At 73.5% G+C, this 57,671-nt stretch carries 51 protein-coding genes, 1 tRNA gene and 2 pseudogenes (2 of these 54 running past the window's edge); 37 read left to right on the plus strand and 17 right to left on the minus strand.

Translation table 11 applies throughout. The features are described 5' to 3' along the window. From mfd to J7462_RS24665, 4 genes are all read left to right on the plus strand, one after another. Positions 1–425, plus strand: partial view of a transcription-repair coupling factor gene (gene mfd / locus J7462_RS24650; protein ID WP_219467176.1) — the 3' end only. 3,223 nt of this gene lie to the left of the window's left edge; only the last 425 of its 3,648 coding nucleotides appear in the window; the start codon falls outside the window, past its left edge; it ends in the stop codon at positions 423–425. Between the two features lie 123 nt (positions 426–548). Next, entirely contained in the window at positions 549–1,334 is a 786-nt protein-coding gene (locus J7462_RS24655) for a hypothetical protein (RefSeq protein ID WP_219467177.1), read from the plus strand. Further along, the gene (locus tag J7462_RS24660; RefSeq protein ID WP_219470671.1) at positions 1,331–2,320 is read left to right on the plus strand and encodes a nucleoside triphosphate pyrophosphohydrolase; all 990 of its coding nucleotides are present in this window, start codon (positions 1,331–1,333) and stop codon (positions 2,318–2,320) included. Before J7462_RS24655 ends, J7462_RS24660 begins: the two co-directional genes overlap by 4 nt. 137 nt (positions 2,321–2,457) lie before the next feature. Further along, entirely contained in the window at positions 2,458–4,077 is a 1,620-nt protein-coding gene (locus tag J7462_RS24665) for a DUF885 domain-containing protein (protein ID WP_219467180.1), read from the plus strand. A gap of 53 nt (positions 4,078–4,130) precedes the next feature. On the opposite strand, the gene J7462_RS24670 is transcribed toward J7462_RS24665, so the two are convergent. Then, on the minus strand, positions 4,131–4,967 hold the full coding sequence (locus J7462_RS24670) for an NUDIX domain-containing protein (RefSeq protein WP_308291018.1): 837 nt from the start codon (positions 4,965–4,967) through the stop codon (positions 4,131–4,133). 155 nt (positions 4,968–5,122) lie between these two features. Next, the gene (locus J7462_RS24675) at positions 5,123–5,815 is read right to left on the minus strand and encodes a hypothetical protein (protein WP_208568548.1); all 693 of its coding nucleotides are present in this window, start codon (positions 5,813–5,815) and stop codon (positions 5,123–5,125) included. 222 nt (positions 5,816–6,037) lie between these two features. Here J7462_RS24675 and eno point away from each other — a divergent pair, with 222 nt between their 5' ends. The 20 genes and pseudogenes from eno (at position 6,038) to J7462_RS24775 (ending at position 23,018) form a co-directional block, all read left to right on the plus strand. Then, positions 6,038–7,321: a phosphopyruvate hydratase gene (gene eno / locus J7462_RS24680; protein WP_208568547.1), complete on the plus strand. Its 1,284-nt coding sequence runs from the start codon at positions 6,038–6,040 to the stop codon at positions 7,319–7,321. A gap of 31 nt (positions 7,322–7,352) precedes the next feature. Beyond that, positions 7,353–7,976, plus strand: a complete 624-nt coding sequence (locus J7462_RS24685) for a septum formation initiator family protein (protein WP_219467203.1) — start codon at positions 7,353–7,355, stop codon at positions 7,974–7,976. Between the two features lie 34 nt (positions 7,977–8,010). Further along, on the plus strand, positions 8,011–8,568 hold the full coding sequence (locus tag J7462_RS24690) for a DUF501 domain-containing protein (protein WP_219470673.1): 558 nt from the start codon (positions 8,011–8,013) through the stop codon (positions 8,566–8,568). Then, positions 8,565–9,071: an amino-acid N-acetyltransferase gene (locus tag J7462_RS24695; RefSeq protein ID WP_219467207.1), complete on the plus strand. Its 507-nt coding sequence runs from the start codon at positions 8,565–8,567 to the stop codon at positions 9,069–9,071. The genes J7462_RS24690 and J7462_RS24695 overlap by 4 nt, the downstream gene beginning before the upstream one ends. Before the next feature lie 130 nt (positions 9,072–9,201). Then, positions 9,202–10,440 carry a hypothetical protein gene (locus J7462_RS24700; RefSeq protein ID WP_219467209.1) on the plus strand — a complete coding sequence of 413 codons (1,239 nt, stop codon included), beginning with the start codon at positions 9,202–9,204 and terminating at the stop codon, positions 10,438–10,440. 154 nt (positions 10,441–10,594) lie between these two features. Continuing rightward, positions 10,595–11,536: a Ppx/GppA phosphatase family protein gene (locus tag J7462_RS24705; RefSeq protein WP_219470674.1), complete on the plus strand. Its 942-nt coding sequence runs from the start codon at positions 10,595–10,597 to the stop codon at positions 11,534–11,536. Between the two features lie 408 nt (positions 11,537–11,944). Next, the gene (locus J7462_RS24710) at positions 11,945–12,277 is read left to right on the plus strand and encodes a PadR family transcriptional regulator (protein ID WP_219467211.1); all 333 of its coding nucleotides are present in this window, start codon (positions 11,945–11,947) and stop codon (positions 12,275–12,277) included. Further along, positions 12,274–13,326: a hypothetical protein gene (locus tag J7462_RS24715; protein WP_219467214.1), complete on the plus strand. Its 1,053-nt coding sequence runs from the start codon at positions 12,274–12,276 to the stop codon at positions 13,324–13,326. Before J7462_RS24710 ends, J7462_RS24715 begins: the two co-directional genes overlap by 4 nt. A 108-nt stretch (positions 13,327–13,434) precedes the next feature. Then, a complete protein-coding gene (locus J7462_RS24720; protein WP_255597890.1) occupies positions 13,435–13,926 on the plus strand; it encodes a hypothetical protein in 492 nt (163 codons plus the stop codon). 215 nt (positions 13,927–14,141) lie between these two features. Then, positions 14,142–14,828: a dienelactone hydrolase family protein gene (locus tag J7462_RS24725; RefSeq protein WP_208568659.1), complete on the plus strand. Its 687-nt coding sequence runs from the start codon at positions 14,142–14,144 to the stop codon at positions 14,826–14,828. Positions 14,829–14,876: 48 nt separating this feature from the next. Further along, positions 14,877–15,670: pseudogene (locus J7462_RS24730) on the plus strand (uracil-DNA glycosylase). A 19-nt stretch (positions 15,671–15,689) separates the two neighbouring features. Next, positions 15,690–16,427: a DUF4129 domain-containing protein gene (locus J7462_RS24735; protein ID WP_219470678.1), complete on the plus strand. Its 738-nt coding sequence runs from the start codon at positions 15,690–15,692 to the stop codon at positions 16,425–16,427. Between the two features lie 72 nt (positions 16,428–16,499). Further along, positions 16,500–17,087: a hypothetical protein gene (locus J7462_RS24740; RefSeq protein ID WP_219467218.1), complete on the plus strand. Its 588-nt coding sequence runs from the start codon at positions 16,500–16,502 to the stop codon at positions 17,085–17,087. Beyond that, positions 17,087–18,094: a MoxR family ATPase gene (locus J7462_RS24745; protein ID WP_208568540.1), complete on the plus strand. Its 1,008-nt coding sequence runs from the start codon at positions 17,087–17,089 to the stop codon at positions 18,092–18,094. The genes J7462_RS24740 and J7462_RS24745 overlap by 1 nt, the downstream gene beginning before the upstream one ends. Before the next feature lie 5 nt (positions 18,095–18,099). Beyond that, the gene (locus J7462_RS24750; RefSeq protein WP_374197547.1) at positions 18,100–19,464 is read left to right on the plus strand and encodes a DUF58 domain-containing protein; all 1,365 of its coding nucleotides are present in this window, start codon (positions 18,100–18,102) and stop codon (positions 19,462–19,464) included. A gap of 5 nt (positions 19,465–19,469) precedes the next feature. Continuing rightward, positions 19,470–20,030 (plus strand): hypothetical protein, encoded by a 561-nt coding sequence (locus J7462_RS24755; RefSeq protein ID WP_219470682.1) that lies wholly within the window; start codon positions 19,470–19,472, stop codon positions 20,028–20,030. Between the two features lie 91 nt (positions 20,031–20,121). After that, positions 20,122–21,459 (plus strand): NAD(P)/FAD-dependent oxidoreductase, encoded by a 1,338-nt coding sequence (locus J7462_RS24760; protein WP_208568539.1) that lies wholly within the window; start codon positions 20,122–20,124, stop codon positions 21,457–21,459. 130 nt (positions 21,460–21,589) lie between these two features. Continuing rightward, positions 21,590–21,673: transfer RNA gene (locus J7462_RS24765), tRNA-Leu, on the plus strand. A gap of 110 nt (positions 21,674–21,783) precedes the next feature. Next, entirely contained in the window at positions 21,784–22,605 is an 822-nt protein-coding gene (locus J7462_RS24770) for a Bax inhibitor-1/YccA family protein (RefSeq protein ID WP_219467221.1), read from the plus strand. Positions 22,606–22,697: 92 nt separating this feature from the next. After that, positions 22,698–23,018, plus strand: a complete 321-nt coding sequence (locus J7462_RS24775; RefSeq protein ID WP_208568537.1) for a hypothetical protein — start codon at positions 22,698–22,700, stop codon at positions 23,016–23,018. A 4-nt stretch (positions 23,019–23,022) separates the two neighbouring features. Here J7462_RS24775 and J7462_RS24780 read toward each other — a convergent pair whose 3' ends face one another. The 3 genes from J7462_RS24780 to J7462_RS24790 form a co-directional block, all read right to left on the minus strand. Further along, positions 23,023–24,285, minus strand: coding sequence for an acetyl-CoA C-acetyltransferase (locus tag J7462_RS24780; protein WP_219467224.1), 1,263 nt, complete (start codon positions 24,283–24,285; stop codon positions 23,023–23,025). A gap of 188 nt (positions 24,286–24,473) precedes the next feature. After that, entirely contained in the window at positions 24,474–25,277 is an 804-nt protein-coding gene (locus J7462_RS24785; protein ID WP_208568535.1) for an SGNH/GDSL hydrolase family protein, read from the minus strand. A gap of 85 nt (positions 25,278–25,362) precedes the next feature. Beyond that, positions 25,363–26,412 carry an SGNH/GDSL hydrolase family protein gene (locus tag J7462_RS24790; RefSeq protein WP_219467226.1) on the minus strand — a complete coding sequence of 350 codons (1,050 nt, stop codon included), beginning with the start codon at positions 26,410–26,412 and terminating at the stop codon, positions 25,363–25,365. Between the two features lie 182 nt (positions 26,413–26,594). Here J7462_RS24790 and J7462_RS24795 point away from each other — a divergent pair, with 182 nt between their 5' ends. The 3 genes from J7462_RS24795 (at position 26,595) to J7462_RS24805 (ending at position 29,476) form a co-directional block, all read left to right on the plus strand. Continuing rightward, on the plus strand, positions 26,595–26,951 hold the full coding sequence (locus tag J7462_RS24795; RefSeq protein ID WP_204928292.1) for a YkvA family protein: 357 nt from the start codon (positions 26,595–26,597) through the stop codon (positions 26,949–26,951). 75 nt (positions 26,952–27,026) lie between these two features. Next, positions 27,027–28,397, plus strand: a complete 1,371-nt coding sequence (locus J7462_RS24800; protein WP_208568533.1) for a cystathionine beta-synthase — start codon at positions 27,027–27,029, stop codon at positions 28,395–28,397. 170 nt (positions 28,398–28,567) lie between these two features. Then, positions 28,568–29,476 (plus strand): intradiol ring-cleavage dioxygenase, encoded by a 909-nt coding sequence (locus J7462_RS24805; protein ID WP_219467229.1) that lies wholly within the window; start codon positions 28,568–28,570, stop codon positions 29,474–29,476. Between the two features lie 3 nt (positions 29,477–29,479). On the opposite strand, the gene J7462_RS24810 is transcribed toward J7462_RS24805, so the two are convergent. Together J7462_RS24810 and J7462_RS24815 are read right to left on the minus strand one after the other, a co-directional pair. Beyond that, entirely contained in the window at positions 29,480–29,998 is a 519-nt protein-coding gene (locus J7462_RS24810; protein ID WP_219467231.1) for a GNAT family N-acetyltransferase, read from the minus strand. Then, entirely contained in the window at positions 29,995–30,924 is a 930-nt protein-coding gene (locus tag J7462_RS24815; RefSeq protein ID WP_219467233.1) for a ribonuclease Z, read from the minus strand. The genes J7462_RS24810 and J7462_RS24815 overlap by 4 nt, the downstream gene beginning before the upstream one ends. Before the next feature lie 473 nt (positions 30,925–31,397). On the opposite strand from J7462_RS24815, the gene J7462_RS24820 reads away from it, so the two are divergent. Continuing rightward, complete coding sequence (locus tag J7462_RS24820) at positions 31,398–33,116, plus strand: alpha/beta hydrolase domain-containing protein (RefSeq protein ID WP_219467235.1); 1,719 nt, start codon at positions 31,398–31,400, stop codon at positions 33,114–33,116. Positions 33,117–33,262: 146 nt separating this feature from the next. On the opposite strand, the pseudogene J7462_RS24825 reads toward J7462_RS24820, so the two are convergent. The 6 genes and pseudogenes from J7462_RS24825 to J7462_RS24850 form a co-directional block, all read right to left on the minus strand. Further along, positions 33,263–34,437 (minus strand): annotated as a pseudogene (locus tag J7462_RS24825) (osmoprotectant NAGGN system M42 family peptidase). Continuing rightward, a complete protein-coding gene (gene ngg / locus J7462_RS24830; RefSeq protein ID WP_219467237.1) occupies positions 34,434–36,263 on the minus strand; it encodes an N-acetylglutaminylglutamine synthetase in 1,830 nt (609 codons plus the stop codon). The pseudogene J7462_RS24825 and the gene ngg overlap by 4 nt, the downstream one beginning before the upstream one ends. 2 nt (positions 36,264–36,265) lie before the next feature. Then, on the minus strand, positions 36,266–38,056 hold the full coding sequence (locus tag J7462_RS24835) for an N-acetylglutaminylglutamine amidotransferase (protein WP_219467239.1): 1,791 nt from the start codon (positions 38,054–38,056) through the stop codon (positions 36,266–36,268). A gap of 285 nt (positions 38,057–38,341) precedes the next feature. Next, positions 38,342–38,908 carry a GrpB family protein gene (locus tag J7462_RS24840; protein WP_219467242.1) on the minus strand — a complete coding sequence of 189 codons (567 nt, stop codon included), beginning with the start codon at positions 38,906–38,908 and terminating at the stop codon, positions 38,342–38,344. A gap of 77 nt (positions 38,909–38,985) precedes the next feature. After that, positions 38,986–39,648, minus strand: coding sequence for a peptide-methionine (S)-S-oxide reductase MsrA (msrA, locus tag J7462_RS24845; RefSeq protein WP_219467246.1), 663 nt, complete (start codon positions 39,646–39,648; stop codon positions 38,986–38,988). A gap of 109 nt (positions 39,649–39,757) precedes the next feature. Beyond that, complete coding sequence (locus tag J7462_RS24850) at positions 39,758–40,171, minus strand: HIT family protein (protein WP_219467262.1); 414 nt, start codon at positions 40,169–40,171, stop codon at positions 39,758–39,760. Between the two features lie 125 nt (positions 40,172–40,296). Between J7462_RS24850 and J7462_RS24855 the strand changes: the two genes are divergently transcribed. The 3 genes from J7462_RS24855 to ilvA all read left to right on the plus strand — a co-directional run bounded on the left by J7462_RS24855 (position 40,297) and on the right by ilvA (position 44,260). Next, positions 40,297–41,436: a cystathionine gamma-synthase gene (locus J7462_RS24855; protein ID WP_219467265.1), complete on the plus strand. Its 1,140-nt coding sequence runs from the start codon at positions 40,297–40,299 to the stop codon at positions 41,434–41,436. A 17-nt stretch (positions 41,437–41,453) separates the two neighbouring features. Continuing rightward, entirely contained in the window at positions 41,454–42,863 is a 1,410-nt protein-coding gene (locus J7462_RS24860; RefSeq protein WP_219467268.1) for an amidase, read from the plus strand. 176 nt (positions 42,864–43,039) lie between these two features. Then, a complete protein-coding gene (ilvA, locus tag J7462_RS24865; protein ID WP_219467271.1) occupies positions 43,040–44,260 on the plus strand; it encodes a threonine ammonia-lyase in 1,221 nt (406 codons plus the stop codon). Positions 44,261–44,335: 75 nt separating this feature from the next. On the opposite strand, the gene greA is transcribed toward ilvA, so the two are convergent. Next, entirely contained in the window at positions 44,336–44,836 is a 501-nt protein-coding gene (greA, locus tag J7462_RS24870; protein ID WP_208568520.1) for a transcription elongation factor GreA, read from the minus strand. Between the two features lie 153 nt (positions 44,837–44,989). After that, entirely contained in the window at positions 44,990–45,424 is a 435-nt protein-coding gene (locus J7462_RS24875; protein ID WP_208568519.1) for a DUF4307 domain-containing protein, read from the minus strand. A gap of 179 nt (positions 45,425–45,603) precedes the next feature. Here J7462_RS24875 and mca point away from each other — a divergent pair, with 179 nt between their 5' ends. From mca to J7462_RS24890, 3 genes are all read left to right on the plus strand, one after another. Beyond that, positions 45,604–46,485, plus strand: a complete 882-nt coding sequence (mca, locus tag J7462_RS24880; protein ID WP_219467274.1) for a mycothiol conjugate amidase Mca — start codon at positions 45,604–45,606, stop codon at positions 46,483–46,485. A 49-nt stretch (positions 46,486–46,534) separates the two neighbouring features. Further along, complete coding sequence (locus J7462_RS24885) at positions 46,535–46,819, plus strand: hypothetical protein (RefSeq protein WP_219467277.1); 285 nt, start codon at positions 46,535–46,537, stop codon at positions 46,817–46,819. A gap of 269 nt (positions 46,820–47,088) precedes the next feature. Next, positions 47,089–49,536 (plus strand): putative bifunctional diguanylate cyclase/phosphodiesterase, encoded by a 2,448-nt coding sequence (locus tag J7462_RS24890; protein ID WP_374197590.1) that lies wholly within the window; start codon positions 47,089–47,091, stop codon positions 49,534–49,536. 242 nt (positions 49,537–49,778) lie between these two features. Here the strand turns inward: J7462_RS24890 and J7462_RS24895 are convergent, their stop codons facing one another. Next, positions 49,779–50,813, minus strand: coding sequence for a phosphatidylinositol-specific phospholipase C domain-containing protein (locus J7462_RS24895; RefSeq protein ID WP_219467282.1), 1,035 nt, complete (start codon positions 50,811–50,813; stop codon positions 49,779–49,781). A 125-nt stretch (positions 50,814–50,938) separates the two neighbouring features. On the opposite strand from J7462_RS24895, the gene J7462_RS24900 reads away from it, so the two are divergent. The 3 genes from J7462_RS24900 to purE all read left to right on the plus strand — a co-directional run bounded on the left by J7462_RS24900 (position 50,939) and on the right by purE (position 54,822). Then, positions 50,939–52,975, plus strand: coding sequence for a thioredoxin domain-containing protein (locus J7462_RS24900; RefSeq protein ID WP_219467285.1), 2,037 nt, complete (start codon positions 50,939–50,941; stop codon positions 52,973–52,975). Positions 52,976–53,173: 198 nt separating this feature from the next. Then, on the plus strand, positions 53,174–54,334 hold the full coding sequence (locus J7462_RS24905) for a 5-(carboxyamino)imidazole ribonucleotide synthase (protein ID WP_219467287.1): 1,161 nt from the start codon (positions 53,174–53,176) through the stop codon (positions 54,332–54,334). After that, complete coding sequence (gene purE / locus J7462_RS24910; protein ID WP_208568512.1) at positions 54,331–54,822, plus strand: 5-(carboxyamino)imidazole ribonucleotide mutase; 492 nt, start codon at positions 54,331–54,333, stop codon at positions 54,820–54,822. The genes J7462_RS24905 and purE overlap by 4 nt, the downstream gene beginning before the upstream one ends. A gap of 179 nt (positions 54,823–55,001) precedes the next feature. On the opposite strand, the gene J7462_RS24915 is transcribed toward purE, so the two are convergent. Beyond that, positions 55,002–57,671 carry the 3' portion of an SCO7613 C-terminal domain-containing membrane protein gene (locus J7462_RS24915; protein WP_219467289.1) on the minus strand. It continues 2,223 nt past the right edge of the window, so the window shows 2,670 of its 4,893 coding nt (coding positions 2,224–4,893); its start codon lies off the right edge, out of view — the gene reads right to left on this strand; it ends in the stop codon at positions 55,002–55,004.

Consider the following 57,671-nt stretch of genomic DNA (forward strand, 5'->3'; position numbering starts at 1 on the left):
TGGAGCGGCTGCGGCTGGAGATGTACCGCAAGCTCGCCGAGGCGCGTGACGACGAGCGGCTGCGCGAGGTGGTCGCCGAGATGACCGACCGGTACGGCGAGCCGCCCGCCCCGGTGCAGAACCTGGTCGCGGTGGCCCGGTTCCGGTTGCTGGCCCGCCGCTACGGCCTCTCCGACGTGAGCGTGCAGGGCAAGCACCTGCGGTTCGGGCCGCTGCCGTTGCCCGATTCCAAGCAGTTGCGGCTCAAGCGCTACCACCCGGACTCGGTCTACAAGCCGGCCACCGACCAGGTCAGCGTGCCCCGGCCGAGCACCCGCCGGGTCGGTGGCGAGCCGTTGCGTGACCAGGCGCTGTTGGAGTGGTGCGCCCAGCTCCTCTCCGACGTCCTCGGCGAGCCGGCCCCGCTGGCCGGGGCGCGGGCATGAGCGGCCGGTCGGGTCCGGTGACCCGGGGTGGCCGGGGCCGGGGGCGCGAAAGCTGCGGGCGGGGGCCGCAGCGCGTGGTGGGCGGCGTCACCGTAGCCGGGCAGGCATGAGAGAGTGACCGTCATGCGTGCACGCCGTCTCATCGCCGCCGCCAGCGTCGCGGCACTGGGTGTCCTCTCCCTCACCGCCTGCGGCAAGGCATCTCCGGATGTGGCCGCATACATCGGCGACAGTCGCTACTCGGTCGCCCGGGTGGACGCGATCTACACCGACGCGCAGACGAGGTACGCCGAGGCGGTGCGGCAGGGCGCGGCCCAGTCCGGCCAGACCCCGGCCCCGGAGCAGCTGCGGGCCGGGGTGACCCGGCAGGACGTGGTGAACCTGCTGGTCAGCATCGACCTGGGCAAGCGGGTCGCGGCCGAGAAGGGCCTCCAGGTCCCCGACCAGATCACCCCGGACCAGCTGGCCCAGCAGTTGCAGATGCCGCCGCAGGCGGAGTTCGCGAAGCTCTGGGGTGAGTGGGCGGACCTGTTCTCCGTGCTCAGCCAGCAGTTGCCGCCGGCCGACCTGAGCGACGAGTCGGTGATGGCGGTCTACCACGCGATCGAGAAGACCGGCGGCATCGACAAGGGGCTGCCGGTGGCGCAGGTGCGGCAGCTCTTCGGCGACGGCGGTTTCGTCCGCAGCGCCGCCGCGTTGAGCAACGCGCTGGGGGAGCAGGCCGACAAGCTTGACGTCGAGGTCAACCCCCGGTACCGGCCGCTCGGCGTCCCGGCCTGGGTCAACAAGGGTCAGGAGCTGGTCTTCTACGCGCTGCCGTACATCGACGCGAGCGGCCCGGTGACCGACGTGTCGACCCCCGAGCCGGTCGGCAGCCCGACCCCGGCGCAGGGGCCGGTGGCCTCCTGAGCACGTCCCACCGGATCGTCCTGCTGGTCACCTCGCCCCGGTTGCCGGCCGGTCTGCTGACCGCCGCCGCCTGGGACGTGCTGCGCTCCGCGCCGGTGCTGACCGGTGCACAGAGCGCCCAGGTCGCGGCGGTACGCGCGGCGGGCGTCGAGGTCACCGTCGTCTCCGGCGGAGCCACCGACGCGTTGCTCGACGCGGCGGCGGCGGGCGGTACGGCGGTCTGGCTGGCCGGCCCGGCCGGCGACGAGTCCCTGGCCCGGGAGTTGGGTCTGCGGTTGGCCCGGCAACCGGGGCTGGCCGAGCTGGAGCTGATGTACGGCTCGTGGGACCCGCCGGGGGCCCGGCTGCTCGATGCGGTCGAGGTGATGGACCGGCTCGCCTCCCCGGGTGGTGACCCGTGGAAGCGGGCGCAGACCCACCGTAGCCTCGCCGGTTTCCTGATCGAGGAGTGCTACGAGGCGTACGACGCGATCAGCGACGGTGACACCGACGCGCTCCGTGAGGAGTTGGGCGACGTGCTGCTCCAGGTGCTGCTGCACGCGCGCCTGGCGGAGGACCTGCCCGAGGGTGAGCGGTGGAACGTCGACGACGTGGCCGGCACCCTGGTCGACAAGATGGTCCGCCGGAACCCGCACGTCTTCGCCGGTGCCGAGGCGGGTTCGCTGGCCGAGATCGAGGCGAACTGGGAACGGATCAAGCGGGCCGAGAAGGCCCGTGCGTCGGTGCTCGACGGCATCGCGTTGAGCCAGCCGGCGCTGGCCCTGGCGGCCAAGGTGCTGGACCGGGCCGGTCGGGCCGGCCTGACCGCCCCGCTGCCGTCCCCCGACGCCCAGCCCGACCCGGAGTCCCACCTGGGTGCCACTCTGCTGACCCTGGTCGCCGAGGCCCGCCACGCCGGCCTGGACCCCGAAGCGGCTCTCCGCCGCACCACCCTGGCTCACACCCGAACCCTCCGCACCACCGAACCCCCCACCTCGTCGAGTTGATCAAGAGGTTTGCGTCAGCCCTGCGCGATCCGGTGACGCGAACCTCTTGATCACGAGAGCGGGGCGGGTGTGCGGTGCCGCGAACCTCTTGATCGACGAGGCCGGGGCGGGCGGTGGGGAGTGGGTAGGGTCGGGGGATGGGTTCATTCGTGCCGTTGGCGGAGCGGATCGTCGAGGCCGTGCTGGAGAGCCGGCCGGGGGTCGCCACGTCGAGCGGGGACCACCGCTACGACGACCGGTTGCCCGATCTCTCCGCCGGGGCGGTCGCGGCCGACCAGGCGATGCTGAGGGAGGCCGCCGACGCGCTCGCCGAGGTCGACACGGACTCGCTCGACGTCGAGGAACAGGTCGACCACGCGCTGCTCAGTGCCCTGGTCGACCGGGAACTGTTCGAGTTGAGCGAGATCCGGGCCTTCGAGTGGGACCCGCTGGTGCACAACCCCGGTCCGCTGCTGCACGCCCTGCTCGCCCGCCCGTACGCCCCGGTGGAGGAGCGGCTGGCCCACCTGGCCGGGCGGCTGACGGCCGTACCCGACGCGTTGGCGACCGCGCGGACGACGTTGCGGGACATGCCCCGGGTGCACGCCGAGACGGCGGTCGGGCAGTTCGTCGGCACCGCCGCGCTGATCCGCGACGAGGTGCCGCTGCTGCTCGCCCAGGCACCCACGCTGGCCGGCACGGTCGGGCCGGCCGCGACGGCGGCGATCGCCGCGCTCGACGAGTTCGTCGGCTGGCTGCGCGCCGGGCTGGCCGCCGAAACCGGGCCGGGCCGTGACCCCCGGCTGGGCCGCCGCCGCTGGGAGGCCCGCCTCTGGCACACCCTCGACACCGAGCTGGGCGCCGCCGAGGTGCAGCGCCGCGCCTGGGCCAACCTGGACCGGGTCACCGCCGAGATCCGCGCGGCGGCCGTCGAGCTGGTCGGTGGCCCGGCCGACGACGAGACGGTACGCCGGGCGCTGGACCTGCTGGCCGCCGAGCACCCCGACGACCACTCCATCGTGGACCTCGCCTCGGTCACCCTCGACGAGGCCGTCGACTTCGTCCGGGCCCACGACCTGGTCGGCCTGGTCGACGACCCGTGCGTGATCCAGGAGATGCCGGAGTTCGCCCGGGGCGTCGCGGTGGCCTACTGCGACTCGCCCGGCCCGCTGGAGCCGGCCGACCTGCCCACCTTCTACTGCATCGCGCCCACCCCGGCGGACTGGCCCGCGCATCGGGTCGACTCGTTCTACCGCGAGTACAACGACCACATGATCCGCAACCTGACCGTGCACGAGGCGATGCCGGGGCACTTCCTCCAGCTCGCCCACGCCCGCCGGTACGCCGGCCCCACCCGGGTCCGGGCGCTGACCGAGTCGGGGGTGTTCATCGAGGGCTGGGCGGTCTACACCGAGGAGCTGATGGCCGGCCTCGGCTTCGGCGGCCTGCCGGTCCGCCTCCAGCAGCTCAAGATGCAGCTGCGGATGACCATCAACGCCCTGCTCGACCAGTTGGTGCACTGCGACCAGATGACCGAGGCGGACGCGTTGGCGCTGATGACCGAACGCGGCTTCCAGGAGGAGGGCGAGGCGGCCGGCAAGTGGCGGCGGGCGCTGCTCACCTCGACGCAGCTCTCCACCTACTTCGTCGGCTACAGCGAACTGGCCGACGTTGCCGCCGCCCGGCCGGCCGGGGTGTCGGTGCGGGACTGGCACGACGCGATGCTCGCCCACGACTGCCCGCCCCCACGCCACCTGCGCACCCTGCTCGGCATCTGACCGCCACGCCACCCCGGCCGGGTGCCCGCCGTCCGGGCCGCGCGGGTGCCGGCTCAGCCGCGGGCGGCGACGGCGTCGATCAGCCAGCGGGAGATCGAGTACGCGGGCGGCAGCTCCGCAGGCAACGCGTCCACCGGGAACCAACGGGCCCGCACCAGCTCCCGCCCGTCCACCACCGGTTCGGCTCCGGCATCGGCGACGGTGGCGGTGAACCCGGCGAGCAGCACCCCCGGCCCGGAGATCGCCCAGGGTTGGCTGCCGAAGTAGTCGATCGTGTCGAGGTCGAGCGAGACCTCCTCGGCGACCTCCCGCCGGACCGCCGTCTCCAGCGACTCGCCGGCCTCCACGAAGCCGGCGACCAGCGCCCACAGCTCGGTCGGCCCGGACGCGTGCCGGACCAGCAGCAGCTCGGTGGGGCCACCGGCCGGGCCGGGGCGGGTGATCGCGGTGAGCACCGCCGGGGAGAGCCGCAGCGGCACGTACAGGCCGCAGTCGGGGCAGCGGCGGGCCGTCTCGCCCGGCACGTCGGCCAGCGCCGCCCGGCAGGCCCCGCACCAGCGGTGGGTACGCCGCCAGGTGACCACGGCCACCGCCCGTCCGGCGAGCGTGGCGACCGGCTCGGGCAGCTCGGCGGCGAGCGCCCGCCAACTGCGCCACCGCCCGACCGGCCGTCGACCCCCGGCCCTGCTCCCCACGGTCTCCCCGCTCCCCGGCTCCCCGCCCCCGGTCGGGTTGTCCCGGGTGGCTGGCCGGCCCGGGTCGGCCGTCTCCAGCGCCCAGGCCGGCACGCCGTCGAGCGTGCCCAGCGGCACCCATCCGGTCCCGGCCGGCAGCTCGCCGACCCGGGGCAGGCCACCGTCGGGGGTGGTGAACAGCCGGGTGCCGGCCACCAGCAGACCCAGATCGCCCGACGCGGGCGCGGGCCCGGCAGCGTGGCCGGCCGCGTCGTCAGCCGGAGGCGTGGGGCCGGCGGGGCGGTCGGTGGCGGTCGTGGAGGCCGCCGGGTGGTCGGCCGGGGGCGTGGGGTGTCCGGGCGGTGGGACGGTCACGACGACGCCGGCCGGCGGTCCGTCACCCCGGCACCGGCCGGCAGGTCGAACGCCGTCGGCGTCACCGAGTCGGTGAAGCGTTCCAGGGCCAGCTCGACCGGCTGGCCGTCGAGCAGACCGGTGAAGCTGCCGAGCACCCCCTCGGTGGTGACGCAGGCGTCGAAGTCCCCGGCGGAACGCCGGACGGCGACGCAGGTGGCGTGGTGGCCGACGAGCGTGGTGTCGCTCTGCTTGACCTGGGCCTGCGGGTCCAGGGCGGCCTCGGTGAGCAACCGGATGACGGCGGGCGGGGTGACCAGCCCGGCCTTGCGGGCCTCGGCGAACAGCGGCACGGCGGCCTTGCCGGACATCAGCACCGGCGGCTCCACCGTGCAGGCGGTCCGCCCGGCGGTGGTCGCGCACCGGGTGATGGCCTGCTCGGAGACGGTGATCTTGCCGGCGGCCCAGGTGTACGCCGAGCGGGCCGGCTCCTTCTCCTGGGCGATGGTGGTGGTCCGGCCGCCGGGGAGCCGGTATTCGGCGGTCCAGGTCTGGACCAGGGACTCGTCCAGCCGGGTGGCGAGATCGTTGATCAGATCGGACCGGCCGAGGGTGCGTCCGGTGTCGTCGAGGGTCTGACAGCCGGTGACGGTGAGCGACGCGATGACCGACACGGCGAGCACGCGGAGGGTGGTCGAGACGGCGGGCATGGCGACCAGCGTGGTCGATCGTGTCCACCCGGCGCAAACCGGTTGCCGGTTGAGGGGTGAGAATCCGGGAATGTCCGTTAGGGCGGGCTGATTAGGGGTGGGCTACGTGTGCCCGGACGCCGTGCAGCCGAGCGTCGCCCGATACGCTGCGTTCAACACAACTGCCCCAGCCGCACCGTCGCGGCCCATACCGGATTCGCACAACGAACGAGGAGCGACTCAGTGGCAACCATCGAGGGAATCGTCGCCCGGGAGATTCTCGACTCACGGGGCAACCCGACGGTCGAGGTCGAGGTAGGGCTGGACGACGGCACGATCGCTCGCGCCGCCGTACCCTCCGGCGCCTCCACCGGCGCCTTCGAAGCGGTCGAGCTGCGCGACGGTGACAAGGACCGCTACCTGGGCAAGGGCGTCGAGAACGCGGTCGCCAACATCGAGGACAAGATCGTCGACCAGCTGATCGGCTACGAGGCCAGCGAGCAGCGGCTGATCGACCAGAAGATGCTCGACCTCGACGGCTCCGACAACAAGGGCACGCTGGGCGCGAACGCCATCCTCGGGGTCTCCCTGGCGGTGGCCAAGGCGGCTGCCGGCAGCGCCGAGCTGAGCCTGTTCCGTTACCTGGGTGGCCCGAACGCCCACCTGCTGCCGGTGCCGATGATGAACATCCTCAACGGTGGCGCGCACGCCGACTCCAACGTCGACGTCCAGGAGTTCATGATCGCGCCGATCGGGGCCCCCAGCTTCCGGGAGGCGCTGCGCTCCGGTGCCGAGGTCTACCACGCGCTGAAGTCGGTGCTCAAGAAGAAGGACCTCTCCACCGGTCTGGGTGACGAGGGTGGCTTCGCCCCCAACCTGCCCAGCAACGCCGCCGCGCTCGACCTGATCGCCGAGGCGGTCGAGAAGGCCGGTTACCGGCTGGGCACCGACATCGTCTTCGCCCTCGACGTGGCCGCGACCGAGTTCTTCGACAACGGCACCTACACCTTCGAGAGCGCCGCCAAGAGCGCCGAGGAGATGAGCAACTACTACACCAAGCTCATCGGCGACTACCCGATCGTCTCCATCGAGGACCCGCTGGCCGAGGACGACTGGACCGGCTGGGCCACCCTGACCGCCGCCGTCGGCGACCGGATCCAGATCGTCGGCGACGACCTGTTCGTCACCAACCCGCAGCGCATCGCCCGGGGCATCGCCGAGAAGTCCGCCAACGCGGTGCTCGTCAAGGTCAACCAGATCGGTTCGCTGACCGAGACCCTGGACGCGGTGGACCTGGCCCACCGGGCCGGTTTCAAGTGCATGATGAGCCACCGCTCCGGCGAGACCGAGGACACCACCATCGCCGACCTGGCCGTCGCCACCGGCTGCGGTCAGATCAAGACCGGTGCCCCGGCCCGGTCCGACCGGGTCGCCAAGTACAACCAGCTCCTGCGGATCGAGGAGGAGCTGGCCGACGCGGCGCGGTACGCCGGCGCCGGCGCGTTCCCGCGTTACCGTTCGGCCTGACCCAGGCGAACCTCGGGGGAGGGGTGTGACGATGCAGCAGCGCCGCACACCGGGTGGCCAACGCCCGGCCCGCCGGCCGACCGGTCGGCCGGGCGGGGCCCGGGGCGCCCGGACGCCGCTGCGCGACGGCGGGGTCCGCGCCGAGCCGCGGGCTGCCGCGGCCCGGTCGCGGCCCGCCGACGGGGTACGGTCGGCGAACCGTCCGGCGGCGGCCCGCCGGACGGCGGCCGGCGGCACCATCCGGCGACTCACCGCGCCCCACCCCCGACGGTTCACCGGCCGGGCCACCGTGCTGTTCGCGGTGCTGCTCGCGCTCGCCCTGGCGTACACCTATCCGGTCCGGGTCTATCTCGACCAGCAGGTCGACATCGAGCGGATGGAGGCCAGCCAGGCCGCCCAGCGTACGGAGATCGCCGAGCTGTCGGCCCAGGCGGCGAAGTGGCAGGACCCCGAATACATCAAGATCAAAGCGCGGGAACGGTTCTTCATGGTGGCCCCCGGTGAGACGCCGGTGATCGTGCTCAACGACGCGGACGGCGCGGCCCGGGACGCCAACGGCGGCCGGCCGCCGACCCCACCCAAGACCCCCGACCCCTGGTACGACACCCTGTGGTCGAGCGTCCAGGCGGCGAACGGCGACGCCCCGGACCAGTGAGCAGCACCCGCGTACCGAACGAGAGATGGGCACCGTGACTGTCGTACCACCGCAGGAGCCGGCGGCGGACTCCGTACCCCCGCCGGAGCACCAGCCGGCCACCGAGGCCGACCTGGCCGCGGTGGCCGCGCAGCTCGGACGCCCGCCCCGGGGCACCCGGGCGGTGGCCCACCGCTGCCCGTGCGGCCTGCCCGACGTGGTGGAGACCACCCCCCGGCTCGCCGACGGCACCCCCTTCCCGACGCTGTTCTACCTGACCTGCCCCCGGGCGACGGCGGCGTGCAGCCGGCTGGAGTCGGCCGGGTTGATGAAGGAGATGGCCGAGCGGCTCGCCGAGGACCCGGAGCTGGCCGACCGGTACCGGGCCGCGCACGAGGACTACCTGGCCCGCCGGGCCGTGATCGGCGAGGTGCCGGAGATCGCCGGCATCTCCGCCGGTGGGATGCCCGGCCGGGTGAAGTGCCTGCACGTGCACCTGGGCCACGCGCTCGGTGCCGGCCCCGGCGTCAACCCGTTCGGCGACGAGACGCTCGCCTTGGTGGAGAAGTGGTGGACGGCCGGGCCGTGCGTGGACCTGCCGGCGGCGCAGTGACCGACGAGATCGTGGTACGCCGGGCCCGCACCGGCGACGTACGCGGCATCCGCCGGCTGGTCGACACCTACACCGACGACCGGCGGCTGCTCAGCAAGGCCACCGTCACCCTCTACGAGGACGTGCAGGAGTTCCGGGTCGCGGTCACCGGCGACGGGCGGGTCGTCGGCTGTGGCGCGCTGCACGTGATGTGGGAGGACCTCGCCGAGATCCGTACCGTGGCCGTCGACCCGGCCTGCCGGGGACGGCGGCTCGGCCACCGGATCGTCACCGAGCTGATCGACGCCGCCCGGGAGTTGGGCATCGCCCGGATCTTCGTGCTCACCTTCGAGACGGCGTTCTTCGGCGCGTTCGGGTTCACCGAGATCGACGGCGCCCCGGTGCCGCAGCCCGTCTACGAGCAGCTGCTGCGCTCCTACGACGAGGGCGTCGCCGAGTTCCTCAACCTGGAACGGGTCAAGCCGAACACCCTGGGCAACACCCGGATGCTGCTGCGCCTCTAGCCCCGGACGGCGAGGTCCGCGCGCGGTGCTGCTGCGCCTCTAGCCCCTGACGGCGGGGTCCGCGCCCGCTTGCGGCGGCCCGAAGGTGCGGCCACGACCCGGTCTTGACCCGGCCCGCCACCCTGGGTCGGTGACGATCGTGCGCCGGTTGGGCGCGGTGCTCGCCGCCCTGGTGACCCTGTTCGCCCTGGTCGGCATCGCCCGGCTGATCGCCCCGGCGACCGGTGGCGTCGACCGCCAGCCGCCCGGGGTGGACCGGCAACTCGACTACCTGCGGGCCGAACTGGACGACGGTGCCGGCGAGGACGCCCAGGCGATGTTCCCGGAGGGCTGGTTCTTCGCCCACGCGCTGTACGGGCTGGCCCGGGTGGAGACCGGCCTGCGGCAACCGCCGCAGGGGCGTGACGATGCGCTGCGGGAGGCCCGGTGGGCGCTGGCCCGGCTGGAGTCGCCGGCCGGCACGGCCCCGTTCAGCCGCGACCTGACCCCGGCGTACGGCGTCTTCCACGCCGGCTGGACGAACTGGCTGCGCGGCGGGGTGCTCGCCCTGCAACCGGAGTCGGGGCGGGACCCGGCCGAGGTGCGCCGGTTCGCCGAGGCGTCGGCGACCCTGGCCGCCGCGTTCGACGCCTCTCCCACGCCGTACCTCGCCGCCTATCCCGGGCAGGCGTGGCCGGTCGACTCGACGGTGGCGGTGGCCTCGCTGCGGCTGCACGACGCTCTGCTACCGCCGCGTTTCGCGCCGACCACCGGCCGCTGGCTCGACGGGGTACGCCAGCGCCTCGACCCGCGTACCGGTCTGCTGCCACACCGGGTCGACCCGGGCACCGGAGCACCGGCCGAGGTGGCCCGGGGCACCTCGCAGAGCGTCATCCAGCGGTTCCTGCCGGAGATCGACCCGACCTTCGCCCGCGAGCAGTACCTGCGCTTCCGCACCGACTTCGTGGTGTCGCCACTGAGGCTCGGCCCGGCGGTGCGGGAGTACCCGCGCGGCCTGGACGGCCCGGGGGACGTCGACTCGGGACCGCTGCCGCTCGGGGTGAGCTTCTCCGCCACCGTGGTGACCCTCGGTGCGGCCCAGGTGCAGGGCGACGACGCGTTGGCCGGGGCGTTGGCCAACTACGGCGAACTGGTCGGCTTTCCGCTGGACACCCCGCACACCCGCCGGTACGCCTTCGGGCTGCTCCCGATCGGTGACGCCTTCCTGGCGTGGTCGAAGACCGCCCGCCCGTGGGTCTCCGCGCCCACCGACCCGCCACCGGCGACGGTGGACCCGTGGTGGCGCGCGCCGCTGGTGGCGCTGCTGGTGCTGCTCGCCGTGCTGCCCTGGGCGCCGTGGCTGCTGTGGCGTCGGCGCCGGCGACGGTGACCACCGCCGGCCCGGCAGGCGCTGCCGGGTGCGGTTGGCGCTGCCGGGCACCCTGTCGGTGCTGCCGTGCGTCGGGGCGGTGCGGTCGGGCGTCGGGTCGGCGCTGCCGTGCGCGGGCGACTGCTGCCGTAGGGTTGCTGCCGTGACGACGCGTGTGGCCGCCATCGACTGCGGGACCAACTCCATCCGCCTGCTGGTCGCCGACCTGCCCGATCCGTCGGCCGGGCCGCAGGCCCCGCTGGTCGACCTGGCCCGCCGGATGGAGATCGTCCGGCTCGGTCAGGGCGTCGACCGGACCGGCCGGCTGGCCCCGGAGGCGATCGAGCGGACCCGGGTGGCGCTCGCCGGGTACGCCGCCGAGATCGACAAGCTGGGCGTCGACCGGGTGCGGATGTGCGCCACCTCGGCGTCCCGGGATGCGAGCAACGCGGCCGACTTCCGGGCCATGGTGGAGCAGACCCTGGGCGTCGCGCCCGAGGTGGTCACCGGCGACGAGGAGGCCCGGCTGTCGTTCACCGGCGCGGTCCGGGGGCTGCCCGCCGACGCGGAGCCGCCGTACCTGGTGGTGGACATCGGCGGCGGTTCGACCGAGTTCGTGGTGGGCACCCGCGACTCCGGGGTGCAGGCGGCGATCTCGGTGGACATCGGCTGCGTCCGGATGACCGAACGGCACCTGCACGGCGACCCGCCGACCGTCGCCGAGGTCGCCGCCGCGCAGGCCGACATCGCCGCCGCCGTCGACCGGGCGCTCGCCGCCGTCCCCGGCCGGGAGGCAGCCACACTGGTCGGGCTCGCCGGTTCGGTCACCACCGTCGTCGCCATCGCCCAGGACCTCCAGGAGTACGACCCCGAGCGCATCCACCACGCGCGGGTGCCGTACGAGCGGGTGGCCGGGGTGACCGCCGACCTGCTGGGCCGGACCGCCGCGCAGCGGTTGGCGATCCCGGTGATGCACCCGGGCCGGGCGGACGTGATCGGTGCGGGTGCCCTGGTGCTCAAGGTGATCATGGAGCGGGCCGGGATGTCCTCGGTGGTCGCCTCCGAACACGACATCCTCGACGGCATCGCCTGGAGCCAGCACCCCACCCCCAGCTGACCCCCACGCTCCCCCTCCTCCTCCCCCCTCCCTCCCCTCCGCTCGACATCGAGCCCGGTGATCAAGAGCTTTGCGTCAAATTTCCCGGCGAGAACGACCCAAACTTCTTGATCACCGGGCCGAGGGTGTGGTGATCAAGAGGTTTGCGTCGGAAATCCGGGTGGGGATGACGCGAATCTCTTGATCACCGGGCCGGGGTCGGGGGTCGGGGGCGAGGGCCGGGGCCGAGGGTGAGGGTCGGGGCGGGGGATGGGCCGGGGGTGAGGGTCGGGGCGGGGGTGGGCCGAGGGTGAGGGCTGGGGCGGGGTGGGGGTGGGGTGGGTGGGGTGGGTGGCGGGGGAGGTGAGGACGGGGGGTGGGGTATGGCGTTGTTGACGGTAGTGCGCAGTGCGCAGTAGTGTGTGATGCGTGGACACCACACAACTACTCAAGGGTGTGCTCGACCTGGCCGTGTTGGCCGTGTTGCGGGATTCCGACGGGTACGGCTACGACATCCTGCGCCGGCTGCGCGAGGCCGGGCTGGATGAGGTCGGCGACGCGTCGGTCTACGGCACCCTGCGCCGACTCTTCGCTGCCGGCCTGCTCACCACCTACGTCGTGCCGAGCGAGGCCGGCCCGCACCGCAAGTACTACGCGCTCAACGCCGCCGGCCGTGACCAGCTCACCCGCTCCGGCAAGACCTGGCGCGCGTTCGCGACGACGATGGACCAGCTGCTCGACGATCGGGGGATGGCGGCATGACCGTCACTGGGCAGGAGATAACGGACTACGTCGAGCGGGTGCGGACCGCCCTGGCCGACCTGCCACCGCAGGTACGCGAGGAGCTGACCGAGGACCTTCCGGAACACCTCGCCGAGGTGGCCGCCGAGGCCGACGGTTCCCTGGTCGACCGGCTGGGCACCCCCGAGGCGTACGCGGCGGAGTTGCGCGCCGCCGCCGGGGCGGGTGACCCGGCGGCCGGCCGGCGGGCGCTGGAACGGCGGATCGCCACCATGCTGGGGCGTGCCCGGGCCCGGGTGGATCGGGTCGACGCCCGGCTCGGCCCACTGTTCGGTCACGACACGGCGGGGGAGTTCCTGCGGCTGCTGCGCCCGGCGTGGTGGGTGGCCCGCGCCTACCTGGTCGCGATGATGCTCACCGCGCTCAGCACCGACGGGCCGCTCGGCCTGCTGCCCCGGCTCGACGGCCACGCGTTCGTCGGCCTGCTGGTCTTCGCCGGCCTGGTGTGCGGCTCCGTCTGGTTGGGTCGGCGCACCCCCGAGCTGCGGTCCTGGCGGCGCTGGGCGTTGCACGCCAGTTCGGCGGTGCTGGCGTTGTTCGCGATCGCCGCGGTGGCGAACGTGGACGACCAGGCCCGCTCCGGCTACGGCTACGGCTACGGCTACGAGACGACCTCCGTGCAGAACCCGTACGACCAGGTGCAGGACGTCTACGTCTACGACAGCGAAGGGCGGTTGGTGGAGAACGCCCGGCTCTTCGACCAGAACGGCACCCCGATCCGGTTGGGCTGGCCGGCCTGCGACGATCCGGCCCTGCCCGACGTCAACCCGGTGCAGCGCGGCTACCCGTACTGCCCGCAGCAGGCGCCGTTCCGGCCGCGTCCGCCGGCCGTCGCCCCGCTCCCGCCCGGGTCCGGCGTGAGCCCCGGCGGGTCGCCGACGGCCACCGCGCCGGGTGTTGCGCCGACAGCCACCGCGCCGGGAAACCCCGTACCCACGGGATCGGTGCCGGTCGCGTCGCCCTCGGTGTCCGGGCCGGCGGGGGTGCCCCTGCCCACCGCCACCGGCTGACCTGCCGTTGCTGGGAAATGGCTGAACGGACGAGGGGAACGGGGCAGCACGCGCTGATCTTCGTCGCTACGTTGTCGTCTGCTCATTCGCCCCTCGGAAGGAAATTCAGTGTCAGAGCAGGTCGCATCGTCCCCCGCGCCGCAGGCGGAGCAGGTGGCCCAGCCCGAACCGGTCACCCCGGCCACCGCCGCGCAGCCGACGGAACCGAAGGGTGGCGGGGCGAAGAAGGTGCTCGGCATCGTCGGCGCGATCGTCGCCTTCCTGGTGATCGCGGCGCTGAAGTTCGGCGTCGCCAATGCCATCGGCAACTTCCTCAACCCCGACGAGACGGCCGAGGCGAAGGCCGGTGACTGCATCGCCGAGCTGCCGGAGGTGACCGGCACGCAGGAGAAGTCGGTCAGCGACGCCAAGGTGGTCAAGTGCACCTCGACCGACGCCGTCTACAACGTGGTCGGCCGGGTCGAGGAGCAGACCGAGGCGCAGGCCAAGACCGGTAAGGCGTGCGAGCAGTACATCAAGGAGGGTGAGGACGGCTACGTCTTCTACAACATCGCCCCGGGCGGCAAGGGCTACCTGCTCTGCCTCACCAAGAAGGCGTGACCGACAGGGCCTGACCGGTCCGTACGACGATCAGCCGACGGCGGCGCGGGATTCCCGCGCCGCCGTCGGCGTGTTGCACGCCACCGTTCGATGAACGCGAGGTATATGCCACTGTTCTGGCATCTTCCCGGCACGCGTACGGCGTGGCAGGCTACCGACACGTAGGAACGCCCTGCGACCAGCCGACGATGACTGACCGACAGGAGGACGGGCCGATGGGCGAGATGGTGAGTTACCGCCGGAACGCAGGGACCGGCGAGGGGTATCTCGCGGTACCGGCCAGTGCGACGGCCAGCCCGGCGGTCATCGTCATCCAGGACTGGTGGGGTCTCGTGCCGCACATCCGCTCGGTGGTGGACCGGTTCGCCGAGGCCGGCTTCGTGGCGTTGGCCCCCGACTTCCGGCACGGCCAGCCGGCCAGCAAGCCCAGTGAGCCCCGGCAGATGCTCAACAGCACCCAGATGGACGAGGCGGCGGCCGACATCGCCGGGGCGGCGGAATACCTCGCCGGTCGGGCCGAGGTGACCGGCAAGGTGGGGTGCGCCGGGTTCTGCGCCGGTGCCAGCCTGGCGCTGTGGGCGGCCACCCGCGCCGAGCGGATCGTCGCCACCGCCGCCTTCTACCCCCGGCTGCCGTGGGACGGGATGCCCACCGAGTGGACCGACTACGCGGGTAAGGCGGCGGTCGTGCACTGCTCAGAGGCCGACGGACTGTCCGCCGCCGACGGCGTGCAGACGGTACGCCGGGCCGTGGAGAACGCCGGCGGCACCTGCCAGACCTACGACTACCCGGGCACCGCGCACGCGTTCTTCAACGAGGACCGGCCGGAGAACTTCGACCAGCGGGCCGCCGCCACCGCCTGGGCCCGCACCCTCGAACTCTTCCGGGCCAAGCTTGGCTGAGCGCCGGTCAGCCGACGGGCGCAGGCGTTGACGGTGCCCAGGCCGACCGTGTCCCGTACCCCCGCCGAGGTGGTCGCCCGCGCCGCGCGGGCGACCGACCTGGCCGACCTCGACGCGGCGGTCAGCGACTGTTTCGCCTGCCCGCGCCTGGTCGACTGGCGGGAGGAGGTCGCCCGGACGAAACGGGCCGCGTTCCGCGACCAGGACTACTGGGGTCGCCCGGTGCCCGGCTTCGGCGCCCCGACAACCGCACCGGGCGCGGCGGCGCGGGCCCGTCCGCCACCCCACCCGGCCCGGTGTCCGAACCCCGGATCGGGATCCTCGGCCTGGCCCCGGCGGCCCACGGCGGCAACCGGACCGGGCGGGTCTTCACCGGCGACCGCTCCGGCGACGTGCTCTTCGCCGCCCTGCACCGCGCGGGGCTGGCCAACCAGCCCACCAGCGTCGCCGCCGACGACGGCCTCGCCCTCACCGGCGTGCGGATCTTCGCCGCCGTGCGCTGCGCCCCGCCGGACAACAAGCCCACCCCGGCCGAGCGGGACACCTGCGCCCCCTGGGTGCACCGGGAGGTGGCCCTGATCCGACCCACCATGCGGGTGGTCGTCGCCCTGGGCGCGTTCGCCTGGGCGGCGTGGTGGCCGGTGCTACGCCAGGTGTACGGCGTCCGACCGCCCAGCCCGCGACCGGTCTTCGGCCATGGGGCACACTGGTCCGGGTCGGCCGCTCCCGATCTGCTCGGTTGCTACCACGTCAGCCAGCAGAACACCTTCACCGGGCGGTTGACCACACAGATGCTGGACGACGTGTTCGCCCGGGCGAAACAGCTCGCGGGGGTGGACTGAGCAGCGTGGGGCGGTGGCGATGGACCTCGGCGTACTGCGCAGGTGGTGGCCCGTCGCCCTGGTGACGCTGCTGCTGCTCGCCGCCGCGCTCTCCGCCGGGCACTCCTCGATCGGCGCGAGCCGTATCCCGCCGGCCGCCGACAACATCCCGTACGTGCCGGATTACCCGTCCGCCGAGCCGGCCGCGTCGATCCCGATCGAGCCCCGTGCCGACGCCGCGCAGACCCGGGCGAGTGTTCCGCAGTGGATCGCCACGGCGGCGCTCGGCCTGCTCGGGCTGGCGATCCTGGCCGCCGTGGGCTACCTGGCCTGGACGCTGCTGCGCGGCGCGCTGCGCCGGACCACCCGGGCGGTGCCCGCCGCGCGGGCCCGGCGTACCGCCGAGGGGACCGCCCGGGAGGTGGTGGCCGCGCTCGACGCCGGCCTGGAGGAGCTGGACGACGCCGACACCGACCCGCGTACCGCCGTCATCGCCTGCTGGGTGCGGCTGGAGGAGGCCGCCACCGAGGCCGGCGTGCCGAGGCTTACCGGGGACACCCCGACCGACCTGGTCACCCGGTTGTTGCGGGGAGACCCGGCCGCCGGGGTGCCCGCCATCGCCAGCGCCGACGTGCTGGACGGCTTCGCCCACGTCTACCGCGAGGCCCGCTACGCCACCCGCAGCGTCGACGCCCGGATGCGGGACCAGGCCCGGGGGGCGCTGCGCCGGCTGCGTGGCGAACTCACCGCCCTGGCCGACCCGCAGGTGCCGGCGTGACCGCCCGCCAGCACACCGCACCCGGTGGGGTGCCGGCGTGACCGCCCGCCACCCGTCCGGCGGGGTGTCGGGGTGAGCGAGTCGACCGGTCTGGACGACCTGTTCCGTTTCGAGGAGGAGCCGTCGGCCCGGTCCGGCCGGGCCCGGGGCGGGCGCGTGCGCTGGCTGTTCCGGCTGCTCCTGACCACCGCCGGGGTGACCGCCGTGGTCCTGGTCGGCCTGCGCGCGGTCGGTCTGCAACTGTCGATCAGCATCGTGGTGGCGGGGGTGCTGGCGGTGCTCACCGTCCGTCGGGTCACCGCCGCGCTGGCCCCGCCGCCCCCGCCCCGCAGCGGGGCCCGGACCCCGGCCGGTGAGGAGCCGGGCGCCTACAACTGGGCGGCCCGGGACGCGCTGCGGGCCGCGATCAACGGCTGGGAACGACCGCTGGACTGGTCCTCGGGCAACCAGGAGCGGTTCACCGAGCGGATCCTGCCCCGTCTCGGCGAGCTGGCCGACGAGCGGCTGCGCCAACGCCACGGCCTGACCAGGGAAGCCGACCCGACCCGGGCCCGGGCCCTGCTCGGGGACCCGCTGTGGAGTTTCCTCGAGACCCCCTCCCGCCGTCCCCCGTCGCCGCGCGACCTCGCGGCGATCGTCGCCGAACTGGAGAAGATCTGATGAACGACGTGGACCGCAGCATTCCCGCCACGGAGGTCGGCCACCTGGCCCGGGCGGTGCTGGACGCGGTCGGCACGGTCGTGGTCGGCAAGCGGGAGTCCCTGGAACTGGTCCTCGCCGGCATCCTGGCCGGCGGGCACGTGCTGCTGGAGGATCTGCCCGGCCTGGGCAAGACACTGACCGCCCGTTCCTTCGCCCAGGCCCTCGGGTTGGACTTCCGCCGCCTCCAGTTCACCCCCGACCTGCTGCCCGCCGACGTCACCGGCTCGTTCCTCTACGACCAGCGCACCGGCGACTTCTCCTTCCGGGCCGGTCCGCTCTTCACCAACCTGCTGCTCGCCGACGAGATCAACCGGACCCCGCCGAAGACCCAGTCGGCGCTGCTGGAGGCGATGCAGGAGAAGCAGGTCTCCGTCGAGGGCGTCACCTACCGGCTCGACGAGCCGTTCCACGTCCTGGCCACCGCCAACCCGATCGAGTACGAGGGGACGTACCCGCTGCCCGAGGCGCAGCTCGACCGGTTCCTGCTGCGGGTGTCGTTCGGTTACCCGCAGCGCGACGAGGAGTGGGAGGTGCTGCGCCGCCGGATGGACCGCCGCCGCGAGGAGGCGCAGATCGAGCCGGTGGTCGACGCCGCAACCCTGCGGGCCATGCAGGCCGCGTTGGAGGACGTGGTGGTGGAGGACTCCGTCGGCAAGTACATCGTGGACCTCACCGCGGCCACCCGGGAACACCCGTCGGTGCTGGTCGGGGCGTCCCCCCGGGGTTCGCTGGCGTTGCTGCTGCTGGCCCGGGTCCGGGCCGTCTTCGCCGGCCGGGACTACGTGGTGCCGGAGGACGTGAAGGAGGTGGCCGCCCCCGCGCTGGCGCACCGGATCACGTTGCGTCCGGAGATGTGGCTGCGCCGGGTCGACCCGTCGTTCGTGGTCGGCGAGGTGCTGGAGCAGACCCCGGCCCCGGCCAGTGGGGCGCTGCCCAGCTACGCGGCCGGCCGGGCCGGGCGCTGATCGTCGTGCCGGACCGTCAGGAGCCGACGGCGGGCTGGTCGCCCACCTGGGCGCTCGGCCGGGCGGTGCTGCTCACCGGGCTGCTGCTGATCGCCGCGGTGCTGCTCGGCCGGGTCGACCTGGTCGTGCTGGCCACCCCGTTCGCGCTCGGCACCGCGTACGCGTTGCGTCGCCGGCCCTCCGCCGCCCCACAGTTGGAGATCATCGCCGAGGATGCCCAGCTGGTAGAGGGCGGTGACCTGGCCGGCGCGGTGGCGGTGGGCAATCCGGACACCGTGCCGTACGACGTGGTGGTGGTCCGGACCCGCGTCTCGCCGTGGCTGTCGGTGCGGCGGGTCGGTTTCGGCGGCATCGAGCTGGATGTCAGCCGCTCCGGCGGCATGGACCGGCCCTTCGTGACGGCGTTGTCCACCGGCACCGCCGTCGACCTGGAACTGTCCGGCACCGCGCTGCGCTGGGGGCGGCACCCGGTCGGTCCGGCCGGTGCCCGGGCCGCCGCCGCCGACGGACTGCTGGTCTCCCGTGCGGTGCTCACCGAACCGGTGCGGATGCGGGTGTACCCGAAGACCGAGCCGTTCGACGCGGTGGAGGCGATGCCCCGGGCCGCCGGGCTGGCCGGCGCGCACCACTCGCGCCGGCCGGGGGAGGGCGGGGAACTGGCCGGGGTGCGGGTCTTCGGGCCGGGGGACCGGCTGCGCCGCATCGACTGGCGGGTGTCGCTGCGGACCCGGCAACTGCACGTGGCGTCGACCCTGTCCGACCGGGACGCCGAGGTGGTCGTCCTGCTCGACGTCCTGGCCGAGGCGGGGCGGTCCGGCGGGGTGGCCGGAGCGGCATCCGTGTTGGACACCACCGTCCGGGCCGCCGCCGCGATCGCCGAGCACTACCTGCACCGGGGCGACCGGGTGGCCCTGCTGGAATACGGCCCGGCGGCCCGTCGGCTGCGCCCCGCGACCGGCCGCCGGCAGTACCTGACCGTGCTGGAGTGGCTGCTCGACGTGCACGCCGAGTCCTCCCCACACGAGCCGTACGACCAGGTGTTCGGGCCGCAGGTGCTCTCCGCCGACGCGCTGGTGGTGGTGCTCACCCCGCTGCTCGACGAGCGGTCCGCGCAGATGTTGGCCCGGCTGGCCCGGGGCGGACGGTTCGTGGTGGCGGTGGACACCCTGCCGACCGACCTGGCCCCACCCGGCGACCGGGGCTGGGCACCGGTTGCGTACCGGCTGTGGCGGCTGGACCGGGACACGATGATCGCCCAGCTCCGGGAGCACGGCGTGCCGGTGGTGGGCTGGGCCGGCGCGGGCAGCCTGGACCAGGTGCTGCGGGACGTCGCCCGGCTGGCCACCGCCCCCCGGGTGGGTGGCCGGTGAGCCCGGTGGACGCGGCCCGGGAGCGGGTCCGGGCGGCCCGCACGGCGGTGCGTCGGGTGGCGCTGCTGCCGTTGCTGGTGCGCGGGGCGGTCTTCCTGGTGGTGCTGGCCGGCCTGCTGCTGGCGTACCCGGTGGAGCTGTTCCAGGCCCGGTCGCTGCTCGCACTGACGGTGGTGGCGGTGCTGCCGGCGGTGGCCCCGCGCCGGGTCTGGCCGACCTTCGCCGCGCTGGTCACGGTCGCCGGCTGGGTGTTCGCCTCGGCCGGTTACGACCGTCCGATCGCGTTGTGGCGGTTGTTGGCGGTGGCGACCCTGCTCTACCTCGGGCACACCCTCTGCGCCCTGGTGGCCGTGTTGCCCTACGACGGGGTGACCGACCCGAACGTGGTGCTGCGCTGGCTCACCCGGGCCGGCGCGGTGGTGCTGGCCTCCGCGGTGATCGGCGTGTTGCTGACCCGGGCGGGGCAACTCGGCCCGGATGACGGTTTCCAGACCGCCACGGTGGTCGGACTGCTGGTGGCGGTGGGTTTGAGCGGGCTGCTGGGTTGGCTGCTGCGCCGCAGATAGCGCGACGTTGCGCAGCTCACAGGTGTTGTGCTCCGTCACAGATGGGGGTCTCGAGGGGTATTACCGCAGCCGCCCGGGGAAAGATGGATACGTGAATCCGAAGCGGATCCTTGTCGTGGGTGCCGGGCACGTGGGCCTGTACGCCGCTCTGCGCCTGTCCAAGAAGCTGAGCTCCCGTGAGGCCGAGGTCGTCGTCGTCGACCCGCAGCCGCACATGACCTACCAGCCGTTCCTGCCCGAGGCGGCGGCCGGCAACATCTCGCCCCGGCACTCCGTGGTGCCGCTGCGGCGCGAGTTGCGCAAGTGCAAGGTGGTCGCGGGCGCGGTGACCCGGATCGACCACAGCCGCAAGACCGCGGTGGTGCAGCCGATCTCCGGCCCGACCCGGGAGATCCCCTACGACCACGTGGTCGTCGCCCCCGGCTCGGTGTCCCGCACCCTGCCGATCCCCGGCCTGCACGAGCACGGGATCGGCTTCAAGACCATCGGTGAGGCCATCTACCTGCGCAACCACGTGTTGGACCGGCTCGACGTGGCCGCCGCCACGCCGGATCCCGACGTCCGTCGCTCTGCGTTGACCTTCACCTTCGTCGGCGGCGGCTACGCCGGCATCGAGGCGTTGGCCGAGATGGAGGACATGGCCCGGGACGCGCTGCGCTACTACCCCGAACTGGAACCGGACGACATGCGCTGGGTGCTGGTCGAGGCGACCCAGCGGGTGCTGCCCGAGGTCGACCGGGACATGGGCGCCTACACGGTGCAGCAGTTGCTCAAGCGGAACATGGACATCCGGTTGGACACCCGGCTGGAGTCCTGCGTCGACGGTGTGGTGAAGCTCTCCGACGGTGACAGCTTCCGCTCCGACACCATCGTCTGGACGGCCGGGGTGAAGCCGTCGCCGATGCTGGACCGCACCGACTTCCCCCGCGACGAGCGGCGGCGGGTCACCTGCCTGCCCACCCTCCAGGTCGTCGACGGCGACCGGGTGGTCGAGGGGGCGTGGAGCGCCGGTGACTGCGCGGCCGTGCCGGACCTCACCAAGGAGCCGGGCAACTACTGCTCGCCGAGCGCCCAGCACGCGGTGCGGCAGGCCGCCCGGATGGCCGACAACATCGCCCTGGTGGTCCGGGGCCGGCCGCCTGTCGACTACAAGCACAAGCACGCCGGCAGCGTGGCCAGCCTCGGCCTGCACAAGGGCGTCGCCCAGGTGTACGGCATCAAGATGACGGGCTGGCCGGCCTGGTTCATGCACCGGACGTACCACATGAGCCGGATCCCGTCGTTCAACCGCAAGGTCCGGGTCGTGGTCGACTGGTCGCTGGCCTTCTTCCTCAAGCGTGAGGTGGTCGCGCTCGGTCAGCTGCACGACCCGCGGGAGGAGTTCGCGGAGGCGTCGCAGCCGATCCCGATCACCAGCCGGGCGGCCTGACCGCCGCTCCGACACCGGACGCCCCTGCCCGCCGGAGCGGGCAGGGGCGTTCGCGTCGCCGGGTACGCCGGGGCGACACGGACCGGTTACCGTGGGACTGCACCGCCGCGCATCGACGTGACGCGCTTTCGCCCGGGTGGTGGAACGGCAGACACGGCCGCCTTAAAAGCGGCTGCCGCAAGGCGTGCGGGTTCGAGACCCGCCCCGGGCACCACACACTCTCAGCTTTCCCACAGCGTCCCGGCCGTACCGGCTGGCACCGGGCCGTTTACCCTGGGAGTGCACGTTTGCGTGCGACTGACCCCCTGAGGGAGGCCTGAGACAGTGAAGACCTCGAACCCGGTGCTCGCCCGGCTCGGCCAGGCGGCCGAGCGGGAGCGCTCCGCCGGGTACGCCCAGCCCGGGCCGTACGGTTACGGACAGCCCGGCGTTCCCCAGCAGTACCCGGGTCAGCCCGGTTCCCCGGTCGCCCCGCAGGTGTCCGGCACGATGACCCTCGACGACGTCGTCGTCAAGACCGTCACGCTCCTGGCGATCCTCGGCGTCTCCGCCGCCGCCGCCTGGATCCTGGTGCCGGATTCGGTGCTCGGCGTCGCCTGGATCGGCGCCGCGATGGTCGGCCTGGTCCTCGGGCTGATCATCTCGTTCTCCCGGGTCGCCAACCCGGCGCTGGTCGTCGCGTACGCGATCGTCGAGGGCGCGTTCGTCGGCCTGGTCAGCAAGGTCTACGAAACGGCCTACCAGGGCATCGTGCTCCAGGCCGTGGTCGCCACCTTCGGTGTCTTCTTCGTGATGACCATCCTCTACAAGGCGCGCGTCATCCGGGCCACCCCCAAGTTCGTCAAGGGCATGATCGCCGTGATGGCGGGCCTGTTCGCCGTCATGCTGATCAACCTGGTGCTCGCGCTGTTCGGCGTGAACACCGGCCTGCGCGACGGCAGCCCGCTGGCCATCGGCTTCAGCCTGGTCTGCATCGTGGTCGCCTCGCTGAGCTTCGTGCTCAGCTTCAAGGAGGTCGAGGACGGCGTCCGGATGGGGCTGCCGGCCCGCTACTCCTGGACGGCCGCGTTCGGCATCGTGGTCAGCCTCGTCTGGCTCTACCTGGAGATGCTCCGTCTGATCAGCTACTTCCAGGGTGACGACTGACGCTTTCGCACCCGACGCCCGCCACCGTGCACCCTGCGGCGGCGGGCGTCGTCGTCTACGCACCCCGACCGGGGTGCGTAGACTCGCCGACGATGAGCGCAGCGGAGTTGGGCCGGGCGGTGGACCTGCTGGTCCGTCAGGTGGGCCACTGGCAGCAGCCGCGCTGGGCGGCGGTCGCCGAGGGCGGCAACGTGTCCCGGGCCGACCTGGTGCACAAGCTGGTGCAGGAGGTCGCCGACCTGGCGGCCGACGCGGAGGGTGAGCCCCGGCGGGACGTACCCCGGTTGGCGCACCCGATGGCGCTGCCCGACCAGCTCCGGGTGGTCACGGCGGACCTGGTGGCCGCCGGCCCGCCGGAGGCGGTGCTGGCCGGGGCCGCCGCCCTGGTGACGGCGACCCGCGGCGCGCTGTAGCGGCTCAGCTGAGCCGTTCGAGCACCATCGCCATGCCCTGACCGCCGCCGACGCACATGGTCTCCAGGCCGATGGTCGCGTCGTGCCACTGCAGGGCGTTGAGCAGGGTGCCGGTGATCCGGGCGCCGGTCATCCCGAACGGGTGGCCGACGGCGATCGCCCCGCCCATCACGTTGACCTTGTCCTCGGGGATGCCGAGCTGCCGGTACGACGGGATCACCTGGGCGGCGAACGCCTCGTTGATCTCGACCAGGTCGACGTCGTCGACGGTCATCCCGGCCCGGCGCAGCGCCTGCCGGGACGCCTCGACCGGGCCGAGGCCCATGATCTCCGGCGACAGGGCGGTGACGCCGGTGGAGACGATCCGGGCCAGCGGGGTCAGCCCCAGCTCGTCGGCCCGCTGGGCGCTCATCACCACCACGGCGGCGGCCCCGTCGTTGAGCGGGCAGCAGTTGCCGGCGGTGATCCGGCCGTCCGGGCGGAAGACCGGCTTCAGCCCGGCCACCGCCTCCAGGGTGACCCCGGCGCGCGGGCCGTCGTCGGTGTCGACCACGCTGCCGTCCGGGGTGGTGACCGGGGTGATCTCGCGGGCCCAGAAGCCGTCGGCGATGGCCTTCTCGGCGAGGTTCTGGCTGCGGACGCCGAACGCGTCCATCTCCTCCCGGGTGACGTCGTACACCTGGGCCAGGTTCTCCGCCGTCTGCCCCATCGCCAGGTAGATGTCGGGGAGCTGCCCGGCGTCGCGCGGGTCGGTCCACACCTCGGCGTCGCCCTGCGCGCGCGCCACCGACCGCTGCCGGGCCTCGGCGAAGCGCGGGTTCTCCCAGCCACCGCCGACCAGCGCCTGCGCCTCGGGTGGCAGGGTGTCGGAGTTGCCCCGGGCGTACCGGGAGACCATCTCGACCCCGGCGGAGACGAAGACGTCGCCCTCACCGGCCCGGATCGCGTGCATCGCCATCCGGGTGGTCTGCAACGACGACGCGCAGTAGCGGGTGAGGGTGGCACCGGGCAGCCCGTCCAGGCCCATCAGGGTGGCGACCACCCGGGCCAGGTTGAAGCCCTGCTCGCCGCCGGGCAGCCCACACCCGAGGTAGAGGTCGTCGATGGTGGTCGGGTCGAGCCCGGGAACCTTGTCCAGCGCGGCCTGGACGATGGTGGCGGCGAGGTCGTCCGGGCGGACCTCGCGCAGGGAACCCTTGAACGCGCGGCCGATGGGGGACCGGGCGGTGGCGACGATGACGGCGTCGCGGGACGACTCAATCGGCATGAACCAACGTTAACTTGACGGTAACTTGGCGCGGAAGCAGCCCGACCAGCGGGAAATGTCACCCGGGCGGTACGCCGGTGGCGGCGTCGACCCCGCCGGCAGCTCGGGCCCGCCGGCCCGGGCTACGCCGGCCGGGGTAAGCCGGACCGCGGGGCCACGCCGGACCGCCGGGCCGGTTCCGGGGTCGGTCAGTGCCGGGAGGCGACGTTCGCGGCGGCGACCACCGCCGGCAGCAGGGCGTGCGCCCACACCCGGTAACCGTCGGCGGACGGGTGGAAGCCGTCGTGACACAGCGTCCCGGCGTCGGCCCGGAACACCGGCCCGGTCTCCGTACCCAGGTCGACGACCGTGCCCCCGGCGTCCAGCACGGCGGCGGTCTGTGCCCTCGCGACCCGCCGGCCCGACCACCCGATCACCTGCCGCAGCGGGGGGGCCACCGCGCGCACCGCCCCCAGGTCCGGGCAGGTGCCGACGACGACCTCGACCCGGGCCTCCCGCAGCCGGCGCACCGCCGAGGCGAGGTACGCCGCCGCCTCCAACGGCCGGCTCATCGCCGTGGCGTCGTTCGCCCCGATCAGCACCACCGCCACGTCCGGCCGGTCCCCGAGCAGCGCCCGCGCCACCTGGGTGGACAGGTCGGTGGAGCGGGAGCCGGAGACCCCCACGCTGGACAGGTGCACCCGACGACCGGTCGGCCCCTCGGCCAGCAGGTAGGCGAGTTGACCGCCGACCGTCTCGTCGAAGCGGCCCACCCCGACACCGAGCGCCGAGGAGTCCCCGAGCAGCACCAGCCGCAGCGGTGGGGCACCGGCCCGGCCGACCGTGGCCCGCAGCGCCAGGCCCAGTTCGGGCTGGGCGTAGTCGCGGTTGCGGGCCGCCACCGCCTGGCCGGCGAGCACCGCCGCCCCGCCGATCGTCCCGGCGACCAGGGAGACCGCCGCGGCCTTACCGAGGCGTACGGCGAGCTCGCCGCCCACGGACCGGCCGGTCATGGCGTCACCGTCGGCAGGTGCACGTCGATGCCGACCGGCGCGGCGTGGCATTCGTGGCACCCGGTGGTTCGCTCGCTGTGCTCGCTCATGCCAGTTCCTCCAGTTGGGGTGAGTCGGCGGCGGCACCGGACTGCGGCACCGCGCCGACGCCGAAGAAGGCCCGCCGCCGCAGTTGCGCCCAGCGGCCGGCGGGGCCGCGCTCCCGACCCCGGACCTGCGCGCCGCTGACCTCCGTGCCGGCGTGCCGGGCTGCTTCCTGGGCGGCCTCGGGCAGCGACCGCACGCCGTCGCCCCGGCCCGGGGCGGGTCGGCGTTCCCCGCCGCCGAGCGCCGACAGTACGGTCGGCAGGAGCGCGGCGGCGGCCATCGCGTACCCCTCGGCGGACGGGTGGAACCGGTCCGAGGCGAACATCCGGGTCGGTTCGGCGGAGAACCGGGGGCCGAGCAGGTCACCGAGGGAGACCGTCCAGCCGCCCGCCTCGACCACCGCGACCGTCTGGGCGGCGGCGAGCTGCCGGCTCCACCGGCGGGCCAACCAGCGCAGCGGGGGTTGGATCGGCTGGATCGCGCCCAGGTCGGGGCAGGTCCCGACGACCACCTCGCAGCCGGCCGCGCGCAGCGCGCGGACCGCGTCGACCAGGTGCCGGACCGCCACGGAGTATGGCGACCGGTTGGTGACGTCGTTGCCGCCGACCATGATCACCGCGATGTCCGGTGCGCACTCCAGGGCGGCCTCGACCTGCGGCCGGAGCCCGGCGGAGAGTGCGCCGACCACGGCGAAGCGGTGCACCCGTACGGCCCGGTGCAGTCGCCGGGACAGCCCGGTGGCCAGCAGCGAACCCAGGGTCTCCCGCCGCCGCAGCACCCCGTAACTGGCGGCGGAGGAGTCGCCGAGGATCACCATGGTCAGCGGTGTCCCGGGGATCTTGGCGCCGTAGACGCCGTCGCAGCGCGGCGGTGGGGCCTGCGCCATCGGGATGGTGCGTCGGGCCTGCCGGGCCTGGCCGAGCAGCACCCCGCCGGTCGCGGCGACGGCCGCCGCGGTGGCACCCGTGCCGATCGCCGCCAGCCGGGCGACCTGTCGGGCGCGATGCCAGCGCGGAACCACCGGTACGACGGAACCAGCCACCCCCATACAGCGACATTATCGCGCCGTGACGGCCCCCCGCTTCCGTCGGGACGGTCGGTTTCCCGGCTGGGCCGCGACGATTCTGGGTACCTGATCCGGTGGCGGGGCCCACCTGCGGTCGCCCCGCCGCAGGTGGCGACGGCTTGCGCCGGACAGTCACGCTGGTCGGTGGAGAGGGGCTGGATGAGATGGGTAGGACATTGAAGCGGACCGCGGCCTTCACGGCGTTGGCCCGGTCGCTGGCGGCGGGTGCCCGGGGTGGCCCGTCGTTGGGTGCCCGGCTGGCGGCGCTGCCCCGGATGATCCGGGCGACCGCCCGGGGCGAGTACGACGGCGGGCTGCGGCTGGCGATGATGACGGCGGCGACGGTCTACGTCGTGTCGCCTGTCGACCTGGTGCCGGAGCTGTTCCTGACCGTGCTCGGTCTGGTGGACGACGCCGTGATGGTCACCTGGCTGGCCGGCAGCGTGCTGTCGGAGACCGAGCGCTTCCTGGAGTGGGAGGCGCGTCGGGCCTCCGTCATCCCCGGTCATGTGACGCTCTGAGGGCACGTACCCTGAGCGACGAAGGACCGTCTGCCAGGCCGCCGTCGCCGGCGCCGCAACGAAGGGCACAACGAGGTGCAGTACTACGACAACGTCGTCGACCTGATCGGCAACACCCCGCTGGTACGACTGCGCAACGTCACCGAGGGCATCAGCGCGACCGTGCTGGCGAAGGTGGAATACCTCAACCCCGGCGGCTCGGTCAAGGACCGGATCGCGCTGCGGATGGTGGAGGACGCCGAGGCCGCCGGGCTGCTCAGGCCCGGCGGCACCATCGTCGAGCCGACCAGCGGCAACACCGGTGTCGGGCTGGCCCTGGTGGCCCAGCTCAAGGGCTACCACTGCGTCTTCGTCTGCCCCGACAAGGTCAGCCAGGACAAGCAGGACGTGCTGCGCGCGTACGGGGCGGAGGTGGTGGTCTGCCCGACCGCCGTCGCCCCGGAGGACCCCCGCTCCTACTACAACGTCTCCGACCGGCTGGCCCGGGAGATCCCCGGCGCGTGGAAGCCCGACCAGTACAGCAACCCGGCCAACCCGCGCTCGCACTACGAGACCACCGGCCCGGAGCTGTGGAAGCAGACCGGGGGCGGGCTCACCCACTTCGTCACCGGGGTCGGCACCGGCGGCACCATCACCGGCATCGGGCGTTACCTCAAGGAGGCTTCCGAGGGGCGGGTCAGGGTGATCGGGGCGGACCCGGAGGGCTCGGTCTACTCCGGGGGCACCGGCCGGCCGTACCTGGTCGAGGGTGTCGGTGAGGACTTCTGGCCGGCGACGTACGACCGGGAGGTCGCCGACGAGATCATCGAGGTGTCCGACAAGGCGTCCTTCGAGATGACCCGGCGGCTGGCCCGCGAGGAGGGGCTGCTCGTCGGCGGCTCCTGCGGGATGGCCGTGGTGGCGGCGCTGGAGGTGGCCCGTGCCGCCGGCCCGGACGACGTGGTCGTGGTGCTGCTGCCGGACAGCGGCAAGGGCTACCTGTCCAAGATTTTCAACGACCGGTGGATGGCCCGGTACGGCTTCCTCGACCACCCCGGCACCGAGCCGACCGTCGCCGACGCGCTGGCCGGCAAGCCGGGCGGCCTGCCCGAACTGGTGCACGTCCACCCGACCGAGACGGTCCGCGACGCCATCGACTACATGCGTGAGTACGGCGTCTCCCAGCTCCCGGTGCTCAAGGCCGAGCCGCCGGTGGTCACCGGCGAGGTGGCCGGCTCGATCGCCGAGCGGGACCTGCTGGACGCCCTGTTCACCGGTCAGGCCCACCTGCACGACACCATCGAGCGGCACATGGGTGACCCGCTGCCGATGGTCGGTGGCGGCCAGCCGGTGAGCGAGGCGGTGGGCCTGCTGGAGAAGTCCGATGCGGCGCTGGTGCTGGTCGACGGCAAGCCCAAGGGCGTGCTGACCCGTCAGGACCTGCTCGCCCACCTCGGCGCACGCTGATCCGACGCCGCTGCGGGGCCCCTTCCGACGGGAGGGGCCCGCAGCGTGTCCGGGCCGGTCGCCGTCGGGTCGACCATTCACAGCACGGGCACAGGGGCAGCACAGAGGGCATCCGAGCAGCCTCCCTACGGTCGGGTGAGCCGAGAGGCACCGACCATGGGAGGAACGACATGCGACACGACCTGGACCACCACGAGGGGCAGCGGGTCAGCCGTCGGCGGCTGATCGCGGGGGTCGGCTCGATCGGGCTGGCCGGCCTGCTCGCGGCCTGCGGCCGGGACAGCGGCACGGTCACCACGTCGACCGGCCAGACCGTGTCCCCCCAGGCGACCGCCAGCACGTCGGCCGACCTGGCTGCGCTGTTCGGCGCGGCGAACACCTGCACGTTGACCGCGAGCACCACCCAGGGCCCGTACTACTTCGACGCCGACAAGATCCGCAACGACATCCGGGAGGACCGGGCGGGCACCCGGCTGCGGGTGGCGATCCGGGTGCAGGACAGCGAGCAGTGCGGACCGTTGGCCAACGCCGTCGTGGAGATCTGGCACTGTGACGCCGAGGGCCTGTACTCGGGTGCCGAGGCGCAGTCGTCCGGTGCGTCGGGCGGCGGCGCTCCGTCCGGCGGCAATCCGCCCGGCGGCGCGTCGGGTGGCACCCCGCCCACCGGCACCCCGCCAGGGGGTGGGGCGGCCCCGGGCGGCGGCGCCGAGGGGTCGGCGGCGGACCTGACGCCGACCGACGACAAGCGCTACCTGCGCGGCGCCCAGGTCACCAACGCCGACGGGATCGTCGAGTTCACCACCATCTGGCCGGGCTGGTACCGGGGCCGCACCACGCACATCCACGCGATGGTGCACCTGGGCGACGACCGGGTGCTCACCACCCAGATGATGTTCGACGAGGCGCTCAACACCCGGGTGTACGCCGCCGCGCCGTACGCCGCGCACACCGGGCGGGACACCTTCAACGACAACGACAACATCTTTGCCGAGAGCATGCTGATGAAGGTGGTCGAGGACGGCGACGGGTATCTATCAGTGATCAACTTCTCGGTCGACGCGGACCAGGACGGCACCTGACGGTCAGCAGCCGGGCAGCTGCCGGGCGTAGCGCAGCTGCGGGGTGCGGGTGGGGCCGATCCGTTCGTCCCGGCGATCGCCGGTGGCCTGCCAGCCGCCGCGCTCGTAGAAGTGCCGGGCGGGGGCGTTGCTCTCCAGCACCCACAGCACCGCCCGACGCCAGCCCCGGACCCGCATGGTGTCCAACGCGTCCACCATCAGCGCCCGGCCGGTGCCCCGGCCCCGCTCGGCCGGGTCGAGGTGGATGGCGTTGAGCAGCCCGGTCGCCGGGTCGCCCCCGTCGTCCGGGCCGAGGTAGCTGAACCCGACCAGCCGGCCGTCCCGCTCGGCCACGGTCATCAGGTGCTCGTCGCGTTCCCACGTCCACCGCTCGACCCAGTACGCCCCCATTGCCTCGGGCGTCGGGTCGGCCAACGCCTCGGGCGGCAGGAACGACGAGTAGGCCGCGATCCGGGACCGCTGGTGCAGGGCGCCCACCGGCATCAGGTCGTCGGCGACGGCGGGACGGAGCGTGACGGTCACCCGGCCGAGGCTACCCGCCGGGGCGGGACCGGCACGGTGGTCAGGTCCTCGGCGATCACCAGCTCCCCGGTGAAGTGCTCGCGGGCCTCGTCGTGGAAGCGGCGCGGGTCGGCGTACCGCTGGGAGAAGTGGGTGAGCACCAGGGTGCGTACCCCGGACTCGGTGGCGACCCGGGCGGCCTGGCCGGCGGTCAGGTGGCCGACCTCGGCGGCGAGCGCGGCCTCCGACGCCAGGAACGTCGACTCGATGACCAGCAGGTCGGCGTGTTCGGCGAGGGCGTACACCCCGTCGCAGAGGCCGGTGTCCATCACGAAGGCGAACCGCTGCCCCGGCCGGACCACGCTCACCTCGTCCCGGGTGACGCGGCGTCCGCCGACGTCCAGGTGCCCGACGCGCAGCAGCTCGCCGACCGCCGGCCCACCGATGCCGTACGCGGACAGTCGCTCCGGCAGCATCCGGCAGCCGTCCGGCTCGACCAGCCGGTAGCCGTACGTCTCGACGGGGTGCCGCAGCCGGCGGGCCTCCAGCGTGCCGACGCCCAGGGTGATCCGTTGCCCGTCGGTGGTGATCGGTTCGACGGCCAGCTCGGCGGTCTCGTGGAAGCTGCTGGCGTGCCGCAACCTGGCGAAGTATTCGGCGCCTCCGGCGGGGAAGTGCACCGCCACCGGGTGCTGCACCCGGTCCAGGGAGAGCCGTTGGATGGTGCCGGGTAGGCCGAGGCAGTGGTCGCCGTGGAAGTGGGTGACGCAGATCCGGGTGAGGTCGGTGGCGGTGACCCCGGTGTGCAGGAGTTGGCGCTGGCTGCCCTCGCCCGGGTCGAAGAGGATCACCTCGTCGTCCCAGCGCAGCACGTAGCCGTTGTGGTTGCGCAGCCGGGTGGGGGTCTGGCTGGCCGTACCGAGCACCGTCAGCTCACGCATGGACACCGCCGGCCTCCTCCGGAGACGAAGCGACCCCCGGGGCTTCCGTGCTCGCGCACGGGCCGACTGGACTGGGTCGGCACCCCGGGGGTCGGGTGGCTGTCGTGGTTTCGCCGCACCGCTGCCACACGGTCTCGACGATCATGCTTGGTCGTTCACTGTCGAGGACAGCGGCTAGCGGACAGCCACCTCACGAGTCCGATTGCTATACAAGTCTGGACCACCTCCTTTCCCGTGTACCGCCACGCTACCCACTGCGCCCCGGGTGCCGGTAGTGATTTTTCGCGCGATCCCGCAGACGGCGTCATGCCGGCGGGGGAGGGTCGCAGGCCGGCGACTTTTGCTCAAGTCGGCGAAAGTTCGTGCTCGTCTGGCCTATCTTTCGCCTGAAGTGAGCATTACTCTCTGCCCCACAGTGGCCACGTCTCGCCGCTGCCGCCCGAGTCGTCCCCTCGGTCGCTCCCCCCGTGAGGTGAACCGTGCCCGTTTCGTCCACCACCCGCAGGAACACCCGACGATGTCTCACCCTCGGCCTGGTCGGTGCGCTGGCCGTCGCCACCGGCCCGGTCCACCCGGCGACCGCAGCCGCGCCGACCACGCCCCGGCCGTCCACCGCCACCGGCGCGACCGTGGCGAACCCGGTGGTCGCCGGGCCGATCGCCCGGACCACCCCGGTCGGCGACCCCGGTCACGGCTACCCGTTCCTCGCCACCGACGTCAACCTGGCCGCCGCCGGCTACGTCGAGGAGGAGTTCTTCCTCTTCGGCACCGCCACCCGGTACGCCGTGCAGGGCACCCAGAACGCGACCACCCTCGGCACCGACCAGCCGTACGGCACCCGGCTGGTGGTCCGCCGGCCGGCCAACACCACGAAGTTCAACGGTGTCGTCATCGCCGAGTGGAACAACGTCAGCAACCAGTGGGACCAGGAGGTCGACTGGTTCCAGTCGCACGAACACCTGATCCGCTCCGGCTACGCCTGGGTCGGGGTCTCCGCCCAGCGGGCCGGGCTGCACTCCGCCACCGGGCTCAAGGCGTGGAGCCCCACCCGGTACGGCCCGCTGGACGTCACCGTCGGCGGCACCGTCACCGACGACAGCCTCTCGTACGACATCTTCAGCCAGGCGGTGAAGGCGGTCCGCAACCCGACCGGCGTCGACCCGCTGGGCAAGCTGCCCGCCCCGCAGTACGTGATCGCCACCGGCCACTCGCAGTCGGCCGGCCGCCTCGCCAACTACTACAACGGCGTCCAGCAGTCGGCGAACGTCCTCGACGCGGTCGTCCTGCACGGCGGTGGCGGGGTGTTGCGCACCGACCTGACCACACCGGTGTTCCGGATCAACTCCGAGGGGGACGTGGCCAGCGGCATCCTGCCCGCGACGGCCCGCGCCCAGGCCGACTCGCCCGTCCTGCGCTCCTGGGAGGTGGCCGGCGCGTCGCACGGCGACTGGAAGCTGATCACCGACTACGGGCCGCTGCGCAAGCGGGACATCGGCAGCTACCCGGGCGGCTACCCGGGTGAACCGCAGACCTGCACGCTGCCCTCGCTGTCGCGCGTCCCGCAGCACATGGTGCAGAACGCGGTCTACGACCACACCGTCGCCTGGGTCGCCCGGCAGGTGGCCCCGCCCAGTGCCCCGCCGATCCAGACGACCACCACGACCCCGCCGGCCATCGCCCGCGACGACCTCGGGCTCGCCCTCGGCGGTATCCGGCTCGCCCAGCACCAGGTGCCGCTGCGGGTCAACAGCGGCAGCAACACCGGACCCGGCTTCTGCTTCCTCGACGGCAGTTCGGTGCCGCTGACCGACGCGCAACTCGCCACCCGATACCCGACCGTCGGGTCGTACGTGGACGCCAGCGTCGCGGCGACCCTCGCCGCCGCCGACGCCGGTCACCTGCCCGCGTCGTTCACCCGCGACCCCGCCTGGTACTCCGACCTGCGGTACCTGATCGCGGAGTACGTCGCCGCCGGCCGGATCACCGAGTACGTGGCGGCCCGGCTGACCGACCGGCTCCAGCGGGCCGAGCAGGCCGGCACCGCCGGCAACGCGGCCCGCGCCGGTGAACTGCTGGCGCAGCTGGCCGACCGGGCGCGGCAGCGGATCACCGGTGACCCGGCAGCCCGGGACGCGGTGCTGCGACCGACCGAGGCGCTGATTGCGCTCCTGCACGCGGCGGACCGCCGCAACCGGTGACCCGGCCGGGGTGGCCGGTGCGAAGGCGTCGGTCACCCGCCGGGCAGCGATCGACCCGGCCGGTGGGTGGCGGGCGCGACGCGGGCCGCCACCCACCGGCGACGTGACCGCCGGCCGGGCCGGTGGTCAGGGCTGCGCGGAGCCGGTCAGTCGATGCCGATCGGGCCCTCACGGGGGCCGTCTTCGTTGGCCGGCTGCACCGCCAGCGACGGGAAGTCGGCCAGGTCGCCCTCCGGCTCGGCGTCCCACTCGGGAAAGACCAGGTCGCTCTGGAGATAGAGGCAGAGCAACTGGGTCAGGTGGGCCAGGCCGTCCAGATGGGTGCGCTCGTGGCCGTGGGTGGCGTCCACCCCGAAACCGAGCAGCGCCACCCGGGCGTGCGCGCCCGCCTCGACCGCCGCCGCCACGTCCGAGCGGTAGTAGTCGAAGACGTCGCGGACCAGGTCCACCCCGTGTTCCCGGGCGATGGTGGCCAGGTTGCGGGTCAGGTGGTAGTCGAACGGGCCGACCCCGTCGCCCATCGCCAGGGTCGCCGCGTCCTCCCGGGACTGCTGGCCCGGCGCGACCACCGCCGCGTCCACCGAGACGATCTCGGCGACGTCCGGGTCCAGGCCGTGGCTGGCGCCGTGGCCGATCTCCTCGGTGACGGTGACCAGCAGGTGGGCGGTGACGGTGGGGGTGATACCGGCGTCCACCACCGCCTTGAACGCGGTCAGCACCGCCGCCACCCCGGCCTTGTCGTCCAGGTGCCGGGACTTCACGTAACCGGACGGGGTGACCATCGGGTTCGGCAGGAACGCCACGAAGTCGCCCGCGTCGATGCCCAGCGCCCGCAGGCCGGCGATGTCCTCGACCGGCTCGTCGACGCGTACCTCGACGTGCTGCCAGCCGACGCCCTGCAGGTCGACGTCGTCGTTGTAGCGGTGCCCGCTGGCCTTCAACGGCAACACCTGCCCGGTGACCACCCGGTCCAGGTCGTCGGTGAAGATCCGCACGTGCGCGCCCTCGGCGAACCGGGCCGAGTGGGTGCCGATGGTCTTCAGCTCCAGCCGGCCGTTCTCCTTGAGCCGCTTGACCATCCCGCCGATGGTGTCGGTGTGCACCACGATCGCCCGGTCGGCACCGGTCTGCCGGGGCCGGGCAGGCAGGCGCTGAGCGCCCCCCGCCGGGTCAGCGTGGACGGGATGCCCAGCGCGGACAGGCGTTCCCCCACGTACTGCTGCACGTGGTCGGTACGCCCCGACGGGCTGGGGATGTCCAGCAACTCCACCAGCACCTGGCGCAGGTAGTCCAGGTCGATCTCCAGGGGCTTGAGGCTCACGCGACCCCTCCGGGCCCGGCCGGGCTCCAGAGGCGCTGCGGGGCCCGGGTGCCGGGGAAGAGCAGGTCCACGAAGCGCTCGGCGGTCGGCTGGGGCTCGTGGTTGGCCAGCCCCGGCCGCTCGTTCGCCTCGATGAACACGTGCTCGGGCTGGTCGGGGGCGGGGACCAGCAGGTCCAGCCCGGTCACCGGGATGTCCAGGGCCCGGCTCGCCGCCACGCAGGCGGTGGCGATCGTCGGGTGCAGTTCGGCCGTCACGTCGTGGATTGTGCCACCGGTGTGGAGGTTCGCCGTCCGGCGCACCGCCAGCACCCGCCCCTCGGGCAGCACGTCGTCCATCCGGTGCCCGGCCTCGGCCACCACCTCGCGGGTCATCTCGTCGACCGGGATGCGGGACTCCCCGCCGGTGGCGGCGGCCCGGCGTCGGCTCTGCCGCTCGATCAGCGCGGTGACGTCGTGCACCCCGTCACCGGTGATCTGCGCCGGTCGGCGTACGGCGGCGGCCACCACCTCATGGTCGATCACGATCACCCGCAGGTCCTCGCCCGCGCGCAGCTCCTCGATCAGCACGTCGGGGCAGAACCGGCGGGCCAGCTCGACGGCCGTGGCCAACGCCTCGGCGGTGCGTACCCCGACGGTGATGCCGTTGCCCTGCTCGCCCCGGGCCGGCTTGACCACCACCGGGCCGACGTCGGTGAGGAAGGCCAGGTCGTCGGCGTCGCCGGTGGCGGTCCGGCCACGCGGCACCGACAGGCCCGCCTCGGTGAGGATGCGCCGGGTGACCCGCTTGTCGTCGCAGCGGCTCATCGCCACCGCCGAGGTCAGCTCGGACAGCGACTCGCGGGTGACGATCGTCCGGCCGCCGTTGGTCAGCCGCAGCTCACCCCAGTGCGCGTCGGTGACCTCCACCCGGATGCCGCGCCGCATCGCCTCGTCGGCGACGATCCTCGCGTACGGGTTCAGCTCGTCGTAGCCCGCCGGGGTGGCCGGCAGGAACAGCCGTTCGTTGATCGGGTTCTTCCGCTTGACGCAGAGCGTGCCGGTGCGGTGGAAACCCAACCGCTCGTAGAGCCGGATCGCGCCGGAGTTCTCGGCCAGCACCGACAGGTCGACGAACGCCCGGCCCCGCTCGTCGAGCCGGTCGGCCAGCTCGGTGAGCAGGGCCTGACCGGTGCCGGGCGGGGCGGTGTTGAAGTCGACGGTCAGGCACCACAGGCTCGCGCCGTTCTCCCGGTCGCCGAAGACCGCCACGTGGTCGACGCCGGTGATGGTGCCGACGATCTCCCCGGTGCTCGCCTCGGCCACCAGGTGCAGGAACCGGTCGGTGCCGGCGTTGTCGACGAGCACCTCCACCGGCGCGGTGACCATGCCGTTGCGGGCGTAGATCCGGTTCACCGCGTCCGCGTCGTCGGCGTCGCGCAGCGGCCGGACGACCAGCCCCGGGATCTCCATCCGCCCGGTGGCCTCCGGGCGGCGCTCACCCAGCGGCAGCCGGTAGGTCAGCGACGGGTCGATGAACAGTTCGTCGGGCAGCCGGGACACCAGCACGTGCGGGTCGCGCAGGTAGATGCAGATGTCCCGGGAGCCGGCCGCCTCGGACCGCAGCACATGGGCCACCGCCACCTGCTCGTGGAAGGTCTGGCCGAACACCAGCCGCCCCCAGCCGCAGTCCAGGACCACGTCTGACGGCCCGGCCGGTTCCCGGCGCGGCTCCGGTGCGGTGGCCGGCGCGACCGGGTCACCGCCGGGGCCGATGCGTTCCCGGCGGCGGCCGAGCACCCGCTCCCGGTCGGTACGGGCCGTGCCGGTCGCGAGGGTCTCGTTCACGGTCAGTCGATTCCGTGGCTCTGGAGCCACATTTCCAGGAGTCCCAGTTGCCACAGTTTGTTTCCGTTCAACGGGGTCAGTTCGGCGTTCGGGTCGGCGAGCAGCGCATTGACGTAGTCGGCACGGAACAGGTCGCGGCGGCGGGCCTGCGGCGCGGTGAGCGCGTCGCGGACCCGGTCGAGGAGCTTGCCCTCCAGGTGGGTCAGGCCGGGCACCGGGAAGTAACCCTTGGGGCGGTCGATCACCTCGTGCGGCAGGACCCGGCGGCCGATCTCCTTGAGCACGCCCTTGCCGCCCTGGGCCAGCTTCAGCTCGGGCGGGCAGCTCGCCGCCAGCTCCACGAACTCGTGGTCGAGGAACGGCACCCGGGCCTCCAGGCCGTGCGCCATGGTCATGTTGTCGACCCGCTTCACCGGGTCGTCGGTGAGCATGACCTGGGTGTCGATCCGCAGGCCGGCGTCGACGGCGGTCTGCGCCCCGGCCCGGCCCAGGTGGGCGGCGACGAACTCGCGCGCCGGATCGCCGTCGGCCAGCCACGCCGGGTTGAGCACCCGGGCCAGCCCGGCCGCGTCCCGGTCGAAGAACGCCTTCGCGTACGAGTCGAGGGCCTGCTCCCGGTCGATGCCGGCCAGTGGCGGGTACCAGTGGTAGCCGCCGAGGATCTCGTCCGCGCCCTGACCGGACTGGACCACCTTGACGTGCTTGGAGACCTCCTGGCTCAGCAGGTAGAAGGCGACGCAGTCGTGGCTGACCATCGGCTCGCTCATCGCGGCCACCGCCGCCTCCAGCGGCGGAACCAGGTCACCGGCGGCCACCTTGAGCTGGTGGTGGTCGGTGCCGAACGTCTTGGCCACAAGGTCGGAGTAGACGAACTCGTCGCCCTCCCGCCCGCCGACGGCGTCGAAGCCGATCGAGAAGGTGGACAGCCCGGAGCGGGTCTGCCCCTCGCCGGCCAGCAGCGCCACCACCAGGCTGGAGTCCAGGCCGCCGGAGAGCAGCACGCCCACCGGCACGTCGGCGACCATCCGCCGGCGTACGGCGGTGGTCAGCGACTCCAGCAGGGCGTCCTCCCAGTCCCGGGCCGACCAGTCGGCGCGCGACGCGTCCCGGGTGAACGACGGGTCCCAGTAGACCCGCTCGTGGGTGCGGCCGTCGGGCTCGTAGACCCGGACGGTGGCCGGGGGGAGCTTGGCCACGCCACGCAGGATGGTGCGCGGCGGCGGCACGATGCTGTGGAAGCTGAGGTAGTGCGACAGTGCCACCGGGTCGATGGTGGTGTCGATCCCGCCGCCGGCCAGCAGGGCGGGCAGGGTGCTGGCGAACCGCACCACGCCCGGCGTCTCGGCCAGGTAGAGCGGCTTGATGCCGAGCCGGTCCCGGGCCAGCACCAGCCGGCCGGTGTCCCGCTCGGTGATCGCGACGGCGAACATGCCGATCAGGTGGTCGACGAAGTCGAGCCCCCACTCGGCGTACGCCTTGACCACCACCTCGCTGTCGCCGGAGGAGAAGAAGCGGTGGCCCTTAGCCTGCAACTCCTGGCGCAGCTCGCGGTAGTTGTAGATGCAGCCGTTGAACACGCCGGTGAGCCCGGCGGCCGGGTCGACGATCGGTTGCCCGCTGGCGGCGGAGAGGTCGATGATCTTCAAGCGGCGGTGCCCGAGGGCGGTGGCCCCCTGTGACCACACTCCGCTGTCGTCGGGCCCCCGGTCACTCATCGTGGCCGCCATGCGTTCCACCGCCGACACATCGGCCCGGGAACCGTCACGCCGGAACTCTCCCGCAAGTCCGCACATGCCAGCCAATGCTGCCAGAGGTTGTTGCACTTCGCCTGTTGAGCTGATGTCGATGGTGTTACGGGATTGCTAGCATGTGCGCCACTCACCGTGACGGCCCCGCGCGGGCCGACGTTCCTGCCCGGGGCCCGACGGGTGCCCGATTCGCCCCGGGCCCACGATGTGACAAACACCGCAGGCTCCGGAAAACGGCCGTCGGGCGGGTCGCCCGACGGCCGCTCGGTGTCCGGGTCGGTCAGCCGACCGTACGGGCCACCCCGACCGGGCAGCTCACACCGTCGGTGCTCATGCGTCGCTCGGGCCCGGCGACCACCCGGTCTCCTGGGCCCAGTCGTCGGCGCGACGGATGAGCGCCCAGGAGAACCCGGCCTTCGCGTTCGTGTAGGCGAGCCCATCGTGCGGATGTCTGGCGGCCAGGTCACGCTTGACCGCCGCGTACTCCTCGGCGGCCTGTGGATGCACCCGCAGGTAATCGCGGAACAGCAAGGGAAACTGCTCCGAGAAACTACCTGCCATCCGCACGTGGATGTGGGTACGCGGCTGCCCCGGCGGTTCCCGGAAGTACCGCTTCGTACGTTCCGGGTTCTTGTCCCGGAACACGTGTCCCAGGCTCTGCAACGGCACCCGGAAAGGCTCGTCGGGTGCCAACCGGGCCACCGAGATCTGTAGGTCGATCACCGGTTTGGCCGCCAGGCCCGGCACCGAGGTGGAGCCGATGTGGTCGATGCGCAGTGCCACATCGCCCAATGCCGCGCGCAGTGGACCTGCCACCTCCCGGAACCGTTGTGGCCAGGCCGGATCGTGATCGACGATTCTGATGACCCGCACACCCCCGGCCGGATCGTGACTCATCGGGCCCATGCTCCCTCGCGCGTTCCTCGAACGGGCAGTTCCGCCCGCGATCACGGCCCTCACCTGCCGGGGCTCTCTCAGCCGGCGGTACGGGCCACCCCGACCGGGCAGCTCAACCCGTTCGGTCCGTGGTTGCAGTAGCCGTTCGGGTTCTTCGTCGGGGCCAGATACTGTTGGTGGTAGTCCTCGGCGAAGTAGTAGTCGCCCAGCGGGGCGATCTCGGTGGTGATCTCACCCTTACCGGCCCGCGCCACGATCGGCGCGAACGCGTCCCGGGACGCCTGCGCGGTGGCCAGCTGCTCGTCGCTGGTGGTGTAGATCGTCGAGCGGTACTGGCTGCCGACGTCGTTGCCCTGACGCATGCCCTGGGTCGGGTCGTGGTTCTCCCAGAACACCTTGAGCAGGTCCTCGTAGCTGATCGCGGTGGGCTCGTAGACCACCTGGACCACCTCGGCGTGCCCGGTCATCCCCGAACACACCTCCTCGTACGTCGGGTTGGCGCTGTAGCCGCCCGCGTAGCCGGCCGACGTCGTCAGCACCCCCGGGAGGGTCCAGAACAGCCGCTCGGCGCCCCAGAAGCAGCCCATGCCGAAGACGGCGACCTGGGCACCCTCCGGGAACGGGCCCTTCAGCGACGACGGCAGCACCTCGTGCCGGTCCCCGATCGGCATCGCGATCGGGCGGCCGGGCAGGGCCTGGTCGGGGCTGATCATCTCGGCCTTCATGCGGCGAAGGAACACGGTGGAACTCCTCTCGTACCTCTCCCCGCATGCAACACCGGCGGGCCCGTCTTCCTTACCCGCTGCGTCCCGGCTCTCGCCCCCGGGCCTCGCCGAATGTCGGCGGGTCTCAGGGCAGGGCGGCGGCGACCCGCCCGGCGTAGGAGTCGGCCTCGGCGTCGTCGGCGTAGCGGGTACGCGGCCAGAAGAAGCCGCGCAGGCCGTCGCCCTTGGTCCTCGGCACCACGTGGGTGTGCAGGTGCGGCACCGACTGGGACACCCGGTTGTTCATCGCCACGAAGGTCCCACCGGCCCCCAGACCGGATTCCACGGCCGCCGCCAGGCGCTGCACCAGGCCGAAGTAGCCGGACAGGTCGGCCGCCGGCAGGTCGGTCAGGGTGACCAGGTGGGCGCGGGGCACCACCAGGACGTGCCCCTTGAACACGGGCCGGGTGTCCAGGAACGCCACCCCGTCCGGCTCGTCGGCCACCCGGAACGCCGGCACCTCCCCGGCCACGATCTGACAGAACACGCACCCGCTCACCCGCGCAGCCTAGAGCCCTGCGCGCCCGCCCACCACGCCGAGCGGACGCCGCCGGGGCGCGGCGCGGGATGAGCGGGGGCGGGTTCCGCCCGGCGGGCGGGGCGGGGCGGACTAACGTCTGCGGGATGAGTCACGGCTTCGAGACGCTCGCCATCCACGCCGGCCAGGACCCGGAGGCCCGCACCGGCGCGGTGATCCCCCCGATCTACCAGACCAGCACGTACGCCCAGGACGCCGTCGGAGCGCCCCGGCAGGGCTACGAGTACAGCCGCTCCGGCAACCCCACCCGCGACGCGCTCCAGGAGTGCCTGGCCGCGCTGGAGGGGGGTCGGGTCGGGCTCGCCTTCGCCAGCGGCCTGGCCGCCGAGGACACCCTGCTGCGGACGGTCTGCTCGCCCGGCGACCACGTGGTGATCCCCGACGACGCGTACGGCGGCACCTACCGGCTGTTCGCCCGGGTCGCCGAGCGGTGGGGGCTGACGTACACGCCGGCGAAGGTCTCCGACGTCGACGCGGTCCGGGCCGCGATCCGCCCCGAGACGAAGATCGTCTGGGTGGAGACGCCGACGAACCCGCTGCTCGGCATCGCCGACATCGCCGCCCTGGCCGGGCTCGCGCACGAGGCCGGGGCGCTGCTGGCGGTCGACAACACGTTCGCCTCGCCGTACCTGCAGCAGCCGCTCGCGCACGGCGCGGACGTGGTGGTGCACTCCACCACCAAGTACGTCGGCGGGCACTCCGACGTGGTCGGTGGCGCGTTGATCGTCGCCGATCCGACCCTCGGCGACGAACTGCGCTACCACCAGAACGCGATGGGCGCGATCAACGGCCCGTTCGACGCCTGGCTGACCCTGCGCGGCATCAAGACCCTCGGGGTACGGATGGACCGGCACTGCGACAACGCCGAACGGATCGCCGCCTTCCTCGACGGGCACGCCAAGGTCGCCCAGGTCATCTACCCGGGCCTGCCGTCGCACCCCGGACACGAGGTGGCCGCCAAGCAGATGCGCCGCTTCGGCGGGATGATCTCCTTCCGGGCCGCCGGCGGTGAGGAACACGCCGTGCAGGTCTGCAACCGGGCCCGGCTGTTCGTCCTCGCCGAGTCGCTCGGCGGGGTGGAGTCCCTGATCGAGCACCCGGGCCGGATGACACACGCAAGTGCTGCCGGCTCGCCGCTTGAAGTTCCCGGCGATCTCGTGCGACTGTCTGTCGGCATCGAGACGGTCGACGACCTGCTCGCCGATCTGGAGCAGGCGCTGGGCTGACCGCGGGCTGGGAAGAGGTGGCCGTGCAGGACATCATGCCGACCTGGGTGGGGGCGACCGCCAAGCAGATCGCCCGGGGCGTACGCCGGGGCGACGTCTCCGCCACCCAGGTCGTCGCCGACCACCTGGACCACGTCGGGCGGGTCGACGGCGCCCTCTCCGCGTTCCGGGTGGTCCGGGGCGGCGAGGCGATCACCGAGGCGGAGAAGGTCGACGAGCAGGAGGAGTTGGCGAACCTCCCGCTCGCCGGGGTGCCGGTGGCGGTCAAGGAGAACACCCCGGTCGCCGGCCTGCCCACCTGGAACGGGTCGGTCGCCGCACGTACCCCGGTGGCGGAGGCCGACCACGAGGTGGTGCGCCGGTTGCGCGGCGCGGGCGCGGTGATCCTCGGGGTGACCCGGATGCCGGAGCTGGGACTCTGGGCGATCACCGACGACGCGACCGCCGTCACCCGTAACCCGTGGGACCTGCGGCGTACCCCCGGGGGGTCTTCCGGCGGAGCCGCCGCGGCGGTCGCGGCCGGGCTGGTGCCGATCGCGCACGGCAACGACGGGCTGGGCTCGATCCGCATCCCGGCCGCCTGCTGCGGCCTGGTCGGGCTCAAGCCCGGCCGGGGTGTGGTCCCGTGCCAGCTCGGCGCGGAGGACTGGTTCGGGCTGACCGAGCACGGCATGCTCACCACCACGGTCGCCGATGCCGCCGTCGGCTTCCAGGTGCTCGCCGGGCGTCGCCCGGACAAGCTGGTCCCCCCGCCCCGGCTGCGGGTCGGCGTGTCGCTGCGCTCGCCGGTGCGCGGTGTGTCGCCGGACGCGCCCAACCGGGACGCGGTGGCCGCCGCCGGCCGGCTGCTCGCCGCCGCCGGCCACGACACCGTGCCCGCCGACCCGGTCTACCCGACCTCGCTCGGCCTCCAGGGCATCGCCACCTGGCTCGCCGCCGCCGCGGCCGACGTGCGGGCCGCCGGCATCGACCGGCGTGGCCTGCAACGGCGCAGCCGCCGGCACGTCGCGCTGGGGGAGTGGGCGCAACGCCGGGGGTACGTGCGGGAGGCCGACCGGGCCGCCTGGCGCGACCGCTCCGTCGGTTTCTTCACCGACCACGCGGTCGACCTGCTGCTCACCCCGGCCCTGGCCGGGCCGCCGCCGGAGGCCACCGCCTGGTCCGGCCGGTCCTGGCTGGCGAACATGAGGACCAACATCCGGTACGCCCCGTTCGCCGCCCCGTGGAACGTCGCCGGCCTGCCGTCGATCGTGGTGCCGGTGGGCCGCCGCCCGGACGGCCTGCCGGTCGCCGCGCAACTGGTCGGCCCGCCCGGGTCGGAACTGCTGCTGCTCGGTGTCGCCGGGCAGTTCGAGATGCAGGCCCCCTGGACCCGGCACGCCCCCGGCTACCCCCGGGTCGACACGGGCTCCCCGGCCGTCGCCTGACCCGCCCGCCTGACCGCCCCGTGCCGGGCCGTCGGTGCCGGAGCGGGCCCACCTGGTCCGGGTCGTCGGCCGGCTGACCCCGGTGCGACCACCAGCGGTCGGTGAGCACGTCGTCGCCGCTGGTGGCGGGCGGTGTCGCCGCCGGTGCCGCCGGGGGCGGGTGGCACGATCGGGGCATGACGGAACTGGTCGACCTCGCCGACGTACGGGCCGCCCGGGAACTGCTCACCGGGGTCACCCGGACCACCCCGCTGGAGCCGTCCCGGCCGCTGAGCGCGGCGCTGGCCGGCCCGGTCTGGCTCAAGTGCGAGAACATGCAGCGCGCCGGCTCCTACAAGGTGCGCGGCGCGTACGTGCGGATCTCCCGGCTGTCGGCGCAGGAGCGGGAGCAGGGTGTGGTCGCGGCCAGTGCCGGCAACCACGCCCAGGGGGTGGCCCTCGCCGCCGGCCTGGTCGGCACCCACGCCACCGTCTTCATGCCGGTCAACGCCCCACTGCCCAAGGTGGCCGCCACCAAGGGGTACGGCGCTCGCATCGAGCTGGTCGGCAACACCGTGGACGAGTCGTTGGTGGCCGCGCAGACCTTCGCCGAGCGCACCGGCGCGGTGTTCATCCACCCGTTCGACCACCCGGACGTGATCGCCGGCCAGGGCACCGTCGCCCTGGAGATCCTCGAACAGTGCCCCGAGGTGCGGACGATCATCACCGGGGTCGGTGGCGGTGGCCTGATCTCCGGGATGGCGGTGGCCGCGAAGGCGCTGCGACCCGACGTGCGGATCATCGGCGTGCAGGCGGCCAGCGCCGCCGCGTTCCCGCCCTCGCTGGCCGCCGGGGAACCGGTCCGGCTGCCGGCGTTCGCCACCATCGCCGACGGCATCGCGGTCGGCCGGCCAGGTGAGATCACTTTCAGTCACGTCCGTACGCTCGTCGACGAGATGGTCACCGTCAGCGAGGAGGACATCTCCCGGGCGCTGCTGATGCTGCTGGAGCGGGGCAAACAGGTGGTCGAGCCGGCCGGTGCGGTCGGGGTGGCCGCGCTGCTGGCCGGGGTCGTGCAGGTGGACACCCCGACGGTGGCGGTGCTCTCCGGCGGCAACATCGACCCGCTGCTGATGATGCGGGTGATCGAACACGGTCTCGCCGCAGCGGGCCGCTACCTGCGGGTCACCGTGCGCTGCTCGGACCGGCCGGGCCAGCTCGCGTCACTGCTCACCGAGATCGCCGGGCACCGGGCGAACGTGGTCGACGTGGAACACCAGCGGGCCAATCCGCACCTGCGGCTCGGTGAGGTGGAGGTGGCCCTGTCGGTGGAGACCCGGGGCGTCGAGCACTCCGACACCCTGATCAGTGCCCTACGGGCCAGTGGTTACCAGGTGGTCCTGACGACCGAGGCGTGACACCCCGACGGGTGCCACGCCTCGTGCGTACCGATGGATCGTCGTCGGGTCGCGCGGACCCGGCGGCGGTGCGGCTCAGCCGGAGAACGGCTCGAAGCTGACGATCGTCACCTTGATGTCCGCGCCGCTGGGCGCGGTGTAGGTGCAGGCCTGGCCGGGGCGACCGCCCAGGATGGCCCTGCCCAGCGCCGACTCCGGGCTGTAGACCGTCAGGTCGGTGGTGGCGGCGATCTCCCGCGACCCGAGCAGGAACGTCTCGGTGTCGTCCTTGTCGTCGTCGAAGTAGATCGTCACGACCATGCCGGGCGACACCACGTCGGCCGTCGGCGCCTCGCCCACCTGGGCGGTGCGCAGCAGCTCCTTGAGGTAGAGGATCCGGCCCTCGGCCTTGCCCTGCTCCTCGCGGGCGGCGTGGTAGCCACCGTTCTCCCGCAGGTCGCCCTCTTCCCGCCGGGCGTTGATCTCGGCGGCGATGACCGGCCGGTTGGCGATCAGCTCGTCGAGCTCGGCCTGGAGGCGGTCGTGCGCGTCCTGGGACAGCCAGGTGGCGGGCGCCTTGTTGTCATTGGTGGACACAGGCGTACTCCTCGGATGTGCGTGCTGGCTGACAGGTGACTTACCAACCTACCAGTGGCCGGCACGTGCGGGCGTCGTCGATCACCCGGTCGGGTGGGAGCAGCGTGCCGCCCGCCGGCCGTGGCGTCGCCGCGCCCTGGTCACCCGTGGTGTTCAGCCCGCCGGACGGCAGCGGACCACTTCGCCGATGAACGGACGCTCGGTGGTCGCCACCCGGTGCCGGGCGGTGACGTGCCGCTGGCCGGGGGACGCGGTCACGGTGACCTCCTCGTGCCCCACCTCGACGCCGGCGTGCGAGCGGGCCCGCACCAGACACACCGCCGAGCCGCCCTCGGGCACGGTCACCCGGAAGTCGACCCGCACGCCGGTGTCGCTGGCATCGGTGTAGGTGATCACCTCGGGCCGGTATTCCGGGTCGCCGTAGCGCTGGTAGAGCTGCGTCGCGGCCAGGACCAACCCGGCGATCAGCACGGCCACCAGTGCCCAGCTCAGCGCCGGGCGTCGACGCCCGGGCTCCCGTCGGCGGCCGTACCGGCCGGGCGGGAACACCGGCGCGGCCGAGGGAACTGTGGCGTGCGTCTCGGTCACCGGCGGGTATCTCCTGGCGTTGTTGTCGGTCGCGTCGGCAAGAATGACAGGGTCCATCTTCCCAGCCCGGGGCCGGGCCCGGAACGGCAGGTCGGCAGCCGCGCCGACAGGTCACCGCGGCGGGTCGGGCGAGCGACCCGGACCGGGCCGCCGGCGGGCACAGACGAGGAGCGCCCACGTTGGCAGAGAAGCTGCGGCTCATGGCCGTGCACGCACACCCGGACGACGAGTCCAGCAAGGGTGCCGCGACCATGGCGAAATACGTCGCCGAGGGGGTGGACGTGCTGGTCGTGACGTGCACCGGGGGCGAACGCGGCAGCGTGCTCAACCCCAAGCTCGACCGCCCCGACGTGTGGGCCAACATCGGTGAGATCCGGCGGGCCGAGATGGACGCCGCCCGGGCGATCCTCGGCGTCGAGCAGGCCTGGCTGGGCTTCGTCGACTCGGGCCTGCCCGAGGGCGACCCGCTGCCGCCGTTGCCCGAGGGCTGCTTCGCCCTCCAGGACGTCGAGGTGGCGGCCGGGCCGCTGGTCAAGCTGATGCGGGAGTTCCGTCCGCACGTCGTCACCACGTACGACGAGGAGGGCGGCTACCCGCACCCCGACCACATCATGTGCCACAAGGTCAGCGTGGCCGCGTTCGAGGCGGCCGGCGACCCGACCCGGTACCCGGAACTGGGCGCCCCCTGGCAGCCGTTGAAGCTCTACTACGACATCGGCTTCTCCAAGGGCAGGATCCTGGCCCTGCACGAGGGCACGCTGGCCGCGGGCCTCCCCTCACCGTACGAGGACTGGCTCAAGCGCTGGGACGAGCGGCCGGACAAGGGTTCGCGGATCACCACCCGGGTGGAGTGCGCGGAGTACTTCCCGGTCCGCGACGACGCGTTGCGCGCCCACGCCACCCAGGTCGACCCGGACGGCTTCTGGTTCCACGTGCCGATGGAGATCCAGCAGCACGCCTGGCCGACGGAGGACTTCCAACTCGCCCGCTCGACGGTCGACTCCCCGCTGCCCGAGTCCGACCTGTTCGCCGGGGTACGGGAAGCCGCCCATGTCAGGTGACCGGCGGCCGGGGCTACGCTGACACTCCACCGCACATCGGAGAAATGCCATGCTCAACACTGTCCAGGTGCTCGCGGAGAACAACTTCGGGGACACCCGCACGGGTGGTCTGGCCGGGCCGATGGGCCTGTTCCTCATCCTGATCCTCGGCACCGCCACCGTGCTGCTGATCCGCAACATGAACTCCCGGCTGCGCCGGTTGCCCGAGCGGTTCCCCCAGCAGGGCGGCCCGGTCGGGGCCGACCGGGCCGATTCGTCGGCCACCGGTCCGTCGGACGGGACGACCGGGCAGGAATCACGTACGAACCTGCCGAGCGGCCACCAGCAGCCCTGAGTGGGATGACGGGGGCGTGAATCACGCTGATCCGGGTCGTCGACCCCTGTTGCGGCCACCCGGATTGGCTTAGCCTTCCGCCGGGGGACGAAAGTCCCTGAGCCGTGCGCGGGAGGGGGTGCCATGACCGTCGTAGCCGCGTTCGTCCGTCGCGCCGTCGACGGCCCCGCGGACGGAGCCGGGCGGTGACCTCCGGCAGGGCCGGCGCGTCCGACGACGGGCCGGAGCCGCCGGACACCCCGCTGCGGGTACGTGTCCTCACCCTCGCCGTGACCCTGACCGCGTTGGTGGCGGTGGCGCTCGGCCTGCGCCTGCCGACCGTCCTGCCGCCCGACGACCCGCTCCCCGCGGTCGCCCGGTTCGGCATCGTCGTCGCCGTGTTCGCGATGTCCCAACTCGCCCGGTTGCGGTTCCGCACCGCCACCGGCATGGTGAGCATCACCTGGGGCGAGGCGGCCCTGATCGTCTGCCTCTACCTCGCGCCAGCCGGCTGGTTGCCGGCCGCAGCGCTGCTCGGCACCGGTGTGGCCTGGACGACCATGTCACTGGCCGCCGACCGCCGTCCCCCGGTGGAGCTGCTGCGGATCGCCGCCTCGCTGACCGCAGCCACCGCGCTCGCCGTCGCCGTCACCACCGCCCTCGGTCAGCCGTTGCTGGCCGGCCCCACCCCGGCCCTCGTGCCCGCCCTGGTCGCCGGCGCGGTCACCTACCTGCTCACCACCGCCGGGCTGGGCGGGGCCACTCTCGCCCTGCGGCACGGCGTTGCGGTCGGCCCGGCGCTGCTCGTCGCCCTGCGCGGCAAGGTGCTGATGTTCGTCGGCAACGTGGTGGTCGGGCTGGTCGTGGTGGCCCTGCTGGAGGTCGACCCGCGCTGGTTGCTGCTGCTCCCACCGCTGCTCTGGCTGCTCCAGCAGACCTACCGGCACCGGCTGCGCGCCGACCAGGAACAGCGCACCTGGCGGGCCTTCGCCGAGGCCACCGCCGCGCTCAACCAGCTCGACGAGCGCGGGGTGGCCACGGCGGCGGTGACCGGCGCGCTGGCCCTCTTCGGTGCCGAACTGGTGGACGTGGACGTGGCCCGGGGTGACGGCCGCTGGCGGCGTTACCGGGGTGACGCCTCGGGCCAGGTGGCCGACCGGGAGACCGGGCCACCCGCCGGGGCCACCGTGGACACCCACGAACTGGTCCGGCCGCTCGTCGTCGGTGACGTCCAGGTCGGACAGTTGCGGGTCCGGTTCCCCTCCACCGGGCCGCCGAACGACCGGGAACGCGACGCGGTGGCCGCCTACTCCGACGCGTTGGCCGCCGCGCTGCACGACGCGGCGACCCATCGGGAGTTGCGGCTGGTCAGTGCCCGCTCGTCGTACGACGCGGTGCACGACGCGCTGACCGGGCTGGTCAACCGGACGGCCATGCTGACCAAGGGCGACCAGGCGTTGCGGCAGCTCGTCCACGATCATCCGGTGGCGTTGCTGCTGCTCGACATCGACCAGTTCAAAGAGGTCAACGACACCCTCGGGCACGCGGCCGGCGACCAGCTGCTGCGGCTCACCGGCAACCGGTTGGGCACCCTGACCCGCCCCGGCGACCTGCTCGCCCGGCTCGGCGGCGACGAGTTCGCCCTGCTGCTGACGTCGGTCCCGGTGATCGGCGACCGGGCCGCCCCGATGGCGTACGCGCTGCGGCAGGCCCGGGAGATCGCCGAGCGGCTGGCCGCGCCGACCGAGGTGGCCGGGGTGCGGATGTCGGTCGAGGTGTCGGTGGGGGTGGTGGTTGCCGGTGCGGGCACCGCCGACCTGACGGAGCTGCTGCGTCGGGCCGACATCGCCATGTACCAGGCGAAGGAGGGCGGCGGCAGCGTCGCCGCGTACGACAGCACCCGGGACGCGGCCAGCACCGACCAGTTGGCCCTGCTGGCCGAATTGCGGGAGGCGTTGCAGGCCGACGACCAGCTGGTGCTGGCCCTGCAACCGGCGGTCGACCTGGCCACCGGCGCACCGACCGGGGTGGAGGCGCTGATCCGCTGGCGGCATCCCCGGCGGGGCTGGCTCAGCCCGGCCGACTTCATCCGCCCGGTGGAGAACAGCGAGCAGCTCGGCACGTTCACCCGGTACGTGCTGGACAAGGCGCTGTCGGTGGCCGCCGAGTGGGCCCGCGACGGGCTGGACGTGCCGATCTCGGTGAACCTCTCGGCCCGCAGCCTGCTCGACCCCCGGTTGCCGGCGGAGATCGCCGACGCCCTGCGTCGCCACCAGGTGCCGCCGCACCGGTTGGTCCTGGAGATCACCGAGACGGTGGTGATGAGCGAGCTGGAGGTGATCGACGAGGTGCTGGCGAACCTGCGGTCGATGGGCGTCCAGTTGGCCGTCGACGACTTCGGCACCGGGTTCTCGTCGCTGTCGTTCGTGACCCGGATCGCGGTGGACGAGTTGAAGGTGGACCGGTCCTTCGTGATCCGGATGGCCGACTCGCCGGAGGCGGCGGCGATCGTCCGGGCCACCGTCGGCCTCGCCCACGAGTTGGGGCTGCGGGTGGTCGCCGAGGGCGTGGAGACGGCTGAGCAGCGGGCCGCACTGGTGGCGTTGGGCTGCACCGCCGCCCAGGGCTACCACTTCTTCAAGCCGATGCCGGCCGACAAGATCGGCGCGGTGCTCGGCTCGCTGCGCGACTCCGCCGAGTCGAACGTCTTCCCCCTGCGCGCCGACGGCGCCTCCTGACCCCGCAACCCCCACCCCTCCTCGGGCGTGTGGCGACGGCATGATCGTGCTCGATCCACGATGTAGTGGTCTCGGCGGGCTTGGGCCACTACAACCAGGATCGAGCATGATCTTGCGGCGGGCGGCGGGCGGCGGGCGGCGGGCGGCGGGCGGCGGGTGGCGGGCGGCGGGTGGCGGGCGGCGGGTGGCGGGGTGGCCCGCGTGCCTACGTCGGAACGCGGGCCACCCCGGCGGCGGGCGGGTCAGCCTCTGGGGAGGACCTCGCCGACCACCGCCGGCAGTGCGGCCCAGTCGGCGGAGGCGACGCTGGCGTGGGCGGCGGCGAGCTGCGCGAGGCGGGCCCGGGCGGCCACCGGATCGGTGTTGCCGACCGCCGGGGGGACGTTCTGCGCGTCGGTCATCACCAGCAGGTAGTGGTTGGTGTCGTACCAGGAGGTGTCGATGCCGCCGGTGACGTAGGCCGACGCGTCGCCATCGAACAGGACGAACCACGGGCGCAGGCTGGTGTCGGCGTACCGGCTGCGCGGGTCGCCGGTCTGGGCCCGGTGCACCGCCGGGAACGCCTGCGCCTGACCGAGGGTGCCGGCCGCCGCCAGGCCGGCCAGGTGCTGGGCGTACTCGATGTCGGTCCAGAGGGTGTCGGTGGGGTTGCCCTCCTCGACGGTGCCGGGGATCAGCTCCACGATCACCTTGCCGGCGAGCTGCGCCCGGGTCGGCCAGGCGTTCGCGCGGGCGGCGGCGTCCAGGGTGGCGTACCCGGCGCGCAGGTCGGCGGGGCGGAACACCCGGCTGCCGAGGCGGGCGGCGAGCACCGCGTCGAGCTGGACGGGCCCCTGCCCGGTACGGCTACTGAAGCCGGTCTTCAGCTCCAGTTTGAGTTGGAGCGGACCGGCGTCGGGGTGGGCGTCGAACCAGAGCCGGATGTCGTCGAGGCAGTGCTCCAGGTTCTTGTTGCGGGTGCCGGTGTAGAGCTGCGCGGGGGTGCTGGCGGCGACGCAGTTGTTGTCGTTGCCGAGCGGGTTGGAGTGGCTGACCCGCCACTGCTTGGTGATGATGTCCGGCCAGACGTCCAGCTCGATCATTCCGGGGCGGGCGTCGAGCGCCTGCGCCAGATAGGTGTACGTCCCGCGTTCGTACGCGTTGTGCGTGCCGACCACGGTGGTCGCCGAGACCCGGGTGCCGGGGTCCACGGCGGCCGAGGCGGGGGCGGCGGTGCTGAACACCGCTGTGGCCACCGCGACCGACGTGAGCGCCGACAGGAGACGGGAACCGCGCATGGGGGTACCTCCTCGCGGGCCGGTGCCGATCACCGCACCCGCACAGATCAAAGACGATGAATGTGAACGGGGGAAGGCCCGGTTTCGGCGGGACGGGTGCGCCCGGGGGTGGATAGGGTCGTCGGGTGAATCGACTCGCCCAGGCCACCTCGCCGTACCTGCTCCAGCACGCCGACAACCCGGTCGACTGGTGGCCGTGGTGCGACGAGGCGTTCGCCGAGGCGAAGCGGAGAGACGTCCCGGTGCTGATCTCGGTGGGCTACGCCGCCTGCCACTGGTGCCACGTGATGGCCCACGAGTCGTTCGAGGACGAGACGGTCGGCGCGCTGGTCAACGCCGGTTTCGTGGCGATCAAGGTGGACCGGGAGGAGCGGCCCGACGTCGACGCCGTCTACATGACCGCCACCCAGGCGATGACCGGCCAGGGCGGGTGGCCGATGACGGTCTTCGCCACCCCCGACGGCACCCCGTTCTTCTGCGGCACGTACTTCCCGAAGCCCAACTTCGTCCGGCTGCTGGAGTCGGTGGGCACCGCGTGGCGGGAGCAGCGGGAGGCCGTACTGCGGCAGGGTGCGGCGGTGGTCGAGGCGATCGGCGGCGCCCAGGCCGTCGGCGGCCCCACCGCCCCGCTCACCGCCGACCTGCTCGACGCCGCCGCCACCCAACTCGCCACCGAGTACGACGAGACGAACGGCGGCTTCGGTGGCGCACCGAAGTTTCCGCCGCACATGAACCTGCTGTTCCTGCTCCGGCACCACCGGCGCACCGGGTCGGCGCGCAGCCTGGAGATCGTCCGGCACACCGCCGAGGCGATGGCCCGGGGCGGCCTGTACGACCAGCTCGCCGGGGGGTTCGCCCGCTACTCGGTGGACGCCCACTGGACGGTGCCGCACTTCGAGAAGATGCTCTACGACAACGCCCTGCTGCTGCGGGTCTACACCCAGCTGTGGCGGCTCACCGGCGACCGGCTGGCCCGCCGGGTGGCCCGGGACACCGCCCGGTTCCTCGCCGACGAGCTGCACCGCCCCGGCGACGGCTTCGCCTCCGCGCTCGACGCCGACACCGACGGGGTGGAGGGCCTCACCTACGCCTGGACCCCGGCCCAGCTCGTCGAGGCGCTCGGCGAGGACGACGGCCGCTGGGCCGCCGACCTGTTCGACGTCACCGAGGCGGGCACCTTCGAGCACGGCACGAGCGTGCTGCGGCTGGCCCGGGACGTCGACGACGCCGACCCGCAGATCCGGGCCCGCTGGCGCAGCGTGGTGGGCCGGCTGCTGGCCGCCCGGGACACCCGCCCCCAACCGGCCCGCGACGACAAGGTGGTGGCCGCCTGGAACGGCCTGGCGGTCACCGCGCTCGTCGAGTTCGTCCAGGTCGCCGCGCTCTGCGCCGACCCCGGCGACGAGGACGCCAACCTGATGGACGGGGTCGCCATCGTCGCCGACGGGGCGCTGCGCGACGCCGCCGAACACCTGGCCGGCGTGCACCTGGTCGACGGCCGGCTCCGCCGGGCCTCCCGCGACCGGACGGTCGGCGAGCCGGCCGGTGTGCTGGAGGACTACGGCTGCGTGGCCGAGGCGTTCTGCGCGGTGCACCAGCTCACCGGCGAGGGCCGCTGGCTGGAGTTGGCCGGTGGCCTGCTGGACGTGGCGCTGGCCCGGTTCGCCGCCTCCGACGGCGGTTTCTACGACACCGCCGACGACGCCGAACGGCTGGTCACCCGGCCGGCCGACCCGACCGACAACGCCACCCCGTCGGGCCGGTCGGCGATCGTGGCGGCGCTGAGCGCGTACGCGGCGTTGAGCGGGGAGACCCGCTACCGGGAGGCGGCGGAGGCGGCCCTGTCGACCGTCGCACCGATCGTCGGCCGGCACGCCCGGTTCACCGGGTACGCGTCGTCCGCCGGTGAGGCGCTGCTGTCCGGGCCGTACGAGATCGCGGTGGTCACCGACGACCCGGCCGGGGACCCGCTGGTCGCCGCCGCGCACCGGCACGCCCCACCCGGTGCGGTGGTGGTCGCCGGCCGGCCCGACCAGCCCGGGGTGCCGCTGCTCGCCGACCGGCCGCTGGTCGACGGGCGGCCCACCGCGTACGTCTGCCGGGGGTTCGTCTGCCAACGGCCGGTGACCTCGGTCGAGGAGCTGGTCGCCCAGCTCACCTGAGCCGACCCCGCCAGGGGCCGGCGGGCTGCCTGCCGGGCGGCTGTCCGCCCGGCCCGGTGCCGGGGGGCGGCCCGCCGGGGCGGTGACCGGCTCGGGTGGTCGCCCACAGGGAGCGGTGCCCGGTTTCGGGTGGTGGTCCGCTCAGCCGGGTGGCCCTCGGGCCGGGCGGCGAACGGCCCCGGTTAGGCTGGTGGCGCTATGGATTCCCGTACCGGTCTGCCCGTCGTCGGCATGGTGGGTGGCGGCCAACTGGCCCGGATGACCCACCAGGCCGCCATCGCCCTCGGCCAGTCACTGCGTGTGCTGGCGCTCGCCCCCGACGACGGTGCCGCGCTCGTCGCCACCGACGTGCAGTACGGCGACCACACCGACCTCGCCGCGCTGCGCACCTTCGCCAAGGGTTGCGACGTGGTCACCTTCGACCACGAGCACGTCCCGACGGAGCACATCCGCACCCTCGCCGCCGAGGGCGTGAAGCTCTTCCCGCCCGCCGAGGCGTTGTTGCACGCCCAGGACAAGCGGGTGATGCGGGAACGGCTCGGTGCGCTGGGCGCACCCAACCCGGCGTGGCGGCCGGTGGAGGCCCCTGCTGACCTGCTCGCCTTCGGTGCGGAGCAGGGCTGGCCGGTGGTGCTCAAGGCGGCCCGGGGCGGCTACGACGGGCGTGGCGTGTGGCTGGTCGACGACGCCGGGCAGGCCGCCGAGCTGGCCGCCACCCTGCTCGCCGGGGGCACCTCGCTGATCGTCGAGGAGCGGGTGGCGCTGCGCCGGGAGCTGGCCGTGCAGGTGGCCCGCTCACCGTTCGGGCAGGTCGCCGCATATCCGGTGGTGGAGACGGTGCAGCGGGACGGGATCTGCGTCGAGGTCCTCGCTCCCGCCCCCGACCTGGCGGAGGAGTCGGCGGTCGCCGCCCAGCAGCTCGCCATCGACCTGGCCACCGCGCTCGGTGTGGTCGGCCTGCTGGCGGTGGAGCTGTTCCAGACCGACACCGGGCTGGTCGTCAACGAGCTGGCGATGCGCCCGCACAACTCCGGGCACTGGACCATCGAGGGGGCCCGGACCTCGCAGTTCGAGCAGCACCTGCGGGCGGTGCTCGACTACCCGATGGGGGACACCGCGCTGACCGCCCCGGTGGTGGTGATGGCGAACGTGCTCGGCGGTGAGCCGGGGGGGATCTCCCTCGACGAGCGGCTGCACCACCTCTTCGCCGCCGAACCGGGTGCCCGGGTCCACCTGTACGGCAAGCAGGTCCGACCCGGCCGCAAGATCGGGCACGTCACGGTGCTCGGCAACGACCTGGACGACGTACGGGCACGGGCCGCACGGGCCGCCCGTTGGCTGCGGGAGGGGCACGGGTGAGCACCGTCGGGCTGATCATGGGCAGCGACTCGGACTGGCCGGTGATGAGAGCCGCCGCCGACACGCTTGACGAGTTCGAGGTGCCGTACGAGGTGGCGGTGATCTCCGCGCACCGCACCCCGGTCAAGATGATCGAGTACGGCCGGGACGCCGCCGACCGGGGACTCCAGGTGATCATCGCCGGGGCGGGGGGTGCCGCCGCGCTGCCCGGCATGGTGGCTTCGGTCACCCCGCTGCCGGTGATCGGCGTACCGGTCCCGCTCAAGCACCTGGACGGAATGGACTCGCTGCTGTCCATCGTGCAGATGCCGGCCGGGATCCCGGTGGCCACCGTGTCGATCGGCAACGCCCGCAACGCCGGCCTGCTCGCGGTCCGCATCCTCGCGGCCACCGACCCGGCCCTGCGCGCCCGGATGGTCGCCTTCCAGGCCGACCTGGAGGACCTGGTCGCCGAGAAGGACGCCGCCCTCCGCGCCTCCCTGACCTGACCCCCGCAGCCCCACCCTGGCCTGGGCCGCCCACGATCTGCGGCCCAGGCCGTGACCACCCACGACCACCCGGCCCAGGCCGTGACCACCCACGACCACCCGGCCCAGGCCGTGACCACCCACGACCACCCGGCCCACTGAGCCCGGCCACGTCCGAACCCCGCCGTGACCCTCCGGCTTCATCTCATGGAGCGCAGGGCAGTCTGGAGCCGGTCCTGGGCGCGGCGGCGACGTTCGTTGCTCGCCCCGAGCACCAGCAGCACCAGGCCGACCGGGATGAGCACCAGCCACGGGCCGAGGCTGAACAGGGCGTGTACGGCCGCGATCGCGGTCACCGCCGCGCCGACGATCACCGGGGCCTGCTGCCGGCTGGTCGAGCCGAAGACGAGCACCGCCACCGCGCCGAGCAGCAGCAGCACCTGGCGCAGCATGCTGGAGTCGGTGGCCAGCACGATCGCCAGGGTCGGCACGAATGCCGCGACGAGTGCCGGGCCGTACGCCACCCAGCTGGACAGGTCGGGGCGGTGGCGCAACTCCAACATGCCGACCAGCAGGGCGAGCGCCGCGAACGGCAGCGTGTACGCCTCGGGCAGCGCCACGTCGGCGACCCGCATCAGGATCCACCAGGCGACGATCTCGCAGGCGACCACCGCCCAGAAGAGGATCCGCCGCTCCACCGGTCGCCGGCCCGGCCGGACGGCGGCCACCCCCAGCACGGCACCCCAGGCGGCGAGCAGGGCGGCGATGTGCCGGGGGGAGTCGAACGCCAGGGCCAGGGCGATGAGCGCGGCGGCGTACCCGCTCCACTCGACGGTGGCGGCCTCCCGGTGCGCCTCGGGCCGCCGTAGCCGGGGCAGCGTCGCGGCGAAGACCTGCAACGCCGCGCCCACGGCGAGCACCCCGAACGCCGACCAGACAGCGGGGAAACCGGCCACCAGCCCGGCGGTGAGCACGAAGAGCTGCGCCATCAGCGAGGCGAACAGCCAGCCGAGGATGCGGGCCCGCCCGGTGGTGCCGACGAGCGCGGCGACGGCCCCGACGCCGACGGCGCCGCCCAGGGTGAACAGGGTCAGCCCTTCACTGGCCAGGCTGCCGGCCAGCCCCGCGCCACCACCGGCCAGCCCGATGACGAAGACCAGCACCCGGGCCAACCGCAGCGACCGGGCCCGCTCCGCCAGCGGGGGTGGCGGGGTCAACGCGAGGCCCAGCATCGAGATGGTGAACACGGCGAGGGCGGCCAGGGCGTTCTGCGGCCAGGCCATGCCCAGGGCGATCGGGGTGATCAGCAGCGTCACCGCCAGGCCGGGCAGCACCACCGGCACCGCCCGGGACCGACGCCCACCGGACAGGCCGGTGGCGGCCAGCGCGGCGGTGCCGGTGAGCAGCAGCGCGGTGAGCACGTGCGTCGGGTCGACCAGTTTCGGTGGCGGGGTACGCAGCTGCGGCGGTGGGCCCTGCCAGATGTGGGCGAGCATCCGGTGCGGCTCGACCAGCGCCACGAAGAGCAGCGGTGCGAGGGAGATCAGGGCCAGCACGGTGGGCACGGCCGCCGCGGCCAGCGCCCCGGCGGCGGGGTCGATCCGCCAGCGTCGTTGCGTACCGTCGTCGGGCAGCCGGCGCAGCGCCCCGTCCAGCAGGACCGTCCAGCGGCGGGTCGGCTGGGCGGACCCGACCGGTGGCACGGTCGCCGCCCGGACGAGTTCGGCGAGCACCCCGAGCAGTGCGGCTGCGGCGGCGAACACCCCGGACGGCAGGTCGACGAAGATGGCGGCCAGCGCGCTGACGGTGGCTCCACCGGCGATCGCCGCGCTCGCGTACGGCAGGTACTGCGGCACCTGGCGGCGGACGGCGGCCACGGCGGCGAGGCCGAAGCTGGACGCGGCCAACGCGGCGGTCAGCACCACCTGCGACCCGTGGCCGAACTCGGCGGCGAGGGCGGCCACCGCACCGGGGAGCGTGAGCAGCGCGGCGGCGGTCGCCAGGCCACCGATCTGCACCAGGTGTGGCGGCATCCCCTCGGTCTCGACGTCGTCCACCAGGGAGGGGGCGACGGACCGGGCGACCGCCGCCACGGCCAGACCGATCAACGCGATGCCGCCCAGGGCGAGCGCGGTGGTCCACGGGCGCACCAGCCCGGCTCCGGCGGCGTGCAACGCGACCACCCCGGCCACGGTGGCCCGGGACAGCCCGGCGCGCGGGTCGGCGGACGCCACCGCGGCCATGGCGAAGACGGTGGCGACGGTCAACCCCACCAGGACCGGTGACCACCAGGGCAGGTCGAAGGCGGCCGGGACACCGATGGTGGCGAGCACCGCGCCGATGCCCGCCACGTCGTACTTCCAGGGGGTGGGGAGCAGGATCGCGGCGGCGAGCGCGAGCAGCGCCAGCGCGACCGGGGCCTGCCAGGCCGAGCCACCGGTCGGTGCGGCCGGCCAGGCGGTGAGGTCCCCGGCCCAGATGGGGCCCGGGGTGGCCAGCACACCCACCCCGCCGCGCAGCGTCGACCAGCCGGCCAGCACCCCGATCAGGGCGGCACCGACGGCGATACCGAGCACCGGGCCGCGCCGCCACTCCTCCGGCATCGCCCGGGCGGCGACGGCGACCACCAGCACCAGCACGGCGGCGACCGCGAGCTGCCCACCGGGGGAGATCACCGCGGTGATCCGGGCCAGGGTGGCGATCAGTGCGGCGGTGACGGCGGCGGCGGCCAGGTCCGCGCCGTCCAGCGCCAGGTCGGAACGCCGACCCGCGTCGATCCGGCCGGCGAACAGCAGCAGCAGCGTGGCGATCAGCACCAGCCCACCGAGCCAGGCGTCGGCGGCGGTGCGTCCCGGGGCGAAGAAGGCGGC

This window comes from Micromonospora sp. RL09-050-HVF-A (genome assembly GCF_019374995.1).
Lineage (GTDB): Bacteria > Actinomycetota > Actinomycetes > Mycobacteriales > Micromonosporaceae > Micromonospora > Micromonospora antibiotica.

What these genes read in the sequence shown, in the direction of transcription:
- J7462_RS24685 (WP_219467203.1), top strand. Translation starts at nt 7,353, where the DNA reads ATGCAGCAGCGCCGCACACCGGGTGGCCAACGCCCGGCCCGCCGGCCG.
- J7462_RS24780 (WP_219467224.1), bottom strand. Translation starts at nt 24,285, where the DNA reads ATGCCGATTGAGTCGTCCCGCGACGCCGTCATCGTCGCCACCGCCCGG.
- ilvA (WP_219467271.1), top strand. Translation starts at nt 43,040, where the DNA reads ATGACGGAACTGGTCGACCTCGCCGACGTACGGGCCGCCCGGGAACTG.
- J7462_RS24665 (WP_219467180.1), top strand. Translation starts at nt 2,458, where the DNA reads ATGGGTTCATTCGTGCCGTTGGCGGAGCGGATCGTCGAGGCCGTGCTG.
- J7462_RS24895 (WP_219467282.1), bottom strand. Translation starts at nt 50,813, where the DNA reads ATGCGCGGTTCCCGTCTCCTGTCGGCGCTCACGTCGGTCGCGGTGGCC.
- J7462_RS24855 (WP_219467265.1), top strand. Translation starts at nt 40,297, where the DNA reads ATGAGTCACGGCTTCGAGACGCTCGCCATCCACGCCGGCCAGGACCCG.
- J7462_RS24675 (WP_208568548.1), bottom strand. Translation starts at nt 5,815, where the DNA reads ATGCCCGCCGTCTCGACCACCCTCCGCGTGCTCGCCGTGTCGGTCATC.
- J7462_RS24840 (WP_219467242.1), bottom strand. Translation starts at nt 38,908, where the DNA reads ATGAGTCACGATCCGGCCGGGGGTGTGCGGGTCATCAGAATCGTCGAT.
- J7462_RS24725 (WP_208568659.1), top strand. Translation starts at nt 14,142, where the DNA reads ATGGGCGAGATGGTGAGTTACCGCCGGAACGCAGGGACCGGCGAGGGG.
- J7462_RS24835 (WP_219467239.1), bottom strand. Translation starts at nt 38,056, where the DNA reads ATGTGCGGACTTGCGGGAGAGTTCCGGCGTGACGGTTCCCGGGCCGAT.
- J7462_RS24735 (WP_219470678.1), top strand. Translation starts at nt 15,690, where the DNA reads ATGGACCTCGGCGTACTGCGCAGGTGGTGGCCCGTCGCCCTGGTGACG.
- J7462_RS24905 (WP_219467287.1), top strand. Translation starts at nt 53,174, where the DNA reads ATGGATTCCCGTACCGGTCTGCCCGTCGTCGGCATGGTGGGTGGCGGC.
- J7462_RS24775 (WP_208568537.1), top strand. Translation starts at nt 22,698, where the DNA reads ATGAGCGCAGCGGAGTTGGGCCGGGCGGTGGACCTGCTGGTCCGTCAG.
- J7462_RS24715 (WP_219467214.1), top strand. Translation starts at nt 12,274, where the DNA reads ATGACCGTCACTGGGCAGGAGATAACGGACTACGTCGAGCGGGTGCGG.
- J7462_RS24745 (WP_208568540.1), top strand. Translation starts at nt 17,087, where the DNA reads ATGAACGACGTGGACCGCAGCATTCCCGCCACGGAGGTCGGCCACCTG.
- J7462_RS24805 (WP_219467229.1), top strand. Translation starts at nt 28,568, where the DNA reads ATGCGACACGACCTGGACCACCACGAGGGGCAGCGGGTCAGCCGTCGG.
- J7462_RS24795 (WP_204928292.1), top strand. Translation starts at nt 26,595, where the DNA reads ATGGGTAGGACATTGAAGCGGACCGCGGCCTTCACGGCGTTGGCCCGG.
- J7462_RS24655 (WP_219467177.1), top strand. Translation starts at nt 549, where the DNA reads ATGCGTGCACGCCGTCTCATCGCCGCCGCCAGCGTCGCGGCACTGGGT.
- J7462_RS24790 (WP_219467226.1), bottom strand. Translation starts at nt 26,412, where the DNA reads ATGGGGGTGGCTGGTTCCGTCGTACCGGTGGTTCCGCGCTGGCATCGC.
- J7462_RS24885 (WP_219467277.1), top strand. Translation starts at nt 46,535, where the DNA reads ATGCTCAACACTGTCCAGGTGCTCGCGGAGAACAACTTCGGGGACACC.
- J7462_RS24785 (WP_208568535.1), bottom strand. Translation starts at nt 25,277, where the DNA reads ATGACCGGCCGGTCCGTGGGCGGCGAGCTCGCCGTACGCCTCGGTAAG.